Below are 48,309 nucleotides of genomic sequence, written 5' to 3' on the forward strand. Positions count from 1 at the left end.
CGTAATATTTTAGTGGGAATTGACGGGTCAGAACAGGGACAGCAGGCTTTCGAAAAAGCTGTAGAAGTGGCTCGGCGAAATGCGGGGAAAGTCTATGTCGCCAACGTCATTGATCAGCAGATTACAGCTATCATGGGCTACAGTGGACTTAACCAAAATATCATTGATCAAGAAACCGAAAGTGCCAAAAAGTTAATCGAAGAATGTAAAAAATACGGTCGTGACCATGATTTTTCCGATATTGAGGGGGTTATTGCCTATGGTTCAGCCAAAGAAGCAATGGCGCACCAGCTACCGAAGAAGTATGGCATTGATCTAGTCATGGTTGGACAATCAGGCTTGAATGCTGTCGAGCGATTTATGACCGGCAGTGTCGCTAGCTATGTGATTCGACAAGCGCCTTGCGATGTACTAGTAGTGACTTATCAACAAAAATAAGTGTTGGGACAATCGTTAATCCCCATTAGTTCGCAGCCAAAGTGCCCGCAGGATTCTCGCTTTTTAAAGAAATCTTGCGGGTTGTTTTTTTGAGATGAACTTGCCAGCTTTTTCTGATATGATACAAGTTGTGTGATTTTCAATAACATAAGAGGCCAGTGAAAAAGCTGCCTCGTGAAAGAATAATTCAGGAGGGTCATCATCATGATCTATTCATACAATCCCAAACACGTAGGTGATACGCTAATCGTTGTCACTGCTGATGATCAAGGATTGGATCAAACCGTTGAACGTAAATTCAATATCGCAGAAATTAAAAATAGTAAAGGAACAGTTGTGGGATATAATTTCTTTCATCTTTCAGAGTACTTAACGATTACTGATGAGGGACAAATTTATCCAACTCCAGAACAAATTGAAGTTCTTAATCAACAATTGCACTTATCTGGTTTTCACGAAGCTGTGCTACCAACAAATGAATCTTCAAAATTTGTTGTCGGGTATGTGAAAACTTGTGTGGAGCATCCTGACAGTGATCATCTTCATGTGACGGAGACGGAAGTAGATAATGGCGAAGTGCTGCAGATCGTCTGTGGTGCACCGAACATTGCGGCTGGGCAAAAAGTCGTTGTCGCAAAGCCAGGGGCAATGATGCCTGATGGAATGCTGATTTGGCCGGGAGTTTTACGAGGTGTGGAAAGTTATGGCATGATTTGTTCAGCACGCGAGCTGCATTTGCCAAATGCACCTGAGAAAAAAGGAATCTTGGTATTGCCGCAAGAAGCGACAGTAGGGGAAGCTTTTGCGGTAGGAAAATAGAAAATGAGGCTTCTCTGGAATTTAATATATTGATTCTAGAGGAGTTTTTTGTGCAACTGAAGGAGTGACACAGGAGTTAAGACAAAAGCTGGCAGTCAGATCCGTTGAAGATAGTGGAGATATATTGTACCAATGTCAATTCCGTGCAAGATAGCAAAAAGTACCACTCATTGTCAAGATCCAGACAGTGAGCGGTACTTTTTTATAGTTGGAGTAGTATTCAATTACCAAATAAGTTTTAGCTAACGGTTACTATTTGAGTTTTGTTGTTGCAAGACAGTGCTGTCGATTGTCAATTCAACTTTGGCGGTTTCTTCTTTGTCCCCGCGGTAGTAAGTCACAGTGATGCTGTCACCGACATTCTTGGTGTACAAGACAGACTGCAAATCAGTCGTGCTGGTGATTTCTTTGTCGTCGACTTTTGTGATGACATCGTATTGTTTCAAACCAGCTTTTTCAGCAGGTGTTGCAGTTACAACATTAGTAATCACAACGCCGCTCTTAACAGTAGCAGGAACACCCAAAATCTGTTCTTGTTGTTGGGAAGTCACTGAGCTCAAGTCCACCATGTTGATGCCCAATGCCGGACGTGTTACTTTGCCGTCTTTTTCCAGTTGGTTGATGATTTTTACGACATCGTTACTAGGAATCGCAAAACCCATCCCTTCAACCGAGATATTAGAGCTTTCAGTCTGAGTTGTTGCAATCTTGCTGGAGTTGATTCCGACGACTTGACCAGATACGTTTACCAATGGCCCGCCAGAGTTCCCTGGATTGATAGCCGCATCTGTTTGAATGGCGCTGATATTTACGCCGGTGCTGCTATCGGCAATTGGCCGGTTGACTGAGGAAATGATCCCAGAGGTGACGGAGTTTGCATATTGAGAGCCTAAAGGAGAACCAATCGCAATCGCAGGTTCGCCAACTTTCAAGGCATTGGAATCACCAAAAGTTGCCACATCTTTAACATCGTCAGAAGAGATTTTGATAACAGCCAAGTCAGTCACTGAGTCAGTTCCAACCAATTCGCCTTTGACTTTAGTGCCGTCTTTCATGACAACTTCCAAGCCATTGGAGCCTTCAACTACGTGATTGTTAGTGACAACATAGGCATCTTTACCATCTTTTTTGTAGATGACACCAGAGCCTTCACTTGCTTCTACCAAGTCGCTGTCTTCAGAATCACTAGATCCCTGCGTATTTTCATCTTGAGACTGTCCAAACATATCCCCCCAAGGATTGCTGCTGGACTGTTGTTGCCGTTGCAAATTAATAACAGAAACCACCGCTCCTTGAACTTTTTCTACAGCCTTGGTGATATCGGAATCGACGTCGACTTTGACATTTGAAACTTGCGTTGTTTTTGTATCCGATGTGTTGCTGCTAGAATTGGCGTTGTTGCTGGTTGCCGGAGCTAAGCCGGAACCATTGGCCAGATAGAAGCCACCAATTACCAGAAAGCCGCCAACGACCCCACCCAGCAGACCAGTTAAAAACTTTTTAGCGGTCCCGCCGCCGTTATTTTTGTTTCGTTGTTCCATTATGATTTCCTCCTCAGATATTCGCCCTCTTTTATGATCGATAGACCAACAAAAAAGGGGGAACTTCATTATTCTTCAAGACTTTATTCAGGAATGATTGCTATGATATAAGTATAGTCTCAAATCCTGCTTTTAGTCTAACGAGAGACTTTGAAAAAAATATGAACGAACCGTGGCTAAAATCATAGTGAATCGTGAAAAATTGCCCGGCGCTTCCATAAATTTGATAAGAGAATGTCTGTTTTTCTTACTGTAGGAGATTTATCAATCAGAGATTGTTGGTTGCAGCCGCTAATTCGAGAGAATAAGAGCATTGGAAAATAGATTTGCACAGCTCAGCTAATTTAATTCTATTACTTTCTACTACTATAGAAGCTAAATGTTTTCCGCAGCAAAAGATCCGGCAAATTTATTGGAAAACAGCACTTCACGAGCAGGTATTTCTGTGGCAGCCTTCAGAGAAAGACTCGGTCTTGGGGAAAAGTATCCACAAACTTATCCACAGGTTGTGAATAATGTGTACAATTCTGTGGAGAACTATTGTTCGTATAGAAAATAGCGCCAGAAAAACAACTTTTTTCAATAGAACTGTAGTCGAAAAGAAAACTGTGTGGATAATCCTTGTGACAAACTGCAATCCAGTTATTCACAGCTGAGGAAAACTCTTCTGAGGATGCGACGATAGAGTAAAATACGGAGTTTTTGCAGCCAAAAAGCACCCTATTGCACATCTGATTTGTGATGCCTTATAAAGGAGGTGACCACAAATCAGTTAATTTTACCTTTTTCCGAAAAAAGAATAAAATTCCGTTGTAATTTTTATGTTTTTGATAATTGACATAGCTGATATTCTTAATAAACAAGTTGTAATTTTTCCTGGTGTCGGGAAAGTTCCACATTGATTATGGAACCTTATGTAATTGTGAGGGCTTTCATGCCGTGCTACAATTTGTATGTAAAGAAGAACGTTAGCTAACAGAAAGGTGACTACCATGAACGAACGGCAAATCAAACTTGCGCGCTTGCTGATTGAACATGATACATTTTTACCGGCTTCTTTTTACAGTAAACAGTTGTCTGTTTCGACTAAGACGGTGTTTCAAGATCTGGAAATGTTGAATCTGCTTATGAAGCCCTATGATATCTCTATTGAAAGATTACCTTCCGTAGGGATTCGAATTTCTGGAGAACATGAGGCGAAGCTGAATTTCATGATTGAATTGGAAAATGAGTTGTCACAAGACGCTTTTTCTCCAGTCAATCGCCGGATTGAAATCATTAAAAAAGTCTGTTTTGAAGAAGAAGTTCCGACGTTAGATCAACTTTCAGAGCTCTTCTTAGTCAGCAAAACATCACTTTATGGTGATTTGAAGCTTTTAAATCAGATCATCGCTCGAACCAACAGTGAAATTCAGTCAAACAATGACGGCTTAAAAATTTTGGGAAAAGAGTCTGAAATCCAAAATGCCGCCAATCAGTTGGTCAGCTATTTCCTGAATGTTCTGGAAGATCGGTCCTTTCGCAAAAAGATGAGTCATTTCTTTGATGAAGCATTGATTGCTCCGGTCTTTGATTTCTTACTTACAGATTTCAAAGAATTGACCGAGGAAGTTTCAGAGTACTACATCCAATCGCTGATTATGAGCGTGTTGATTCAATGCCGGCGCCTTGAGTTGGCCAAACATTTACCCACTGAAGAAGATTACCTCTTCAGCAGTATCCGGTACATGGAGGCCTATGTGGTGGCCAATGAACTGGCAGAAAAGCTTGGCAAAACACTGGACATCGTTTTTGAAGAAGCAGATAAGGAGTATCTATCGCGGCAATTGTTTGCCCATCGTGTCACTACTGATTTGAAAAGCGGCGATGATTCTTATGCAGAAATTGTTCAACGATTGATTGCTCGCATGAGTGCCATTGAAAAAATTGATCTGACAAGTGATCAGCGGTTGTTTAATTCGCTACTTTACCATATTCCGGCGATGATTCTACGTTTGAAAAAGGGAATAAAGATTGAAAATCCGCTGCTATCCAGTATTCGTGACCAGTATTCTGAATTATTCAGCATCGTCTGGTATGCACTAGTCATTTTGGAACAGGAGTATGATGTAATCTTAAATGACGATGAGATTTCACTAATTCTCATTCATTTTCAGATTGCTTTGGAGCGCCAATCCAAGACGAACAACATCATTATTGTTTGTCAATACGGAATCTCTTCGGCACAATTCATCTACTCAAAGGTTCGTAAATTTATTCCAGCTCATGATAACGTGGAGATTTCCACAATTGACAAGTTCGAAAAAAGCGACAAAGAGAATATCGATTTAATCATCAGCTCCATCGATATTCCCCAATCGAAAATTCCTTTTGTGAAAGTAACACCACTGGTCAACAATCAGGATTACATCAAGCTGATGGAGGCCTATACCAAGTATCTAATCCAAGGGGAGCCCTTTGAAATCAGTCATTCGCTCTCTGAAAAAGTACCTTCTCAGATTTTGGGCAACTATTTGTCAACGGAGCTGATCAGCTTACAAAACCAGTATGATGACAAAGAAAGTTGCTTAGATGCGATAATTGGCGAACTGGAAAGAAGAAAGTTAGTCAATAAGAACTTCCGAAAATCGGTTTTTGACAGAGAGAAGATTGGCAATACAAATTTGGATAGTGGGGTAGCATTGCCCCATGCGGATCCGGCTACAATTATTGTTTCACATATTTATTTTGTGACCTTGGCTAAGCCTGTCAACTGGGGAGATGGCAATGTCAAATTGATCGTGATGGTGAACTTGGGGGAAGCTGATTTACAGAAGATCCGTGAAGTAGTTGAGGAATTATATCAGTTTATTGATGAAAAGAAGAAGGTCGACGCGTTAGTTAAGATAACCGACAAAACGTCACTATTGCAAATCTTTAATAATGGAGGAACATGACATGTTTTTTGATCAAGAGTTAGGGTTGTTTCAGATAAGTCCTGTAAGTCAGACAGAGTTGTTCGAAGAAATGTTTCAAAAATTGTATCAAGCAGGCTGTGTCAAAGAAAGCTATTTGGAAGGAATCACTAGCCGGGAAGCGGAATACCCCACCGGCTTGGAATTCAACGGTGTAGGATTTGCAATCCCCCATACGGATTCAGCTCATGTGAACAAATCCCAAATCTGCTTTGCTTCGTTACAAGAACCAGTGGTCTTTCAAGACATGACGGATAAAAGTCGGGAGATTGAAGTGAAATTGGTCTTCATGTTAGCAATGGCTAGTCCTCATGAACAGGTAGAGACATTACAAAATTTAATGACACTTTTTACAGATGAGGACAAGGTACAACAGTTGCAAAAATTGACGACACAGGCAGAATTGATGACACTTTTGAATGCGTCAGGCGTACAGTAACTACAATCGAGGGGGAAAAAGAAGATGGATATGTTTATGAATGGGATTGAATGGTTTATCGGATTGGGATCAACAGTTTTCTTACCGGTAATCATTTTTGTAATCGGATTGTTCTTTGGCTTGAAGCCTAGTAAAGCGTTCATTTCCGGGATCACCGTCGGAATTGGTAATATCGGGCTTGGCTTGGTATTGGATCTGTTGTCTAGCGGCTTAGGCAGTGCCATTCAACAAATGGGTGAAAAATATGGCACCTCGCTGAATGTGTTGGATATCGGCGTTGGGGTCGGCGGACCGCTGGCTTACTCAACATCTTTGGGAATTTTGATGATTCCTATCTCGCTGATTCTGAATTTCATCCTAGTTATCTTGGGTCTGACAAAGACGCTGAACGTGGATATTTGGAACTTCTGGTTTCCGATCTTCTTGGGGATGTTGGTACAAACAGTTACCGGAAACTTCTGGTTTGGTCTGATTGGTGCTATCGTAGCAGTCATGCTCCAATGGTTTTTGGCAGATGCTGCACAAAAAGAAGTCAGCGAATTTTTCGGCTATCCAGGGATTGCAATCACACACATGATGGCTTTATCAGGGGTCTTGTTCGCCAAACCACTGAACTGGGTCTTTGACCGGATTCCAGGTTTTAACAAAATTGATGCAGATGCGGAAAGCTTGACTAAAAAGTTTGGCGTATTCGGAGATACAGTAGTAATCGGGTTATTGATTGGGATTGTAGTCGGAATTTTGGCAGGGTACGATGCAGCTGGTATCGGTACGTTGGGGATGACGACTGCCGCAGTAATGAAAGTTATGCCAAAAATGGTAGCCATGTTTATGGAAGGTTTGTTGCCTATCGCGGAAGCTGCCAAAGAATTTACCGATAAAAAACTCAATGGTCGTGTCGTAAATATCGGGATGGATGCTGCGTTGACAGTGGGTCATCCGACAGTCATGTCTACATCATTGCTACTAGTACCTATCTCATTATTGTTGGCAGTGATCTTGCCAGGAAATCAAGTCTTGCCTTTCGGGGACTTGGCATTCTTCACCTTTGCAATTTGCTTGATGATCCCATTCTTTAAAGGAAACATCGTTCGCTCGTTGGTAGGTTGTTCCTTGTATCTGGTGATGACTTTCTACATGTCTACTTGGTTGGCACCAATCGTAACCGATGTCTTCAAACTGGCAAACTTTGATGTAGGCACTTCAGGAATGGTAACCATGTTGTTGAGCGGGTTGTGGCCGGCAGGTTTGTTCGTCCTTTTAGCTGAGAAGATTGGTGTGATCGGCATCATCGGCTTTGGCGCTATCGTTTTGGCAGGTATGGTATACAACAATAAGATTAAAAAGAATAAAATCGTAACTACAGAAGCAGCATAATTAAAAGAAAGAGGGAACTACTCATGAAAAAATTATTAGTTATTTGTGGAGCTGGACATGCAACATCAACTATCGCCGTTTCAAAAATCAATAAATGGTTGGCAGAAGAAAATCTGACAGACCAAGTAAAAATCTATCAATCCAAAATTGCAGATGAATTGAATAAAATGGATGACTATGATGCAGTGGTCAGCACGACGATCGTTCCAGACTCCGTCAAAGCCAAAGTAATCAACGGCTTGCCACTTTTGACAGGTGTGGGAGCCGATCAGCTCTTCGGTTCACTAAAAGACAGACTGGAATTGAATTAAATGATTAAACACGATGAACTAAAATTGCAAACCGTCGCGGGGCGAGCTTCTTATCATGATCTGCGGGACAGCTTATTGGCTGTCGCCGCAGAGGCAGGGGTGAAAGACGGTGTGATGGTTCTTACTACGCCTCATACTACCTGCTCGTTTTTCTATGAAGAAACGATGCATGATCGGAATTATTTCGGCGATGATCTACTGCATGTGGATATCAATGAAGCGATGGAAAAAATCGCACCGATGATGACGACTGAAGGACAGTACCACAGTCCTGGTCCAGAGCATATCAAGTTTGGGACCTCCTTAAGTGATCCGAACTATCCTGCTGAAAAATGGGTGATGTTGAACACGGATGCCCATCTAAAAGCTTCAATCTATGGTACGAATTCCCAAACATTGATTCTAAAAAATGGTGAGCTGCAAATCGGCTCATTGGGCCGAGTCTACTTTGTCGACTGGGATCGGTTACGAGAACGAGAACGAACAATTAATATTTTAGTGATGGGGGAATAACTGTTGAAAAATGAATGGATTATCGCGCCGTCACTATTCAGTTCAAAAATCAGCCGCTTGGAAGAAACACTGGCAATCATGAAACAGACCAATCTTCACTGGCTGCACGTTGATGTGATGGATGGTTGTTTTGTTCCGGATTTGGCTTCTGGACCTAGCATCGTCAAAGAATTAAAAGAGGTCTCCGACTGTTTATTGGATGTTCATTTAATGGTTTCTCGACCAGAAAAAGTCGTGGCACGTTTTTTGGAAGTTGGGGCAGACTCCCTTACCTATCACGTAGAGGCTACCGATCAAGGAATGCACATCATTCAACAAGTCAAAGCAGCCGGGAAAAAAGTTGGTGTAGCAATCAATCCGGCTACGCCTGTCTCAGCAATCCAACCAGTCCTTGCCGAAGTTGACCTTGTATTGGTGATGACTATCAATCCGGGCACTCCCGGTAAACAGGATTTTATCGCCAGTACAAAGGAAAAAATCAAGGAACTCCAGCAATTCCGTGAAACGCATAATCATCAATATATTATTGAAGTCGATGGCAAAATTGATGACAAGACAATTGTGGAATGCGCAGAAGTGGGGACGGAAATGTTTGTTTCCGGTGGGTATATCTTTGGCGAATCTGGTAAAGAGGGCGAAAAGATTAAGGCCTTGCAAACTGCTTTGACTAAAGCAAAATAAGGAGCGTTAAGATGGAAAACTATACATTGCAAATATTAGCCGAGCTCAAGGCAAATGGGAGCCGGATTGACGTAGAACAAACGACTGCTCTAGTAGCGGCAATTAAAAAAGCCCGCCACATTTTCTTGGCAGGGGCTGGTCGCTCCGGTATTGCCATTCAGGCGTTTGCCAATCGTCTGATGCACTTGGGTTTTTCCGTCAGTCTGGTGGGAGAAATTTCTTCTCCCCATTCGCAAGCAGGAGATCTGTTAATTATTTGTTCAGGATCAGGAGAAACCGGCAGTTTGGTGAGTTTGGCTGAAAAAGCGGCTAAAAGCGATGTCAAAATCGCATTAATCACTATGAAACCAGAGTCTACCATTGGCCATTTGGCAACGACAACCCTCGTCTTACCTGGGAGTACCAAAGATGAGCAGAGTAACACTGACGCTTTTTCTCAACCGATGGGAACGGCCTTCGAACAACTGGCTTTTTTGACGTTTGATGGCTTGGTTCTTTATTTGATGGATGATTTGGGAGAAACTTCGGAAACGATGTTTGCCCGTCATGCGGACTTTGAATAAGTATGCGGGTAAACGGGTGAGTAATTTGTTGACACCAGCAAGTATTCCCCCTAAGTAAAAACATGTGTTTCGGTTAATAGATAATCGTATCCCGTTGAAGTGGTATGGAGCTGAGTAATCAGTCTTCATACCACTTTTTAGGGATCTCAATTTTTAGAATAAAACTTGGGACATCACTTGAATGCTAGGAGAATATGAAAAATTATTAGTGAAAGTAAAAGAAGACTTCAGCATCCTTTTTAGGAACTGAAGTCTTTTTTAGTCTTTTGCAGGTACTAATAGTGGTTTTGTTTTCTCTCGATGATTAAAATCTGTTTTTTGATTGTTCGAGAAATAAAAATATAAACCAGCTGTGAATGTGCGTTACCTTTCGGAATGGATTGGTTAACGGCACGTTTTCGAGACTTATTTGTATCCTGAAACGATCCAGTTGTTTTTTATTTCACGGACTGATTTGTTCTTTCTTAACATAGAAGCACTTGAGTCTCTTTACGCAACTTTTCAACATCGTTCGGATGGGCTTCTTTATTTGTGATTAAAGCAGTGATATCAGACCAACGACAAATCTGATGCAGGCTTTTGCGGTTGAATTTAGAATGATCCGCAAGAATATAGCGAACTTCGGATTGTTGAAGAATCATCTGGTCGATATAAGCGTCCGAAGAGGAAGGACTAGTAGGGCCAGAAAGATTACTAAAGCCATCCGTTCCCAAAAAACAAAAATTTGCTGAAATTTGCTTAATCTGATTTGCAGTCCAGCCCCCAAAAAGCGATGAACTTTTGGCGCGCAGCTGGCCACCAAAGAGAAATACCTTATTGTCGGAATGCAGCAGAACACTGGCTACGGGTAAAGAATCAGTAAAAATTGTAAAGCCCGCTTGATCAGAAAGCAATTTTGCGAGTTCTAACGTTGAGCTGCCAGTCCCGATGATTAAAGAGCTTTGCTCAGGAATCAGGTCTAACGCAGCCCGGGCAATCTTTCTTTTTGAATCAATATTTTCCTTTTCACGGACTTGAAAGGCATTCTCAATCGTTGCTTGTTTTAAAATGGCGCCACCGTGACTTTTAATGGCGTGTCCTTTCTTTTCTAAATAAGCCAAGTCCTTTCGAATCGTTTCATACGAGACCTCGTATTTTGCGGCTAATTCACTGACATGCACGGTTCCATTAGCAATGAGCTCTTCTATAATCAGCTCTCTGCGTTCTTCCATCAACATTTGATTTCACTCCAGTAAAAACTCTTTTATAGTATAAATAGAATTATACTCGTAAAACCAACTAAAACCAATGTAAAGGCTTCAAAATAAAGGATTAATCATGAATTTTGCACTTTTTATTGGTTTTAATTGGTTAAAAACTAATGAAATACAAAAAAAGCAACTAAAGCCTATTGACACCAATTAAAACCAATAGTATTATAGGGGTGTAAAGAAAACGCATTCAGGTGCAGAGAGGTGGAAAATATGAAACCCAAAACTAAAATCGCAATTGCTTGTGATGACCTTGGCTTTGAAATGAAAGAAGCAATCAAACAGTATTTAATCGAAGAAAAGGATGCAGAAATTGTCTATGATCCAGTGCAAAAACCGGAGGATGGTGTCAATACAGCTGCAGTTCTATCTGATGAAATGGCAATCACAATTCAGAAGGATATCTGCCGTTTAGGAATTTATATCTGTGGAACGGGAATTGGTTTTACTTGTCAAGCCAATAAGCATTGGGGGATTCGTGCAACTGCAGTTACCAATCCGTATTCTGCGAAACGCGCTAGGTTGAGTAATAATGTACAGATTATTGGTTTAGGTTGTCGAGTCAATAGCTTGGAATATGCAAAGATGATTGTTGATGCATGGTATGATGAACCGTTTGATTTTGCAACTGCACGGGAAAACTCGAAGAAGAATTTGCATGAATGTGAGAAAAATGACAACTTGTTATTGAAAAAACCAGATCACGTTGCGTGGAATATGGGGTTTCGACCTGACTGAGAGCTTAAGGAGGAGTAAAAATTATGGAATTCATTACACAATTTATTAACGATTTAGGTAATTTTATTTTTATCCCGGTTATCTTTTTGGTTTTTATGTTGATTTTGGGGCGGCCATTAGCTGAAGCCATTCAATCTGCTATGAAAGTTGGAATTGGTTTTATTGCATTGTCAATGGTCATTGGGTTTATGTTGGAAAAGATGGAACCTGCTATTACCGGATTAGCGAGCAAAACCGGTTCATCCTTAGATGCGATTGATGTTGGCGGTGCTGCCACAGCCGTTATGGGATTCGGTTCTAGTATGGGTGCAATTATTATTCCTTTGTGTGTGGGAATAAATCTATTGCTATTGGTACTGAAAGTCACTGATTGTGTAAATGTAGACGTATTCAATTTACATCAGAACGCCTCAATGGGTGCAATCGTAGCAGTGTACTCAGGCAACTTTCTATATGGTGTTTTGACTGCAGGTCTATTTCATGTTTGGGCATTGATTGCAGCTGATTTAGGAGCTAAGAACAATGAAAAATTCTTCGGCCTGCCTCAAGGTGTTTCGATTTCTCACCCAGTAGCCAATACGTATCTGCTATTTGCCTATCCTTTTAATTGGTTGTTTGACCATATACCAGGTTTGAAGAACTTAAATGTAACTGCAGAAACAATTCAAAAACGATTTGGTGTTCTGGGAGATCCAACAATTGTAGGCTTCTTGTTAGGAACATTGTTAGGATTGACGGGTTATGATTGGGCCAGCCCTTATCGTACAATCATCTCTAGTGTACAATTAGGTATGTACCTTGCGGCTGTAATGCTATTGTTGCCTAAGATGACCTCAATCATGATGGAAGGGTTAGTCCCACTTTCAAATGCAGCACGGAAAAAATTGGTTAAACGCTTTCCAAATCGTGATATCACGGTTGGGATGGATACCGCACTAATCGTTGGGAATCCTTCCGTCATTTCATCCGCACTACTACTGATTCCGGCGATGGTTGTTTTGGCAGTCATTTTACCAGGAAACCGTGTGATGCCACTTGGAGATTTATCACAATTTGTTTTCTTTATTGCATGTATGGTGCCGGTCTTTAAGGGAAATATCATTCGTACTTGGTTATCATCAGTTATCTTGTTTGGTGGAGGTCTCTATATTGCATCATGGATGACTCCCGCGACAAATGAATTGTTCCAAAAATTCGGAGCGGGTGCTCAGGAAAATGTCATGTATTCGTCCCTCAATCCGTCTGCAAATCCATTTACCGGATTGTTTGCAGCTGCCAGTCACGTTGGAATCTTCGGCTATTTGTTAATTGGCGCCCTTTTGATCTCAGTCGGCTATTTGTTGAAAAAGAAAGAACGTACTCAAATCGAAACAGATGCAGTCATCTAATCTAAAGAGAGAAGGAACTGAAAATGGATAAAAAAATCTTAGTAGTATGTGGTAATGGAATTGCGTCATCTTCAATCATGGTTTCAATTTTGCAAGATTTCTTAAAAGAAAACGGGTGGCATGCAGACGTAGACAAAGCTTCTTTAATGGATTGCACGACGGATCGATTTAACAGCTATGACTTGATTGTATCTTCAACCAAGATTGATAATCCAGGGGTTAGCACTCCGGTCATTGTTGGTGCAGGTCTGCTGACGGGCATTGGAGAAGATGAAATCTTAGAGCAAGTAGGGGCTTTGGTAAAGTAAATGGAAGTGAGAACTGTGAATATTAATTTTACTGATGCCGGCGAGGATATCTCCACATACCATGAAGCAATCCGCTTTGCGGGCAATATCTTGATAAAACAAGGGTTGATCGAGCCTCAATACATTGATGCATGCATTGATCGGGAAGTCGATTTTCCTACTGGCTTGCTGTTAGAAGGTGGTCTAGGCGTAGCGATGCCTCATGGAAATTCTAATTTTGTCAATGACGATAGTATCAGTGTTGTACGAACCCTGCGTCCAATTACATTTGGACGTATGGAGGATAAAAGCTTAACAGTTGACTGTCATCTGATTTTTAACTTAGCTCTTGCCTCTGGGGAAAACCATTTAACTATTTTGCGAAAACTAATCCGCTTGTTTCAAGATACTGAATTTATTGAGGCCTGTAGAACATTGCCGGCTGACAAAGCTGCTGACTTGGTCAAGAAAAAGTTGTCTTAGATGAAAACGAGGTATGGTAGTAGTTGAGTCACCATTCTCTAAAGCAAACACTACCAAATGAGAAATCCAAAAGCCGACGATCTTCCATTAATAATCATTGGAAGATCGTCGGCTTTTTATTGCTAAAAATTTCAAAGGCTGGCTTCCCCGGATTTCATCAAGCGAAGTTAACGTTGTGCACTTTTTTCCAGATTCTGAAAACACTAGTACTCTGTTGCAGCGGGAAAAAGAAAAGCAAATAAAGAAGTATTTGACGAAGGTTCACCAATTGATAAGAGCTGGCTGTAGCAAACTCACAGTAAAGGCAAAGGCTGGTGAAAGAGGCTAAGTTTTCATCACAACCAGGAGTCCAGGCGACACAGGATTTGGTAAGAAACTGTGTGGCATCAGCAACTGAAAGCGCTTATTATAAATGCAGGAGGTAAAAGACATGAGCGATCGCAATCAACAAATTCTCCGACAACTTGTCATTCACCAAACGATTTCAGAAGCGGCTTTGATGAAAAAATTCGACATTTCAGCACGGCAGTTGGAATACAGTATCGAAGCAATCAATGACCGTTTATCAGAAAAAAAACTTCCTCCTGTTGAAAAAATGCAGGGACGTTATATTTCCAACCAGGGATTGGCTAGCTACCTTACCCGATATCAGACAATGGAAGACATCTTATTTTCAGTTAATGATCGAATTGATTTGATCATCATTCTAATTTTGACTCGGTCAGAAGAGCTATCCTTGAATCACTTTGTTTTTGATCTAGGCGTCAGCAAAAATACTGCCGTAAGTGACATAAAAAAGGCGAAAGAATTTTTACAGCAAAAGGATATGACGATTTCCTTTTCTCGTAAGGACGGCTATTTCATTGAAGGAAATGAATGGGACAAACGATATATCTTGATGCAAGCAATCATGAGGATCTATCGAAACTACGGGGCCAAAATCGCTGCTGAAGTCATGAGTTCAAGTCAAGAATTTGTTTTGCAAATGACCGAATTTATTCAAAAGGCAGAACACGACTTGCAAATCAAATACAATGATGAAATCTTTCAACCTTTGATTCGTTTTCTTTCGGCAGTATTGTTACGAATTCAGCGTGGACGGAATCTTTCAATTGTGAATTTTTCAAAGCCTACCGACATTGAAAACACGAAAGAATTTTCCTTATTGAATCAATCTGCGCCACTTTTTCCAGTGAAAATCACTCATGCTGAGCTGCTCTACCTCACGTTACAATTATTGAGTGCGAATGGACAAAACAAAAGTGGTATTTCTGAAGTCGATATGCCGTTATTATCTGCTTCACTTTGGGAATTTTTGAATGAATTTGAAAACAAGACTTTCCTGATTATTGCGGATAAAAAAGGCTTGCTGACAAAGCTCTTGAATCATTTTAAGCCGGCATATTATCGAATAAAGTACCACCTGTCGAACGAAAATGTTTTGTATGACCGTATTTTGGATGAATACAAGGTATTGCATGATTTTGTCCGACAATCCATTGGACCTTTGGAAGCATTTTTTGATGAGGCGATTGATGATCAAGAGATTGCTTACATCACACTATTTGTCGGCGGACATTTAATTGCTAACGAACCCACAGATTTCGAAGCAAAAATTGTCAAAGCTGTGATTGTTTGTCCAAACGGCATCTCTATGTCTAAGTTGATTGAGAAGAAACTAAAGGAAACTTTCCCTGAATTTTTCTTCTATCCAACGAGTTCCATCAGAGCTTACAAAAAGTTCATTTTACCCCACGACATCGTATTTTCAACGATACCATTGAATACAGATAAAAAAGTTTATGTGATTGAGGAGATTATCTCTAACTCACAACAGCTGCAGCTAAGAAATCGTGTGATTCGTGATGTTTATCATTTGGATTTCGATCAAATTCGGCTGCCGGATCTTTTGAAAGTGATTCGCCAGCATGCTGAAATCTGTGATGAGAAGCAACTTGAGGAAGACTTGGAAAGCTTACTTTTAAAAGATTTAGCACCTTCTGAGAGTTTTGAGCAGGCGGTGACTTCCAATGAAATCTTACGGGTATTGTCAGAGGATTTCATCACCATCGGTCAACATGAGATGGGCTGGGAAGAGGCCTTTGAAGCTGCTGCTGAGCCGCTCTTGCAAAATGAGCTGATTTCACCAGAGTTTAAGCAGTTGGTTCTTCAGGAGTACAGCGAACAGCCAGGTTACATCTTATTGAAACAGCGTGTATTACTCCCGCATTTGGATCCGACCCGTGCAAAACAAAAGCTGGGAATCAGCCTTTTACTTAATCCATACGGGATACACTACGGGAAAAAGAAAGTGTATCTAATGGCTGTTCTGACTACACCGGATAAGACCAGTCATCTCAATCTGTTATACGGTATCAATCGGGTTGCCAGTAACAGTGAAGCTGTCACTGCTCTTTCCGCGTTGACGGAAAAGCAGGAAATCATCCAATGTTTACAAAAAAGTTTTAGGGGGAACTGAGACATGTTAAAGGAATATATCAAGCCGGAATTGGTTTTCTTGAATCTTGAAGTACAAGATCGGAAAAGTCTCTTTCAAAAGATTGCTGCTGATTTTATGGAAAAAGGAATGGTAAAAGAAGGCTTCTACGATTATCTCATGAATCGCGAGGACAATTTTCCAACAGGATTGGAAATGGATAAGCACAATGTTGCTATTCCACATGGGGATCCAGAATTTATCAATGAGCCATTTATTTCTGTGATTACCTTGAACAAGCCAATCAAAATGGCGAAAATGGATGATCCAGATACTGAAATCGACGTAGACCTCTTCTTTGTCTTAGGGCTGGACGATGGTGGCCAGCATTTGGAAATTCTCCGTAGTCTCATAGGATTATTCCAACAAGAAACATTTATTAACAGAATGATGGCAGCGACTTCAGCTCAAACCGTTTTAGATGAAATTGCAACGGCCAGCAAATAAAAACAGAACGTTCAAGGAGGAAATTACAATGGTAAAAAAATTAAATATCTTAGTAGCATGTGGTAGTGGAGTGGCAACTTCAACTTTAGCAGCAGCAGAGGTCAAATCCGTTTTGGAAGAATATGGATTGACCAGCTATCAAATCAGCAAAGCGAGTATGACAGAATTACCCTCACTAGCTTCAACAGCGGACATCGTGTTGACAACAAATAATTACAAAGGGGATCTCGGGGTTCCCCATATGAGTATTATCGGTTTTGTGACGGGAATCAATGAGGCAAAACTGCGCAAGAACCTTGGGGAAAAGCTGGTTGAGATTGCAAACGCATAAAAGAGGGAAGCAGGCTCTAAACTAAAAATCGATGATGTACAGGATTTTCTGGCAAGCTAGCTGTTCTTTCAATCGTCGTCGAATTTGACGTCTTCACCTGATTCGTCACGAGTCGCTAGATCATCGATTTTTAATCTTATACATTCGATTAGGGGGAGAAACATGGAAACATTGACAAATATCGTACAAACGATTACAGGTATGGGCGCTTCAGCAGTACTACCAATTATCATCACGTTATTGGGGCTATTTTTCCGAATGAAGCTTGGGGAAGCTTTGAAATCGGGGTTAACTGTTGGTGTCGGTTTTATCGGTTTGACCTTGGTTGTAAATTTATTGAACGACTCATTGACGCCTGCAGTTGATTATTATGGCGAAATCGGCTCTGGCTTTACCATTATGGACATTGGTTGGCCGGCTGTCGGAGCAGCATCATGGATGGCACCTTTTGCAGCCTTGGCAATTCCTATTGGTCTATTTTTGAATATCCTTATGGTGCGCTTAAAATGGACCAAAACATTGAATGTTGATATTTGGAATTACATGCATTTCTTAGTCCCGGGGGCGTTGGCTTACTATATCTTTAACAATTTCTTTATCGGACTGGGAGTCACAATTGTTCTTTCTGTTGCAGCACTGATTATCGGGGACAAGATTGCACCAAAATGGCAAGAGTACTACGGATTAGAAGATACAACCTGTACAACAATCATTCACACGGGTTGGACATTGCCGGTAGCAAACCTGCTAAACAAGATTATCGATTTTATTCCTGGTTTAAACAAGCTGGATGTCAGCTTGGAAGGCGTTAACAAACGAATTGGTGTTTTAGGAGAGCCAGTTGTTATTGGCGCAATCGTCGGTTTAATTTTGGGATTGCTGACTAAACAGCCGGTCACAACGGTTGTTCCGATGGCTATGGGCATTGCCGGGGTTATGGTTTTGATGCCTCGCGTAGTAGGGGTATTGATGGATGGTCTATCCCCGATCGGAAAATATGCCAAAGACTACATGACCAAACAAATGGGTGAAGAGTCCGATTTGAATATCGGGATGGATTTGGCATTGGGTTTAGGGGATCCGACTACGATTACAACCACAGTTATTTCAATTCCGTTGATCATGTTGGCAGCATTGGTTCTTCCAGGGATCAAGATGTTTCCAGTTGGGCTTTTGATGTCAGTCACCTATATCTCAGTTATGACGGTGTTATCCAGTAAAGGAAATCTTTTACGCTCCATTATAACCACGGTAATCTTTGGTGTAATTGTCATGTATCTCGGTGGTTATGTGGCACCGGGAGCAACCGAGTTTCTGACTCGGGCCGGTGTGGAGCTAAAAGGGCAGGGAACCGATTTTGTATTAACTGGCCCATGGAGCGTCCTGACTTACTTCATCAGTACGTTGTTCAAATAAACTAGTGGAAAAATGAGGAAGGCAGTGGTCTGCAGCTAGTGTCACAGATTGCTGCAAACTCATACAAATAGAAGAAAAGGGGAAATAGAAAATGGCTGAAATCTTACCTTCAATTTTTGGAGCAGACATCTTGAGTCTGGAGGAAGAAATCAAATTTTTAGAAGATGAAAAGACAAATATCCTGCACGTGGACATGATGGATGGCAATTTTGTATCGAACATTGCCTTCGGACCGAATCAAATTGCAGCGATGAAAAAAGAATCTAAAATGATTTTTGATGTTCATATGATGGTTGCTAATCCTAAAGACCATCTGGATGACGTCATTGCGACAGGTGCTGAGATGATCTCTGTTCATTATGAATCTACACCACACATCCATAATATGATGCAGCGGATCCGTAAAGCTGGTCGCAAAGCCGGTGTCGTGATCAATCCGGCTACGCCAGAATCAGTATTGGAATATTTGCTGGATGATATCGATTATATTCTAGTGATGACTATTAATCCTGGAACTCCAGGTCAAAGCTTCTTGGAAAAAAGCCTAGAAAAAGTAGCAAATGTGAAGAAAATGATTGGCAAGCGAGACATTCAAATTGAAGTCGATGGCGGCGTAAATGATGTAATTGCCGGTCAGGTTGCAAAAGCAGGCGCAGACTTGATTGTTGTTGGTGGTTTTTTATTCAGTAATGATCCAGCCGAGCAGTATGAGAAACTTCGCCAAGCAATTCAGTAAAAATCAATTAATCGTTATAAAGAAAGGATTGAACACAAGATGGGGAATTTTGAGGGGAAAGTCGCACTGGTTACAGGCGGTGCACATGGTATTGGAAAAGGGATTGCTAAACAATTTGCCGATAAAGGGGCACATACGATTATCGTCGATTACAATGAAGAAAACGGTGTGAAGACGGCTGAAGAATTGACTTTTGGCAATGTGAAATCACTATTCGTCAAAACAGATGTTTCTGATCCAAAAGCATTGGAAAATGTGCGAGAAAAGGTATTTGCCGAGTTCGGACGCATTGATATTCTGGTATTGAATGCGGGAGTGGCCTTTGCTAATAAAGTTAACAACATCTCATTTGAAGAATGGAACAAAACGCTGGCTATCAATCTAACCGGGTTATTCAATACCGTCAAAGCGTTTTACGATGACTTTTTGGATAATAAAGGTTCGATCGTCTATATCAGCTCCGGTTCAGCACTGAGTGGTACTGGTGGCGGGGTATCTTATCCAGCTTCTAAAGCGGGCGGAGAAGGCTTGATCCGAGGCTTGGCAAAAGAATTGGGACCTAAAGGCGTGAATGTGAATGCCATTGCCCCCCGCTTGATCGACACTGGGGAAATGATGCGGGTGAACTATCCGACGCAGGCAGATTTGGATGCAGTTTTGGAAAAAATCCCTGTTCGTCGTTTGGGAACAATCGATGATGTAGCCAACTTAGCCGTGTTCTTAGCAGATCCGGACAACTCTTACATTCAAGGGCAAACAATTTTGATGGATGGCGGACGGACCATCGCTTAGATTACAATTCAAAAAGGGAGCATCAAGATGAAAAATTATACGTTAGATATACTAAATGAACTGAGAAGTAACGCCGAAAAAATCGATACGGCAGAGATTAGTGAATTTCTTGAGCAAATTAAACAAGCCAATCACATTTTCTTATCTGGAGCTGGCCGTTCTGGCATAGCTATTCAGGCATTTGCCAATCGCTTGATGCACTTAGGCTTTGATGTCTCTCTAGTTGGAGAAATTAGTTCACCTCATTCTAAAAAAGGAGATTTGCTGATTATTTGTTCTGGATCCGGTGAGACAGGAAGCTTGAAGTCTCTTGCAGAGAAGGCAATTGCAAGTGGTGTAAAAATTGCACTGGTGACGATGAAAAAAGAATCAACTATCGGCAAAGCAGCAAATGCCGTGCTGGTTTTGCCAGGAACGACAAAAGATGAAAATGAACGGGCTGCGGATCAATTTTCACAACCGATGGGCTCTGCATTTGAACAATTGGCGTTTCTAACTTTTGATAGTCTAGTACTGAACTTAATGGATGAAACTGGTGAGACCTCTGAAACGATGTTCACTCGTCACGCGGATTTCGAATAACATGTGTATAGTGTCTCTGATTGGTCAGAGGCACTTTCTCTGGCAATGAATTGTGAAATGAATCACCAAGAGGAAGGTGGAAAAATATGGAAGCAGTAATCTTTGACATGGATGGTGTTTTAATTGATACCGAGCCTGTTTCTAAAGCAGCGTTTAAAGCGGCTTTTGAGAAAAATGGCCTTTTCTTTGATGAGGATATCTATCAAAGTTTGATGGGACGAAGTTTGGCGGACATCATGGAAGATTTCACGGCCAACTGGGATGCAAAAGTCGCAGAAAAGGTTATTGCTGATCGAAACGACTACTTTTTCTCTTACTATGAGAAAAGAGATGTTGATATAAAATGTGGCATCAGACGTTTGTTGCCGTATTTGAAAAATCACGGTTACAAGATTGCAGTAGCAACTTCCAGTACACAAGAAGTAGCAGAGAAGTTCCTGAAACAAGGTGGAATCTATAACTATTTCGATGCCTATGTGTTTGGTTCAGATGTCGTACATTCAAAGCCTAACCCGGAAATCTTTTTGAAAGCTGCCCAAAAATTGGGAGTCAATCCTAGTTTTTCGTATGTTGTCGAAGATGCACAAGCGGGGCTGATTGCAGCTCATGTTGGTGGTTTTCAGCCCATTTTTATTCCTGAATCAGCGTTACGTTCGGAATTGAAGATGCCGTTTGTTTGTCGTCGCTTCCAGAGCGCTTCTGCTTTTCATCTTGCGCTGATTCAGAGCAAATTTGAGGCGTCTCCTCTTTAACAAAAATTTCGTGGTAAATGACTCATGTTAAGTTAAGAAACGTTTACCGGCTGGTCGCTCATGTAAATGTTTCAAGAGGGCTATTCATAAGGCAGCGTGAGAAATGAGAAGCAAGAAGCGAGTTCTTCTTCATGCAGCAATATGAAAGTCGTCTGCTTGACAGGTTGAAGTTATTTATCAAGAGTTCAATCGTTTGTGAACTCTTGACAAGATATCAAGCACCTATTCCCTTGGTATCTTGCATAAAAAAACCAATTTGCCAGATAGTAAAGTCGCAACAAGTTGGTGAGCAACTCAAGCTGAAAATAGTAAAAATTTTTATCAACAGGGTGTCTATTTCCAGTTTGTAAAAAAAGTCTGCAAGATGAGGTGAGAGCATCTTGCAGACTTTTTTGTTTAAAGTTGTTTGAGAAGAAGCAGTCAACTGAATCACTTATTTAGCAGCGGTTTATTTTAAATCTTGTAATCGATGACAAAAAATCGACTATAAGCTTGCTGAAAGATTTTTTACTGCCAAACTTAGCTAAATAATGGCAATGGAATTCAGATAATTCCATTGATAGTACAACAATCTTATTTACAGAGAATGTTTGCAACTATTTGCTTTGGATCAGAGCTAAGCCAGAGACAGCAGATAGATAGCCGATAATTTCGAAAAAATGTTGCTTTTTTTTCGGATGGCAGTATAATTGACGAGTCAATAGTTGATGCATCAATTGTTTAAAGGAGACAGAACATGACGCTAAAAGAAGTTAGCCACATGATGTATTTATTGAAGCTGGGGGATCAAAAAGTCAGCACTGATTTTGAACAAAAAGTAGGCTTCAGTCTGACGCGTTTTGAGATGCTTCAGGTAATCAAAGAACTGCAACCCTGCTTGCAAACACGATTACAAGAAAAGCTTCATATCGACAATGCGGCGGTTACCAGACATTTGAAGATTCTCGAAGACAAAGGCTTCGTGGATCGGCAGCGCAATCCCCAAAATGGTCGAGAAATCTTTGTGACTTTGACAACAGAAGCGCAAGAAAATTTGTCCACCTGCGAAAAGAAACATCCAGATTTGCGGCAAAGCTGTTTTCCATTTTTCTCAGAAGCGGAGTTTGAGCAACTTGCGCAACTGTTGACGAAATTGAACGAACATTTGTAAGAAAGAAGGAACTTGTACATGTCACATGGGTTTAAAAATAATGATTTTGCTGATATTCTCTTCAACCGTCGCTCGATTCGTTCTTATGATCCCACAGTGAAAATTAGTCGCGAGGAGATGCTGCAGATGCTGGCCGAAGCAACAAAAGCCCCATCATCTGTTAACATGCAGCCATGGCGCTTTGTTATCGTCGAAAGTGATGAAGCTAAAAATAAATTGAAACCATTGGTACGTACCAACCAGTTGCAAACCGAAACCTCTTCGGCGATGATCCTGATTTTTGGCGATATGGCTTGTTATGAGTTTGGAGAAACCATCTACGATCAAGCATTGGCTGAGGGAAAAATGCCCCAAGAAGTCCACGACCATCAAGTGGCAACCATCATTCCCTATTATCAAAAGATGAGTTCAGAACAGATGTATACGATTGTTCAACGAGACAGCATGCTGGCAGCAATGCAGCTTTTGCTGGTGGCTCGAGGGCATGGCTATGATACCAATGTCATCGGTGGATTTGAAAACGACCAATTGGCAGCCGCATTTGATCTGGATCCAACCCGTTATGTCCCAGCGACCATCGTTTCTATCGGCAAAGCTGCCGAAGCTGGCTACGACTCTGTCCGCTTAGATCCTGAACAGGTGACTTGGTTTAAATAAAACAAGAAACGGGTATCTGAAGCAGCTCACTGCCAGTGCAAAATTATTTTTGCTAATTGACGGTATCGACGAGTTGCTGAAGTAAAAAACAAAAAGACCGATCATTTCAGAGGATGGCCATGCGCACCAAATCTGAAATGATCGGTTTTTTTGTCGAGTACTAAAAAGCGGCAGAGAAATTGTGGTAAACTCAAGACGACATGTCAATAAGCTAGAAATTAAGTAGCTAACGAGTAACCGTCTTGGGAGGAAATAAGTGTGCATATCAAGATTATTTCAGTGGGAAAGCTGAAGGAAAAATATCTCGTACAGGGAATCAATGAGTACGTGAAGCGACTAGGCGCCTATGCCAAAGTCCAGTTGGTGGAAGTTCCCGATGAAAAAGCACCAGAAAACTTAAGCGAGGCCCAAATGCAGCAAGTAAAGGAAAAAGAAGGCGAACGAATCCTCGCCAAAATCAAAGACGGCGAATATGTGTACGCACTGGCAATCGAAGGCAAAAACCCTTCAAGCGAAGCATTTGCCCACCAAATCGACCAACTCGGTATTCAAGGTAAAAGCCAGCTAACCTTTGTAATCGGCGGCTCGCTGGGCTTAAGTCCAGCGGTGATCCAGCGTAGCAATACCCAAATCAGCTTCGGAAAAATGACCTATCCCCACCAACTAATGCGTTTGATTTTGGTAGAACAAATCTATCGCGCCTTCCGGATTAATACTGGAGGACCGTATCATAAATGATGATATTTTTAAGTTGACCTACACAAACAGCAAAAGACTAAAAGAATATACTGAGTTTAAAACTAAAGACTTGTAAGAAAGAAATACGTTTAAAAAAATCCTATTATAAGTGATAGCAATGGCTTATAATAGGATTTTTTATAGCACTTCGGTCAGGTAGTGTATATCATATTTCCTACCAATCGGAAATACCTGTAATCGTAGCAGCACAACAACTAAAAGTTCGGAGGAACAAATGAACAACAACGACAGATTATTGCGGTTGCGTTATGCAATCGACTTGAAGGATAACGATTTGATTAAAGCTTTTGAGCTAGGGGGTGTCACGCTGACTAAAGATGAGGCGCGGGCAGTACTGACAAAAGTTCAAGACAAGCATGAGGACAATGCAGAAAATAATGTGTACGAAAAAGCTATCAACAATCAAGTTTTTGATGCCTTCCTAAATGGTCTGATTCTCTTAGCTCGGGGGCCGCAAAAAGATAAGCCGTCAGCAGCCGATACGCCACCAAAAAGTAAGGAAATTAAGCATATTAACAATGTATTACTGAAAAAACTGAAGATTGCTTTGTCCATGACCACAGATGATATTTTGGATGTTTTTGCTGAGGCAGAGATTTACCCATCGAAAGGGGAGATTGGCGCGTTTTTAAGAAAAGAAGGGCAGCGAAATTTTAAGCCTTGTGGAGACAAATATATGCGTAATTTTCTTAAAGGGTTGGGAATTTATAATCGAAAATGACGGCCGCTAAATAGACAAGGGCTGTTAGAATTTAGTAGCTGAGGCCTGCTGCTAACTTTTGTCTGCCACGAAAAAATAGAGGTCATCAGTGAAGACAGAAAATGATTTCAATCTTAGGGTTAGCAGCTGCCGTGTTTTTTTGACGGCAGTTTTTCTTTGTTTTGGATCTATTTACGAAGGGCTTCTTGACTGGCTGCCAGCATGAGGGGCTTTTTTGCGTAAATCAAGTTGGATAAGAAAAAATAGCTGACATTCAGTAACAGAAGTTCAAATTACCGTTGTTTAAAAGAAGGCAGGAGTGATAGAATAAGTGGTAAAGGTAGCTGCAAAGGCAGCAAGACGCGTATTTGCTCTGGAATCAGCTGATGGTAGAACAATTTGTTTAGCTTTAAATGAAAACGCTTTATTTAAAAGTAGACAGCTGACTGGCAGCTTATGCATACACTTAAATGAGGTTTTACGAATGCGTTTATATAGACTATTGAAACGGAGATGACCAGCATGATCGACAACATCAGTTTTAGTACCACAGGGGAGGGTACATTTACACGACAACATACAGGAATTCATAAGCTTTGGCCTTATGACCTATTGGTGGAGGTTTCAGCGGTTTCAGTCAATCCGGTGGATCTGAAATTGGCGGCTAAAAATGCAAATGGCAAGCGTATCTTAGGCTACGATGCAGTGGGGACAGTAGTTGACATGGGCAGTTCGGTACGGGGGGTTGAAAAAGGAGACCGGGTCTTTTATGCAGGGACGACAGTGAGAGAAGGTGCCCATCAGAAATTGCAGTTAGTGGATCACCGCATTACAGCCCACGCTCCAACAAAGTTGACAGATGGGCAAGCTGCAGCGATGCCGTTGACTGCATTGACAGCATGGGAGCTGCTTTTTGAGCGAATGGGATTTGTTCCAAAAGAAGGGGCGAATAAAGGGCAGCTATTGATGATTAATGGTGCTGGCGGCGTGGGCTCGATTGCCTCACAAATTGCCAAGTGGGCAGGCTTTAAGGTAACTGCCACCAGTAGTCCTAAAAATTTTGAGTGGTTGCAGAAAAATGGTGTCAAAGAATGCGTCGATTATCATCAGGATTTGATTGTGGAAGCAGGGGCAAGAAAATTTGATGCTGTTGTCAGTTTCCATGATATTTCCGATTATTTTCCGGCTGTTGCAAAGGTGGTCAAGCCTTTTGGCAAGGTGGGGACAATCGTGGAAACGAAAAAAGACCTGCCAATGAATTTGCTGAAAAATACCAATGTTGATTTCTATTGGGAGTATATGTTTGCTAAAACCGAACAGCAGATGAAAATCGAGAGTCAAGGAGCAATCTTGACGAGAATCGCTGAAATGCTGGATGCGGGGATTTTGCACACCACATTGACCAAAGAATTTACTGGCGGAATTTCCTGTGACACATTAGAAGCAGCCTTTGCACGAGTCGCCAAAGGAGCAATCGGCAAAACTGTTGTTTCCGGCGGAGTGAAGGAATGAAATCCTCAAAGCATAAGAAGTATATCCCAGATGGATAGTTTTTAGGTTAGACTGGAAAAATTGATAAACATGAGGACTTTTGACCCTGTATTCAGGTGAAGAGGTCCTTTTTCGCTGAAGTCTTTGAGAGATAATGGGACGTTCTCCTGGCGACTTTTTAGATGAAAAAATTTCATGGCAATCATTGGTTGTGTAGCTGACTGCTGCCAATTTCGTGGGGAGGAGAGTTTTTTGTGAAGTGGGTCTGATTTCGGGTGCAATTTCCCCTGACAAAGGTATAATGGAGAAAGCATTTGGAAATGAGGCGGTAGGTCCGCCGGTAAGGGAGCGACACATGATGAGAAATATCAAATTGACGATTGAATATGACGGTCGTCGTTACTTGGGATGGCAGCGTTTAGGAGACTCGGAAAAGACGATTCAGGGCAAGCTTGAGACTGCATTGAAACAGCTCACGGGAGAAGAGATTGAAATCATCGGTTCTGGACGAACAGATGCAGGGACGCATGCCCGCGGTCAGGTGGCTAATTTTAAAACGGAAAATCAAATGGCGGTGGGTGATTTGGTGGCTTTTTTGAATCGTGCATTGCCTGGTGATATCGTAGTGAAACAAGCCGAAGAGATGCCGGAGCGGTTTCACGCGCGCTACAATGCTGTGGCCAAACGTTACAGCTACCAAGTCTGGAACAATCCGATTCCGACTGCGTTTGAGCGTCATCGTAGCTTCCATGTTCCTCAGCAGCTGGATCTGGCTAAGATGCAAACGGCTTGTGAAAAGCTGGTAGGAGAACATGACTTTTTAGGCTTTTCCGCATTGAAAAAGAGCAAAAAATCGACGGTTCGGCGAATTGATGAAATTACGATTGAAGGACAGCCGGGAGAGGGAATGCTGGTATTCACTTTTGTCGGTGACGGCTTTCTTCACAAAATGGTGCGGATTTTGACAGGTACGCTGGTTGAAATTGGCGCCGGACGATTAGAAATGTCGGCAATTGATGATGTCTTTGCCAGTAAGGTTCGGATGAATGCCGGTGAAACGGCACCAGCCCAAGGGTTATTTTTAGAGAAAGTCTTTTATAAATAAAGATACGGGCTGTGACATCAGTCATTTCAAAATGATAAATAGCGAAGGCTGCATCTAAGTAAGAAAAGTGATGCTAGTAAATCGTTAGGATAATCATTGTGCCAGAATCCGTAGAAAGAACATGACCATACGTATAAAAAGCGGTAAATGACACAGACTTCCCTTGATGAAATCAGGACAAGTCTATGTTTGAAGTTTTTAACAATGAAAAGCCAAGTTCCTGCCACTGTTTTTTAATGGAAGGAACTTGGCTTTTGTGGACTCACGTTGGCAGGGTCCGCTTTGGAGGACTCTGACAGAAACAGGATCACAGCTCTAAATTTTTTTTAGATTGTGAGAAGCAGGCTCTGGGGATGACTTAATTAGTTCTGACAATCAGTTGTCGTCAGTGGTCTCAGCAGCTAAAATCAATAGGCTGCGGCCCGAGATGGTAATTTTATTGCCGGCAAGTGTTCCCAGCGGTGTTGTGCCGGCCTGCTTGTTATCAGCGACTATCGACCAAGTTTCAGGCAGCGTAGCGATACTACGAAGTTTCACCTTTTGGGGCTCTTTTGTTCTGTTGACAATCACTGCCAGTTGTTGCCAATCGCCATTTGTGGCAGCTGCGTTAAAAATCGTATAGGCAATCAGGTTTTCTGTTTTGTCTTTGGCAAAGCGATAACTGCTGACAGCGGTGGTATCGGTGGCGCGCAGAGGGGCAAATTTTTGCCGAATCTGCCACATTCCTTGATAAAAATCAACCAGATCAGCGAATTCTGTGAGGCGCGTCCAATCCAGCTGGTTGATAGCAAGTGGCGATACAAAGGAATTTTCATCTCCGAATTTAGTACGGGCAAATTCTTCTCCAGCTTGCAGGAACATGCCGCCGAGACTGGTAAATTGAAGGGCAGCTGCAGCTTTATTCATCAGCACCAACTTTTCTTTACGATCAAAGGTTGTTTTTTTCTTTTTACTGGTGGAGATGCACAGTTTGTCCCAAAGTGTCAGGTTGTCGTGTGCAGCAATGTAGGTGATAACTTGTGAAGGATTCGTTGCCCAGGGAACTGGTTGCAGTGGGCTTTTGCTGCTGATTTTCAAATCACAGTTGGCCAAGATTGCTGCTTGCAGGTCACGATTGTGATAGGTGCGCTCTGTCTGTTTTTTTCCATTTTGCCCTTGCAGAAAAGCGCCATCTTTTTCTTCAAAAACGAAACCTTTCATGCTATCACGAAAATCATCGTTAAAAACGGCGATTCCCGGTGCCAGTTGACCAACATGGGCTTTGTTGGCAGGCTGCTCTGGGGGCTTGATTTCATTGCTGCCGGCATCCCAAGGCTCACCGTACATTAGGACGTTTTCTAAACCGTTTTTATCCAGGGTTTGTCGAATCGAATTCATCGTTTTGCTATCTAACAAGCCCATCAAGTCAAAGCGAAAGCCGTCTAAGTGATATTCTTGCGCCCAATACAAAACAGAGTCCAGGATATATTTGCGCACCATTGGACGTTCGCTGGCGACTTCATTGCCGCAAGCAGAACCGTCTGCAAAATTACCATCAGCATCTTGTCGATAGAAATAATCGGGTTCTGTGAGGTTGAACCAGGAATCTACCGTGCGCGAGGTGTGGTTATACACTACGTCTAAAATCACGCCAATTCCTGCTTGGTGAAGTGCCTGCACCAGCTGTTTAAATTCTTTGATACGGCAGGCGGGATCAGCTGGATTGGTGGCATAGCGGCCTTCTGGAACATTGTAGTTTTTAGGATCGTAGCCCCAATTGTAAGCAGTGCCGCTCTCGTCATTGTCAAAATCAAAAGCCGGCAGCAGATGAACGTGGGTGATTCCGATTTTTTTCAAATGGGCGACACCGGTAGCAATCTCCGGCTGTTGAGGTAGATGAGTATTTGTCTGGGTAAAGGCGAGGTATTTGCCGCGATACTCGGGAACAACCCCGCTGTCTGGCTGACTGCTGAAGTCAGCGATATGAGTTTCCCAAATCAGCGCGTCTGTAATCCTTCCAGAAAAGGGTGGACGTTTATCTGCTTGCCAATCAGTCGGATCTGTGTCAGCTGGCAGATCAAGAATGGCTCCGCGGTCACCGTTTAGACCGACCGCTTTGGCGTATAAATCGACGGTTTCTACCAGTTTTTCCCCACGAGTGATGCCATAAGTGTAGTAGCGACCTTTGAGATCTTCATTAATGCTGAGAGTCCAGAGATTACCAACAAGGCGCATGGGTATTGTTTCCAGTAGTGTCTCTTCATTTTTGTCACCGGTTTTGTACAAACGGAGGTCTACTTTTTCAGCAGTAGGTGCCCAGAGTTTGAAGACTGATTGTTTTTTTGTATAGGTCACCCCCAAGTGTTTGGAAGTGGTCACTGGGTAATGAGTCATCTGTTTCCCTCCTTTTTGATTGTTCCATCAGAAGCTGGTCATCTCTTCAAAACAAGCCCGTATGACTCGTTCCACAGCCTCTTCGTCCATTGGAACATAGATCTGCTGCATATTGTTGTGAGCCAAGACTTGACGGCTCATTTCAGGCACCAGCTCATCTGTTTTGATACCGACTTGCGGTAGGGTCATAGGAATCTCCATTTGTGTTTTGAAGAAGTTGTAGGTCAGCTCGACGCCTTTTCTAGCTTGGGTTTCAATGTCTAATAGCGGATCGACTTTCCAGACATTCCGGGCATACGTCGCAAATTTTTCGTGACTGGTAGGGTCAAAATCAAGACAGAACTTCATCCAGCGGGGAGTCAAGATTGCCAAACCAATTCCATGAGTGATGTCATAATAAGCGGACAATTCATGCTCGATGGGGTGACAAGTCCAACCGCCGGAGCGCCCTTTACTTACTAAGCCATTTAAAGCCAATGTTGAAGTCCACAATAGATTGGCCCGGGCATCATAGTTTTCGGGTGTTTTCAAGGCGACGGGACCGTTTTTGATTACTACTCGCAGCAAACCTTCAGCAATTTCATCTTGAACGTCTGTCCCAGCAGTTCGACTGAAGTACTGCTCAAAGAGATGGCTCATAATATCAGCAGAGCCGGCAGCAGTTTGCCATTTTGAAACGGTAAATGTATTTTCAGGATTCAAGAACGAAACTTTCGGAATCAGTTCCCAACCGCTAGTTCCAAGTTTTTCATTAGTATCAGGGTTTGAGATAACTGCGTTGCGATTCATTTCAGTCCCCGTCGCAGCAAGTGTCAAAATATCAACGATGGGTACGGCTTGTCCCATTTTGGAATTATCCACTACTAGATCCCAAGCATCTCCGTCGTAATAAACACCGCCAGCGATGACTTTGGCTGCATCAATCACTGAACCGCCGCCGACTGCCAAAATCACGTCTAACTGGTTTTCCCGAATCAGTTGGATACCTTCACGGACGCTGTCGATGCGGGGGTTGGGGGCGATCCCGGACAACTCTGTGATTTGAAAATCATGCTGGTCCAAAAGCTCAAGAATTTTGTCATAGAGGCCGTTTTTCTTGATGGAGCCACCACCATATGCCAATAAAACCTTTTTACCATAGGGAGCCAATGCTTCCGGTAAAGCTGCCAATTGATTAGTGCCAAAGCGGATATCTGTCGGGACATAAAATCTGAAGTTTTCCATTATCTGTCACTCGCTTTCTTAGTTTATGCCGTTTTACCAGCGGTTGAATCACAAGGATTCTCCAACTATCAGTATACCGTGATACCAGTTTTGGAGAAAGCGATTGCCACCTGAGCTATCAGTTGCGGTCTTGAATTTGCAAAGTCAGCTTTTGCGTGGGAGGGATGGTTGCGAAAGGGCGTGGAATAGTTGCATTTTAGAAGAATTTGGCGGAAAGTGAACATGACAACTTAAAAAGGAGTAGCAGAGATGGAACTGACAACCACAGATTTTAAGCTTTTTCAGCGTAGCAACTATACTTTTAAAGGATTGAAAGAAGTTTTGACTACTGAAGAAATCGACGACATAAAAGCCGATTATAAAACTCACTGGGAAAAGTGGAGAGCCATTCAGCTGGCAACTGCTGCGCTGTTGCCGCCGCAAATGGATCAGGGACGACCCAAAATTGAGAGCTGGACCAATGGTTGGAATTTGCGGAGCCATTTTTGGGCGGCGTATCGTAGTTCCTCACGGCAGCAGGAAAATGCTTGCCTGGCAGTGTTGTTGAATAAAAAGCAGTATCAGATTTATCTGATGTTCCAGCACTATCGCAGTGAAGAGCGCACCGGCAGCATCGACGATTACAATCGCCTATTGGAATTGCTGCCCCAATGGAGCCGGGAAATTGATCTGGCGGATTACTATATTTGGCCACAGACCGAAGACGAATTGACGGATCATTTGCCGCTGAAAACATACTTGGAGGACGAAGAACAGCGAAGAATCTTACAGCAAAGAATTGGCGAAAAAACCTTTCAAGTGGGTAAGCTATTTTTTGCTGAGAGAAGTTTGTCGGATATTGAAGGGGTGACTGCTGCAGCTTTGCAGGAGTTGGCACCTCTTTATCAAGCGCTTATGAAATCGCAGAAATCTGATCAGTAAGGGAGTTCCCCATACTTTTGTTAGAAAACATTTCCAAAAGAACAGATGTTTCCCTTTTTCTGTTACTGGTGTTATGGTCAACTTGAAAAAACAAATGCAAAGGAAGTCCTGAAGATGTTGAATGAAAAATTTTTAGAGGTAATGTCTCACGAAGGTGTCGTAACGATTATCACTAGTAGTAAAGAAGCTCCCGGATTTCATGCAGTGAATACGTGGAACAGCTATGTGCACATTCAAGGGGACACGCTGTATATCCCAGCGGCTGGGATGCATTCCATTCAAGAAGACATGGCGGAAAACGATGAGCTGCTGTTGACAATGGGCTCCAAAGAAGTGATTGGCACTGTCGGACCAGGAGCTGGTTTTCATCTTCGGGGCAAGGGCTATTTCATCGAATCTGGCGAGATTTATGACAAGATGCATGAAGAAATGCCTTTTTTGACTCGTGTCCTGGCAGTTAAAGTAAGCGATTTGCAACAAAAAATCTGATTCTGGCAATGAGTATGAATCTGGATTGATCTTCTAAAATGATTGTTTAGATTAACGTTTAACAGTTTGGCCTGGTCGTGGAAGACATGGCGGTAATATTTTAAAAGAGTGCGCGCCTGAATTATTTTGTTGGTGCAACGGGCTTTCGGCAATATTGTCGGAAGCCTTTTTTCATTTGCGATTAGTTGATGAGGAAAAGAGCTTTTCGAGAAAGAGGACACCATACAAAAATAGCAGATTATTTGGCGATAATTCAGAATTTTTCCACTTTAACAAACAGAATAGAGTATAATTTCAGTAAGAGTTTTGTATCAAAAATCAGCTTTTAGGCAAAAAAGGAGCGAGAAAAGATGATAAATGTTGCAATCGTTGGTTACGGAAATCTAGGACGCGGAGTGGAGCAGGCATTGAGCTTGAATCCTGACATGGCATTGGTGGGGGTCTTTACTCGCCGCGATCCAAAAACAGTGACGACAGCCGGAGCACAGGCTTACCACCTGGATCAGCTGGTCGAGCAAAAGGAAACCATTGATGTGTGTATTCTTTGCGGGGGTTCCGCCACTGATCTGCCAGTCCAGACGCCGGCACTGACAAAAGATTTCAATACGGTAGATAGTTTTGATACCCATGCAAAAATTCCTGAGCATTTCGCCAAAGTTGCACAGGTGGCCAAAGAAAATAACACTGTCGCCGTGATTTCCACCGGTTGGGATCCCGGATTGTTCAGTTTGAATCGGCTGTATGCTCAAAGTATTCTGCCAACAGGAGCCACCAATACTTTTTGGGGCAAAGGTGTCAGTCAAGGACATTCCGATGCGCTGCGGCGGATTAACGGAGTGGCAGATGCGACGCAGTATACGATTCCCAATGAGGCAGTAATTCAGCAGTTGCGGGCAGGGAAAAAACCAAAATTAACGACAAGAGACAAACACTTTCGGGAATGTTTCGTCGTTTTAGAAGCAGGCGCTGATGAAAAAAAAGTGAGACAAACGATTGTGACGATGCCTGACTACTTTGTGGATTACGATACAGAAGTTCACTTTATTTCTCAAGAAGAACTGAATCAAAACCACAAAGCCATGCCTCACGGCGGAACAGTCCTTCACACGGGGGAAACTTCTACTGGTGTCCAGCAGGTGATTGAATACAATTTGCATCTGGACAGCAATCCGGAATTTACCGCCAGTGTACTGGTGGCTTACGCCCGGGCTTGTGTTCGACTGGCAGCAGAAAAGCAGTATGGTGCTTACACGGTCTTGGATATTGCCCCAAAATACCTGTCACCGAAAAGTGATGAGGAGCTGCGGGAAACTTTGCTTTGACGAAAATAAAAAGAAGCATCGGTTAACGATGCTTCTTTTTTGTTGGAAAAAAGGCGAGGACCTGATTGAGTGTGATAGTGAAGATTTAGTGCGTTAATCTGAAGGGTTTATTTTAGTCTCTCGAGAAAAACTACGATACAATAATGTTATGAAAACGTTCTTTTGTAACTATAAATAACAAATTGGAGGAAGATAAGGATGAACAAAGCTTTTCCGGATAACTTTTTATGGGGCGGCGCAACTGCAGCCAATCAATTGGAAGGCGCGTACCTGACGGATGGCAAAGGATTATCGGTAGCTGATGCGATGCCAGGTGGTAAAGAGCGCTTCAAGATCATCGGATCAAAAGAATTCGTCTGGCAAATTGATGAAGCAAAGTACCGTTATCCCAATCATAAAGGAATCGATCATTATCAGAGGTTTAAAGAAGATATAGCCCTGTTTGCTAAAATGGGTTTCAAATGCTATCGTTTTTCAATTGCTTGGAGTCGTATCTTCCCGCAAGGAGACGAACAGACTCCTAATGAAAAAGGATTGGCATTTTACGATCAGCTCATCGATGAATGTCTGAAGTATGGAATTGAACCGGTTGTTACGATTTCCCATTATGAAATGCCGCTGAATTTAGCCAAAGCTTACGGCGGTTGGAAAAATCGCCAGTTGATTGATTTTTACGAACGCTTCGCAGCGGTGGTATTGAATCGTTATTATAAAAAGGTTCGTTATTGGATGACCTTTAATGAAATCAATTCGGCTTTTCATTTTCCAGCTTTGAGTCAAGGAATGGTGCCGTCAAATGGTGGGGATGATTACCAAAATATCTTCCAGGCTTGGCATCATCAGTTTGTAGCCAGTGCGAAAGCTGTAAAGATTGCTCACGAGTTGGATCCGGCGGTACAAGTAGGTTGTATGCTGATCTACGCAACAACTTACAGCTATGATGCCAATCCAATCAATCAGGTGGCGACTTTGATTGCGAATCAGGAGTTTAATTATTTCTGCGGCGATGTTCAAATCCGGGGGCAATACCCTGCCTTTACACAACGAATCTTTGAAAAATATGGTGTGACAGAGTTGGACATTGTGGATGGCGATCTGTCTCTTTTGGCAGATTATCCGGTGGACTATGTAGGGTTTAGTTATTATATGTCTATGGCAGTCAATGAAACGGATCCAGATCCGGAAACTTCTGCCGGCAATCTGCTTGGTGGTGTCAGCAATCCATTCTTAAAAGCTAGCGAGTGGGGCTGGCAGATTGATCCTGCAGGTCTGCGGATTGCCTTAAACGAATTATATGACCGCTACCAAAAGCCGGTCTTTATCGTTGAAAACGGTTTGGGTGCACTAGATCAGCCGGATGAAAACCACTATGTTGCAGATGATTATCGAATTGATTACTTGCGAGCTCACATTGAAGCGATGGCAGAGGCTTTACAGGACGGTGTTGATTTGATGGGCTATACCCCGTGGGGCTGTATCGATTTAGTCAGTGCTTCTACCGGTGAAATGAGTAAGCGTTATGGCTTTATCTATGTCGACTTAGACGATGAGGGCAATGGCACTTGTGACCGCTTTGAAAAGAAATCTTTTGACTGGTATAAAAAAGTTATTGCTTCAAAGGGGCAAGATTTAAGCTAAATAACAAGTAGGTTTTGTTATTATTCAAAAAAGCAGGTGATGAAATGCCGCAGCAACAAAGCCCGGCAATCTTGATTGCAATGGACTCGTTTAAAGGAAGTGCCACTAGCCTTGAAGCTGGTACGTGGACAGCCCAGGGAATTCGACAGATTGTGCCGCAAGCAACAATCACTGTTCTTCCGGTTGCAGATGGCGGCGAAGGTACGGTAGCGGCATTAGTTTCAGCTTTTTCAGGGGAAATCCAGCAGGTGCAAGTCACTGGGCCCGCTGGAAAGCCTGTAGTAGCGGCGTATGGTTGGCTGGACGCTGAGACGGCAGTGATTGAAACTGCCGCCGCTGCCGGACTCAATCTGACGGCGGGGACCCGCGAAGACGCTGTGACAGCCAGTACACGTGGCGTAGGGGAATTGATCAAGCACGTACTAAATCAAGGAGCAAAGCAGATTTATTTTGGCTTAGGCGGCAGTGGGACCTCAGACGGCGGCGCTGGAATGGCTCAAGTACTTGGCGCCCGTCTGTTGACCGCTGATGGTGATGAAATAGCACCGGGAATCGCTGGTCTGGTTGAGCTGGCAAGCATCGATACGACAGCTCTCGATGCTCGCCTACAACAGACACGACTGGTGATCTTAGCTGATGTGCGCAACCCGTTAGTTGGTGAGCAGGGCGCTATCGCCGTGTATGGGCCACAAAAAGGAATCCCTGAAAATGAGATTGAAATGTGGGATCCTGTGATGGCGCGCTATGGTAACCTTTTGCAAACCACTTTCCAACGAGAAATTGCCGCCCTTCCCGGGGCAGGCGCGGCTGGTGGTTTAGCCGCTGGATTAGCGGCTTTTTGTGGCGCAACAATCGAGCCGGGAATCGATACAATCTTGAAACTGATTGATTTTGACGAAAAAGTTCGAAGCGCGGATTTGGTAATTACCGGTGAAGGGCGAATGGACAGTCAATCGGCGAATGGCAAAGCACCCACAGGAATTGCTCAAGCTGCTAAAAAATACAAGAAGCCGGTCATTGCTCTAGTAGGCAGCCGTGAAGGAGACCTTACGCCAGTTTACCAAGAAGGAATTCGACTGGTTCTGCCTATTGTTCCAGGACCGGTGGATTTGGCAACAGCACTTCAACAGACCCGGCAAAATCTTCTGGAGGCAGGAAAAAATGTTGCACGAATCTGGCAACTACGGGAAAGATAGCGAGGCGGGGCTGTGTGCAGATGCTTTTTTAAAGCCGAATACCATTCGGTTCTTTAAAAAGGCCGGCTCATAAGCCCCTCCCGATTTTTTTAGTGATACACGATTCCAACAGTGAAGGCTTTTTGCTTGAAGAAATCTCTCAACAGCGGTATGATGTCAACGTTGGATTTTTGGGATATGGCCAAACTGGTAAGGCGCCTGACTCTGAATCAGGTAAGTGCAGGTTCGAGCCCTGCTATCCCAATCAAAAAGACCGCAGAGCATATGGTTCTGCGGTCTTTTTCGTTAACGGGGAGGAAAAACTATGACGAAATTAAACGAGGAATTTGCCTTTTTGGTACTTGCAATCGTTGCCGAAATTCCTCGAGGCAAAGTTGCGACATATGGACAAATTGCCGAGTTAGCAGGGTATCCCCGCAATTCTCGATTAGTGGGAAAAGTCTTGAGCCATGGGGAATACTATGGCCGCTATCCTTGCCAACGTGTAGTGAACGCGCAAGGTAGTTGTGCGAAAAACTGGCCGCAACAGCCTGCACTGTTGCAAGCAGAAGGGGTCGTTTTTAGAGAAAATGGCAGTGTAGATCTGCGACAGTGCCGCTGGAACGGCGATCGATAGCAAAACAAACCTGGTGAGTATCAAAATAGTCTACGGTTTCTTGTAAATGGACCTACAATAACTGTCTGGCTGTTGCTGTAAAAAAGGAGCGGAAATTCGCAGAAGGTCGTGACTTGTGCTAAAATGCAGTTAAATATGAATGAGTATTCATTTGACGGTACCTCTTTTGCGCCCGCCTTCTTCAACGCGGGTAAAGAAGGTAGACGCCGCGGGAATACTTAAAAATTGAATTTGCTGCAATTGAAAAGAGGTAATTGTATTATGCATGAACATCATCATGAACATTCTGGTGCTTCTAAGGGAATGGATCGTGCCTTTAAAATCGGAATTGTTATCAATCTGCTCTTTGTAGTCATTGAGGCCGGCTTTGGTTTTTCTGCGAATGCTTTGTCACTGGTGGCAGATGCCGGTCATAATCTCAGCGATGTTTTGGGACTGGCGGTCTCTTGGATTGCGCTGCTTTTGAGCCGCCGTCCTCGGACAGTGAAACGGACTTACGGGTATAAGCGCAGCTCGATTTTGGCGGCTTTGTTCAACGGGGTATTTTTACTGGTTGCTGTCGGGGGTATTCTATTAGAAGCTGTGCAGCGCTTGTGGGCTCCGCAGGCAGTCGCTGAAAATCAGGTAATCGTTGTAGCGACAATTGGCATCTTGATTAACGGCTTTACCGCATGGTTGTTTATGAAAAATCAAAAGCGTGACCTCAATATCAAAGGGGCATTTTTACACATGGCTGCCGATACGCTGGTTTCAGTGGGGGTTGTGTTAGCAGCTTTGGTAATCAAGGTAACGGATTGGTTCTGGTTGGATCCAGTCATCAGTATACTCATCGCAGTGGTGATTTTTATTGGCAGCTGGCAGCTTTTGCGAGACGCGTTGGCTTTGTCTGTAGACGGTGTTCCTCCTTCTGTAGACTATCAAGAGGTAGCTGCATTCCTGCTGTCCCAGCCAACGGTGATTGGGCAGCATGACCTGCATATCTGGGCGCTGAGCACGACAGAAAATGCGATGACTGTCCATCTTTGCCGAGAAACCTTAGCGGACAATAACCAGTTTTTGGAACAGCTGGACCATGAGTTGACTAGTCGGTTTGATTTGGCGCATATTACCATCCAAGTGGAGCTGGGAGAAATTAAAGACGAATCTGTAAAGCACAGTATTTGATTAGCTGAAGAGCTTTTGCAGCTGAACACAAGGTACTGGGATTATCTATAAGAGCTTGTTGCTATTTAAAGGATTAAAGGTATTTCTCAATTGAAAACAAAACACCGCAAACAGTAGGCAAAATTAGCTGCCGGCTGTTTGCGGTGTTTTTTATGTGTCATCAAACGTGGGCGTGGATAACCGGTGCTTTTTCCAAATCCAATACGCCTCGTTCAAGTAGCTCATTTACGATCCAAACGGAAACTTCTCCGGTAATGCCGATACAATGCTGTTTGCGGCCTTCTGACATAAAGTCATCCCCTGCCCATTGTCGCGTGATGACGCGGCAACAACAGGAACGGTATTTTTCTTTGATAAAGTCGTGGAGTCCTTTAGAGATTTCAAACATTTCGGGATTCATTGGTTCCCCCCGTTTGCGGCCGTAGACCATACCCAAAGAGATTTGTCCGCCAGAAACGGCCCCACACAGACATTGTGCTTTTCCCATACCGATGGGAAATCCCGAGGCTAGCCGCACGACATCTTCGTCATAAGGCTGACCCAAGACATCATTTAATGTCTCGACTACCGCTTCGGAACAATAATAGGTTCCGGTACTGAAATAAGTTTCAGCGACTTCTCTTACCATATCCAGATATTCTTGCTTTTCCATTGTTCAACTCTCCTTAACTAGTGTGATCTTCATCCATTAAATCGTTAGCCATTGCCGATTTTTCCTGCCAGGCTGATTTTAGAGGTAAGATTAGGCCGGTTACCAGATAACCCAAGAAGACATAAGTGATAAACAGGCCGGCTAAAATCATCTCAAAACGAAGCAGGACAGAAAAAAACGGGATTGAAACATTCTGAGCTGCCAGGTATTTTCCCGCTGCCTTTAATGAAAGAGCAGTGATCACTGTTGGAAAGGTGAAGGCAGAAAAACTGGGCAAAAAGGCTTTGGTGAAAAAACTCGGAACTTGTATCAAAATAAAGAAATAGAGCAATTGCGAGATTAGTAGTAATCCGAAAAATACCCCTTTGTGAGGTGTTGCAAAACTGTTCAAATAACCTGCCAGCAATAGGGAAACTGGTGCACAGATGATGGTGATATTGGCTCGTAGCACGGAGGGAATCTTTTTTACTTTGTAAACTCTATACAAAACCAGTGGCAATACAGCAACAATCAAGCCAGCCCCCAGTAAAAAGAAGAGCTGCCCCACCAAAAACTGTTGGTGAATTGGAGCCGTGACGCTGGCAGTGACAATGCCGATATAGACAATCAGCCAGCTGGGATAGACGTTTTCAATGTGAAAATCAAAGACCCAGCGTTTGGTAAAAAGTAACAGCAAGAACAGATGCAACAGGATTCCGAAAATCCAAACCAGCAATGCAATTTGGGAATGAAAGTCAGCAATATAAGTGGAGAAGACCATCAGACTCATGCTATAGGTAGGAAAAACAGAAGCGGGTACTGGCTGCTGCAGCTCACTTTTAAACTGTTGGCGATCAGCGAAAATCCGTAGGGTAATTACTCCTAATAACAGTGTTGCCAAAATTCCTAAGCCGTCATGGGCGAGTTGCGAATCACTTTGCAGCAGATTGCCCAAGACAAACATCGCTAAAATCAAGCCGGTGATGGGCAATGGTATTTTTTTTATCAGTGTCATCTTTTTTCCTCTTTTCTTTGATTGTTAAAAGAAGAGCTAGACTTGTGGAGATGGCGCAAAGCGAGGGTGCCCCGCTGATTTTTTGATCCCGATTTGGGCGGCACCAATTGCACCTGCATACTGTGACAGAGGATCGGTTATTACCGGGGCGCCAATCGTATCTGCCAGGACTGTGGTGAAGGCTTTGCTGGCGGACAGCCCACCAGTAAAGAAGACCGCAGCACCTTTTGGCGGCCGGAGTTTACTGTATTGACCGTTAATCCGTTTAGCGATTGCATAAAGGACGCCTAGTGCGATATCTTCACGTTTTTCACCTTTTGCAATCAAGCTGACGACTTCTGACTCGGCAAAAACAGTGCACATGCTGTTGATAGTGACCGGTACAGCCCCGGCAACAAAGGAATCCAGCACCTCGATTTCTTCCCCTAAGGTTCGCATCATCACTTCCACAAAGCGGCCGGTACCCGCAGCGCAGCGGTCATTCATGCTGAATTCAGCAACACCGCCTTGTCCATTCAGTAAAATTGTTTTGCAGTCTTGTCCGCCGATATCAATAACTTGTTGGGTACCCGTCCGCAGATATTCGGCTCCTTTACCATGACAAGTAATCTCGGTGACAACTAGATCGGCCGGCAGTAATTTGCGACCATAGCCGGTAGTTACTAAAAAGGTGTCTGCTGGCGAGTCTTCATTGTGAGCAGTATCACTTACTTCTGCAAGCTCTGGGAGACTAGGGTCTAATTGCGCTAGCACGGCTAGCATAGCTTTTTTTGGATCGCCGGCTGTGGGAAGCAGGCTCTTTTTGGTCAAACGTCCGGCTTCAAAGAGGACACCTTTAGTGGTAGTGGAGCCGGAGTCTAGGCCGATGACCCGCATCACACGCGCACCTCCAGCATTTCCACAAAGGCTGCAACCCGGGTATTGATCTGCTCGATATCAGCAGTCGAGTAGTCGGTTTCCAGATACATATAAGGCGTTTGTTTTTCTTCTTGCAAGAAACGTTTAATCTGCAAAGATTCCACCGAAAATGGAATACAGTTTTGTAAAACCATATCGATAACGCCGTCGACTTGATAGTCATCAACCATTTGGCTGAGAAGCTCTTTTCGAGGCTGGTTGTTAGACATGCAGGCACAACCAATCTGCAAGTATTTATCAGTCAAAGCTTGATAGACGTCTTCTTGGGTTTCATCGACTAACTTTTCAACCGCTTTGGCTACTGTACAATTTTCAAAAGCTACTACGATGCCGCCATTTTCTTCGATGGCGCGGATGACTTTTTCTGTCACGCCACCAATGGGAGAACCTGTCACCAGAATTCTCGGCTTATCATCAAGGCGGTGTCCCGCTTCATACTGGGCTTTGACTTTGGCGGTGGTTTCTTCTAACGTTTGGATGATTTCTTCTTTATCAAATTTGTATTGGGCACCGTACATCACTCGAAAAATTTCACCACCAGAAATGGCCGGTGGATTCAGTTGTCCAAGACGATAGAAATTTTGTTTAGCGATTCGTTCCCGATTCTTCAATTGAATTGCAGCTTGAATTTGACGATCAGTGATGGTCACGCCAAAATAGTCTTCCAGCTTTTCTTTAAAGGCGACCAGTTCACTGTACCAAAGGCGGCGACTGGTTTCGCTGTCCCGGTTGTGAGGCAGCTGCATCAAGTAAAGGTCTTTGAAACCGGCCATGTATTCGTACATTTTTTTCTTGCCGTCACAGGTGGTTTCCCCTACCACCAAGTCGGAAAAATAAAAATAGGGACATTTGTCGGTTTTACCAAAGCCGTAACTGGATTTGATCAAGGGGCAGAGGTTTCGAGGCAGATCCTCTTCGGCTTCCGGTATCGTTTCGTCAGAAGTGGAGCAGAGACTGATCTGGATTGCTCCAGCAGCTAATACCAGTTCTTCTGGCATAAACGTACAGTAGACACCGACGACCGGCTGACCACTTTCTTTCATTTTTTTGACGGTCAGAAATCCTTGCTGGCGAGCCTCCCCAAACTCGTCAAAAATTTCTGGTAAGGTAGTTTTGACTTCCATGTGATTGATACTCCTTTTATGTTCTATTTTGAAAAGATAGCGTCGGGTTTCGACGTTATGTAAACGTTGTCAAAAGGAGTATAGTAGTTTTGTACTAGTCTGGCAAGAGCTGATGAGAGTCGGGTGAAAGAAGGAATAAAAAATATTAATCTATAATAAAAAATATTTTGTTTGTTTTTTGAATGACATTTAAAAGCGGAGTGCGGGGCATTTTAAAAAGCAAATGGTAAAATGGAGAAAAGCTGAAAGGTGGCGTTTTTGTGACCGAACCACGAATTTATAACATGCATTTTGCCGCGGTTTATCCTCTCTACGTGGCAAAAGCAGAGAAAAAGGGCCGTAAAAAAGAGGAAGTCGATGAGATAATAACTTGGTTGACAGGTTATTCAAATGAAGCATTGGCGAAGCAGATTGCTGCCACAGTTGATTTTCGGCAGTTTTTTGAAGAAGCCCCCCGATTAAATCCCCAGCGATCGCTGATTAAGGGCGTTGTCTGTGGCGTTCGCGTGGAGGAGATAAAGGAACCTTTAATGCAGGAAATCCGCTATTTGGACAAATTGGTGGATGAGTTGGCCAAAGGAAAAGCGCTGGAGAAAATCTTGCGCAGCTGACAAGTTTTGTGAAGGGGGACTACAAGGGGTGGCGGCTTTGTTTTGGTTGCTTTTAGGGAAACTAGAGGGTAACCAGAAAACAGCTGGAACCATGATTAGAGCCGAATGGTTAGAAATAAGTGAGTATCGCTGACTATCAAGGGAGAAAAAAACTTGATAGGACAGGGGTACTTTTTTTGGAATTCTTTAACTAAAAAATATTTATTAGAATAAAAAATATTTTATCGGTTGCGCTATCTTTTTGCAGGATATCGTGCTAGACTTTTGAGTGTTAAAAGAAAGCGCTTGATTTTAGAGAAATTGAATTGATGGAGGGTAAAAAATGAAGAAGTTTTGGACAGCTGTAATGGCGGTAAGCTTGGCAGCATTATTAGGTGGTTGTGGTGGAAATAGTGGAAATGCAAATGCAAGTGATAGTACGGGAGAAAGTAGGACTGCCGCCAGTACGACAGCTTCGACAGAGAAAGCGGAACCCGTGAAGCTGCACTTGGCAGCCGCAGCCAGCTTGGAATATGCCTTTCAGGAAAAATTAATTCCGCTGTATCAAAAAGAACATCCAGAAGTGACTATTGAAGGGACTTACGACAGCTCAGGGAAACTGCAGACACAGATTGAATCAGGAATGGAAGCCGATCTTTTCTTCTCAGCAGCGACTAAACAAATGGCTGCACTGGTGACTGAAGACTTGATTGACAAAGATACAGTGACAGATTTGTTGGAAAACAAGGTGGTTTTGATTACACCTACCAATGATCCAGAAGGTCTAAAGGCATTCACAGACATCGAAAAAGCCAAAACGATTGCAATTGGTGATCCGGAAAGTGTTCCTGCAGGGCAATATGCAAAAGAAGTTCTCACCAAGTTGTCGCTATGGGACAAGTTGGAAAGCCGCTTTAGTTTGGGAACCAATGTGACGGAAGTCTTGAACTGGGTGGCAGAAGGGAGTGCCGATGCCGGGATCGTCTATGAAACAGATGCCAAAACGACGGATAAAGTTAAAATTATTGCTGAAGCACCGGCAGACAGCCTGGAAAAACCAATCATTTATCCAGCCGGAATCGTCAAAGCAAGTAAAAATGCCGAAGCAACAAAAGCATTTTTGGCCTTCTTACAGACGGCAGAAGCCGCTGACATCTTTAAAGAATATGGCTTTACACCGATTGCTAACTAAGCTGTCCACAAAAACACGGGTTAGCAAAAAGTGTTGGGGTGCTGACAATTTGGAGGCTGTGACACTCGTTTAGTCACTACCTTTGAAGCGAACACTACCAAACGTGAGTCACAAACAAGAGACGGCGACCTTCCATGAATAATCGGAAGGTCGCCGTCTTTTCATGATGAAAAATTTCAAATGCTGACAAGCCTTGCTTTCATCAAAGGAGATCAGTGTTGTGTACTTTTTTATACATGAGGCAGAGCTCCTTTTTCGTTGGAGAATTATCGATACCCCAGCATTAATTCTTTTGCAGGCAATCGCCGGTAGACCTAAGAACAGCTTTAGCGGACGATCATTACTGAGATGGGGGCATTTTTTGCGATATAGGCTGCGTGAGAACCGAAATAGCCAATCAGCCCTTTTTTGTCATTGGAACCCACCACTAAGAGATCAGCGGTGACATTGGGCAAAATGGTCTTGACGATGACTTCCGCGACATCCCCTTCGCCAGTATAGGTTTCTACTTCTTTGACACCGTGAGCTAACGCATATTGCTGATAGGTCAGCAGCCGTGCCATTAGTTTCTCCCGCTCGCTTTTAATATAATTATTGTCCATTGCTTGATAGACATTCATGTTATCGGTCTCCAAAATCGAGACAATTAATAGCTTGGCAGCATCGATATGCGCCCGTTCAACAGCGTAATGAAATGCTTTTTGCGCATCTTCGGAAATGTCGACTCCCACCATGATGTTTTTGAACTTAAAGACTTCACTCATCTTTTTCACCAGCTTTCAGGCTTTCTTCATAGCGTTTATTGCTCTTATAAAGATCGGTGATAGTCCATGCCAACAATGCCAAGACTCCAGCAATCAGAAAATAAGCAATGCCATTGGCTAACTGAATTTCGCCGGAAGTAGGGGAATCCCCGAAAAATCCTTGAATTGCACTGGGCAGTCCCCTTAAGTTCAGATAAGTCAGGGAAACAACCGAAAACCAACCGAGAATTTGGACGATCAGGCGATTTTTAAAACGGTGGCCCATTTCGTTTTCGCTATTGGTCATAATCAATAACGGCAACATGGAGAATGGTAGCGCAAAGGCCAGAAAGACTTGGGAATTGTTCATCAGATTGTTCAAAGCGGTGTGTTCTACCACGGGATTATCACTGCGGGTGAACAACACACAGATCATTACCGGCACCACAGAAATCAAACGCGTTACCAAGCGACGCAGCCAGATAGGAATCCGCAGATGGATGAAGCCTTCCATAATTACTTGGCCGGTCAAAGTCCCGGTAATGGTAGAATTTTGACCAGAAGCAAGCAATGCGACAGCAAACAGCGTCGATAAGAGGCCGGTCTTTGCGACATTCATCAACACGCCATTACTCATAGTTTCTGGATCTGACAGTGCATGGAAAAGTCCGAAGAAAGAAGGATCTTGAACAGTCCCAGATTTGAAAACCGCCACCCCCATGATTAACAAGAGTGCGTTTACGACAAATGCCAGTGAGAGTTGGATATTGGAATCCCAAGTAGTGAAACGGACAGCTTGTGCCACATCTTCTTCGTCGTTGTGGTCAATTTCACGAGTTTGAGAAACTGCTGAATGCAGATACAAATTGTGAGGCATGACCGTAGCTCCAATGATCCCCAATGCGCCAGTTAAGGGTGTTTGACCATTGACTACGGTATCTTCTGAAAAGGTCTTGGCAGTTGGGATGAAGCCCTTTAAGACGGCGCTCCAATCAGGATGAGACAGAGCAACTTGATAGACGAATACAAATAAGATCACGAAAATCAGACAGACTACAATACCCTCGATCTTTCGAAAGCCGATCTTAGTCAGAAGCAGCAATAATAAGACGTCAAAGACTGTGATGAAGACGGCAATCACCAGGGGAATATCAAACAATAAATAGAGTGCAATCGCAGCCCCGATAACTTCGGCGATATCTGTCGCCATGATCGCCAGCTCAGTGATGATCCAAAGAACAATCCCCAATTGCTTACTCGTACGTGCGCGAATTGCTTGTGCCAAGTCCATTTGGGTAACAATCCCCAGCTTGGCAGCCATATATTGCAAGAGCATAGCAATCAAACTGGAGATCAAGATGACCGACATCAGTAAGTATTGGAAATTTTGCCCGCCGGTAATGGAAGTGGACCAGTTCCCCGGGTCCATATACCCAACGGCTACCAGTGCCCCCGGACCGGAGTAGGCTAAAAGTGTGGGCCAAAAGCCTTTTCCTTTGGGGACTTTGACGGTCCCATTGATTTCCTGCAATGAGAGACCATTGGTGTGTGCCAGCAGTTTATGTGATTGCGGTTCTTTTGGAGAGTGTTGCATGCAGATCCCTTCTTTCTCTTCTTCGGTGTTATTGTACTCCTGCTTTTAGCAAAACAAAAGTAAAAAGTTAGGTTAGCCGAATTTTATGTGAAAGTTGCATCGTTTATTCTGAAAGGATAAAAATTTTGCTGACAAGTGATGAAACGCTTTCTCCTCATGATAGCATAGAGAGGAAATTTTCTGGAAACGATAGCGATTCTAAAAAGGACACTTGAAAACAGGGGGATAACTGCTTTCAAGTGTCTTTTGCAAGAAGGATTAATCATTGTCTACGATGGTTTGGATATGGTCAGCTAAAAAGCGGACGAAATTTGGTGTGTTTTGCTTGAAGTCGTCAATAAAGGAGCCAGAAGGACTAGAAATGGCACCGACTTCTTTGTTCATGATGTCGAATACGGCTAACTTGCTGTCGCCGTCTTGCCAAGCTAATTTCCAGTAGGGGCCCTCCAAAGCGCCGTCCAGCATCTGTTGGCCGTTGTCTAAAACAGCTTGACGGATGACTTCTTCTTCAGAGACTTCCTTTCCTTTTTCTTCCAGGTAAGCGATTTTTTCGGCTATTTCGGTCATATTGGCTGGTACGATGGGATACATAGGATCATTCCTCTCACTTATTGTGGCTGGTTGAGGGCCACTGGCTACTTCAGTTATACGCAAATACCAAGAAATCTGCAACGAACAACACCTGCTAAGACTTTTTCCTAAGACTTTTTGCCGTCGCAAGCACCTTGAGGTATCATGGAGACGGAAACCTTCCTAGCCATTTTTACAGATGAAAGCGGAAGGAGACAACTTGTTAAAAAGAAGGTACTTGTGATGAAAATTGTCAAAATCAACTATGGTAGTTCCGCATATCAGGAGACGCTGGCATTACGAAATCGGATCATGCGTAAACCCCTGGGACTGGATATCTTTCAAGAAGATTTCTCTCAAGAAGCAAAGGCGCTAATTTTGGGAGCATATAATGAGGTGGGAAGCAGCCTTTTGGGGGTCGCAGTAATGTCACACCAGCCAGAGGGATGGCAAGCTGTTGACTATCTGTGTGTGGACACCCAACTGCAAAGTAAAGGGGTGGGACGTAAGCTTTTGGCAGAATTAGAAGCAACAGCCCGTAAGCAAGGTGCTCAAGGCATTTGGTTAGAAGCTCGTGTTTCAGCCAAAGGATTTTATGAAAAACTGGGTTACCGCAGTTTTGGTGAAGTCTATGAAATGCCCCACGCGCCGGTGCCCCATATTAAAATGGACAAAATCTTTCCCCTGTCGTAAAACTGACAGTCTGTGCTTGTCGGCACAGTGGAAAACGGTTACTATAAAAGGCAAAAATGGAATAATCAAGTCTTCAGTCAAATCCAGTCAGCAGCTTTACGTGTGCTACTGGGCCCCATTTGACAGCTGGCAAACAACAGCAGGACTGTTGCACTTATCCCACAGGAGGAGAACCCATATGACCCCAGAGTATTATCAACTCAATACCGAAAATCAAACCAAATTGGAATTGGCTGTCTTTGATCATCCGGCACCAAAAGGAATCTTGCAGATTGTTCATGGTGCTTTGGAGTACAAAGAACGCTATTTTGATTTTGCCAACTATATGAATAATGCCGGTTATGTCATTATTTTGTCGGATAATCGGGGACACGGCGGCTCAGTATCTGAAAAAGATCCCCACGGTGTCATGCATGATTTTGACCTGTTGGTTGCGGATCAAGCAGCAATCACGGCCTTTATCAAAAGCAAATATCCTACGTTACCCTTGAGTATGTATGGCCATTCTTTTGGCTCGATTTTGGCGCGTAATTATTTACAACAACACGACAACCAGCTGCACAAATTGGTGCTTACCGGAACCGCCAATTATGTTCCTATCGTTCCACTGGCGATCAAATTGGGACGAGCCTTTACAAAGCGACGGGGCAATATGGAAACCAATCAGTTTTTGAACTATCTTTCCGGAAACTTAGGTGTGGAACAAGATTGGTTATCCAACAATCCAGAGAGCAATGAGCGAGCTAAAAATGACCCTAACATGGTGAAGCTTTATCCGGTGCGTAGTTTACTGACTATCTGGGAAGGGGATCATCAGTTGAAAGCCTATGACAAGTATCAGTGTCAAAACCCGGATTTACCGATTCTAAACCTAGTGGGGGCTGAAGATACCAAAATCACGGGAGGGAAAAAAGGACTTGCCGATACGTTGGCGACTTTGCAAAAAATTGGCTACCACAACATTCAAAGTGAAGAGCTGCCGGGGATGAAGCACGAAGTCTTAAATGAGATTGATTATCTGCAAGTCTATGAAAAGATTCGTACCTTCCTGGATTGAGGGAGAGTATACAAAAAAAGAGGGTTCTACAATATTTAGTGT

Annotated in this window: 49 protein-coding genes and 1 tRNA gene (1 of these 50 cut by a window edge); 39 read left to right on the forward strand and 11 right to left on the reverse strand. The window is 43.1% G+C overall.

Translation table 11 applies throughout. The annotated features are described in order from the left end of the window. Positions 1 to 438 carry the 3' portion of a universal stress protein gene (locus BAU14_RS00250; protein WP_161898086.1) on the forward strand. Its footprint begins 18 nt before the window's first position, so the window shows 438 of its 456 coding nt (coding positions 19-456); the start codon falls outside the window, past its left edge; it ends in the stop codon at positions 436 to 438. Positions 439 to 642: 204 nt separating this feature from the next. After that, on the forward strand, positions 643 to 1,257 hold the full coding sequence (gene ytpR / locus BAU14_RS00255) for a YtpR family tRNA-binding protein (protein ID WP_161898087.1): 615 nt from the start codon (positions 643 to 645) through the stop codon (positions 1,255 to 1,257). Between the two features lie 242 nt (positions 1,258 to 1,499). Here the strand turns inward: ytpR and BAU14_RS00260 are convergent, their stop codons facing one another. Next, positions 1,500 to 2,798 (reverse strand): S1C family serine protease, encoded by a 1,299-nt coding sequence (locus BAU14_RS00260; protein WP_161898088.1) that lies wholly within the window; start codon positions 2,796 to 2,798, stop codon positions 1,500 to 1,502. A 992-nt stretch (positions 2,799 to 3,790) separates the two neighbouring features. On the opposite strand from BAU14_RS00260, the gene BAU14_RS00265 reads away from it, so the two are divergent. The 7 genes from BAU14_RS00265 to hxlB (BAU14_RS00295) are packed head-to-tail and all read left to right on the forward strand — an operon-like array spanning position 3,791 to position 9,636. After that, on the forward strand, positions 3,791 to 5,734 hold the full coding sequence (locus BAU14_RS00265) for a BglG family transcription antiterminator (RefSeq protein WP_161898089.1): 1,944 nt from the start codon (positions 3,791 to 3,793) through the stop codon (positions 5,732 to 5,734). Between the two features lies 1 nt (position 5,735). Further along, positions 5,736 to 6,191 (forward strand): PTS sugar transporter subunit IIA, encoded by a 456-nt coding sequence (locus BAU14_RS00270; RefSeq protein ID WP_161898090.1) that lies wholly within the window; start codon positions 5,736 to 5,738, stop codon positions 6,189 to 6,191. A 24-nt stretch (positions 6,192 to 6,215) separates the two neighbouring features. Continuing rightward, a complete protein-coding gene (locus BAU14_RS00275; protein ID WP_161898091.1) occupies positions 6,216 to 7,568 on the forward strand; it encodes a PTS galactitol transporter subunit IIC in 1,353 nt (450 codons plus the stop codon). Positions 7,569 to 7,591: 23 nt separating this feature from the next. Then, positions 7,592 to 7,879 carry a PTS sugar transporter subunit IIB gene (locus tag BAU14_RS00280; RefSeq protein WP_161898092.1) on the forward strand — a complete coding sequence of 96 codons (288 nt, stop codon included), beginning with the start codon at positions 7,592 to 7,594 and terminating at the stop codon, positions 7,877 to 7,879. Continuing rightward, positions 7,880 to 8,392: a YjbQ family protein gene (locus BAU14_RS00285; protein ID WP_161898093.1), complete on the forward strand. Its 513-nt coding sequence runs from the start codon at positions 7,880 to 7,882 to the stop codon at positions 8,390 to 8,392. Between the two features lie 3 nt (positions 8,393 to 8,395). After that, positions 8,396 to 9,073, forward strand: coding sequence for a ribulose-phosphate 3-epimerase (rpe, locus tag BAU14_RS00290; RefSeq protein ID WP_161898094.1), 678 nt, complete (start codon positions 8,396 to 8,398; stop codon positions 9,071 to 9,073). An 11-nt stretch (positions 9,074 to 9,084) separates the two neighbouring features. Then, positions 9,085 to 9,636 carry a 6-phospho-3-hexuloisomerase gene (hxlB, locus tag BAU14_RS00295; protein WP_161898095.1) on the forward strand — a complete coding sequence of 184 codons (552 nt, stop codon included), beginning with the start codon at positions 9,085 to 9,087 and terminating at the stop codon, positions 9,634 to 9,636. 464 nt (positions 9,637 to 10,100) lie between these two features. On the opposite strand, the gene BAU14_RS00300 is transcribed toward hxlB (BAU14_RS00295), so the two are convergent. Continuing rightward, a complete protein-coding gene (locus BAU14_RS00300) occupies positions 10,101 to 10,853 on the reverse strand; it encodes a DeoR/GlpR family DNA-binding transcription regulator (protein WP_161898096.1) in 753 nt (250 codons plus the stop codon). A gap of 246 nt (positions 10,854 to 11,099) precedes the next feature. Between BAU14_RS00300 and BAU14_RS00305 the strand changes: the two genes are divergently transcribed. The 18 genes from BAU14_RS00305 (at position 11,100) to truA (ending at position 27,197) form a co-directional block, all read left to right on the forward strand. Then, positions 11,100 to 11,624 (forward strand): RpiB/LacA/LacB family sugar-phosphate isomerase, encoded by a 525-nt coding sequence (locus tag BAU14_RS00305; RefSeq protein WP_161898097.1) that lies wholly within the window; start codon positions 11,100 to 11,102, stop codon positions 11,622 to 11,624. 23 nt (positions 11,625 to 11,647) lie between these two features. Continuing rightward, positions 11,648 to 13,012, forward strand: a complete 1,365-nt coding sequence (locus tag BAU14_RS00310; RefSeq protein WP_161898098.1) for a PTS galactitol transporter subunit IIC — start codon at positions 11,648 to 11,650, stop codon at positions 13,010 to 13,012. 23 nt (positions 13,013 to 13,035) lie between these two features. Further along, positions 13,036 to 13,320 carry a PTS sugar transporter subunit IIB gene (locus tag BAU14_RS00315; protein ID WP_161898099.1) on the forward strand — a complete coding sequence of 95 codons (285 nt, stop codon included), beginning with the start codon at positions 13,036 to 13,038 and terminating at the stop codon, positions 13,318 to 13,320. 15 nt (positions 13,321 to 13,335) lie between these two features. Next, a complete protein-coding gene (locus BAU14_RS00320; RefSeq protein ID WP_161898100.1) occupies positions 13,336 to 13,782 on the forward strand; it encodes a PTS sugar transporter subunit IIA in 447 nt (148 codons plus the stop codon). 430 nt (positions 13,783 to 14,212) lie between these two features. After that, entirely contained in the window at positions 14,213 to 16,261 is a 2,049-nt protein-coding gene (locus BAU14_RS00325; protein ID WP_161898101.1) for a BglG family transcription antiterminator, read from the forward strand. 3 nt (positions 16,262 to 16,264) lie between these two features. After that, positions 16,265 to 16,726 carry a PTS sugar transporter subunit IIA gene (locus tag BAU14_RS00330; RefSeq protein WP_161898102.1) on the forward strand — a complete coding sequence of 154 codons (462 nt, stop codon included), beginning with the start codon at positions 16,265 to 16,267 and terminating at the stop codon, positions 16,724 to 16,726. 28 nt (positions 16,727 to 16,754) lie between these two features. Then, positions 16,755 to 17,057, forward strand: a complete 303-nt coding sequence (locus BAU14_RS00335) for a PTS sugar transporter subunit IIB (RefSeq protein ID WP_161898103.1) — start codon at positions 16,755 to 16,757, stop codon at positions 17,055 to 17,057. Between the two features lie 162 nt (positions 17,058 to 17,219). Beyond that, positions 17,220 to 18,473 (forward strand): PTS transporter subunit IIC, encoded by a 1,254-nt coding sequence (locus tag BAU14_RS00340; protein WP_161898104.1) that lies wholly within the window; start codon positions 17,220 to 17,222, stop codon positions 18,471 to 18,473. A gap of 91 nt (positions 18,474 to 18,564) precedes the next feature. Continuing rightward, positions 18,565 to 19,209: a ribulose-phosphate 3-epimerase gene (rpe, locus tag BAU14_RS00345; protein WP_161898105.1), complete on the forward strand. Its 645-nt coding sequence runs from the start codon at positions 18,565 to 18,567 to the stop codon at positions 19,207 to 19,209. Positions 19,210 to 19,248: 39 nt separating this feature from the next. Beyond that, entirely contained in the window at positions 19,249 to 20,001 is a 753-nt protein-coding gene (locus BAU14_RS00350; protein ID WP_161898106.1) for an SDR family NAD(P)-dependent oxidoreductase, read from the forward strand. 27 nt (positions 20,002 to 20,028) lie between these two features. Then, the gene (gene hxlB / locus BAU14_RS00355; protein ID WP_161898107.1) at positions 20,029 to 20,583 is read left to right on the forward strand and encodes a 6-phospho-3-hexuloisomerase; all 555 of its coding nucleotides are present in this window, start codon (positions 20,029 to 20,031) and stop codon (positions 20,581 to 20,583) included. An 86-nt stretch (positions 20,584 to 20,669) separates the two neighbouring features. Then, a complete protein-coding gene (locus BAU14_RS00360) occupies positions 20,670 to 21,335 on the forward strand; it encodes an HAD family hydrolase (protein ID WP_161898108.1) in 666 nt (221 codons plus the stop codon). A gap of 736 nt (positions 21,336 to 22,071) precedes the next feature. Next, the gene (locus BAU14_RS00365) at positions 22,072 to 22,485 is read left to right on the forward strand and encodes a MarR family winged helix-turn-helix transcriptional regulator (RefSeq protein ID WP_161898109.1); all 414 of its coding nucleotides are present in this window, start codon (positions 22,072 to 22,074) and stop codon (positions 22,483 to 22,485) included. Positions 22,486 to 22,503: 18 nt separating this feature from the next. Further along, entirely contained in the window at positions 22,504 to 23,142 is a 639-nt protein-coding gene (locus BAU14_RS00370; protein ID WP_161898110.1) for a nitroreductase family protein, read from the forward strand. A gap of 258 nt (positions 23,143 to 23,400) precedes the next feature. Then, positions 23,401 to 23,880: a 23S rRNA (pseudouridine(1915)-N(3))-methyltransferase RlmH gene (gene rlmH, locus BAU14_RS00375; protein WP_161898111.1), complete on the forward strand. Its 480-nt coding sequence runs from the start codon at positions 23,401 to 23,403 to the stop codon at positions 23,878 to 23,880. Between the two features lie 235 nt (positions 23,881 to 24,115). Beyond that, a complete protein-coding gene (locus tag BAU14_RS00380; RefSeq protein ID WP_161898112.1) occupies positions 24,116 to 24,622 on the forward strand; it encodes a DUF1456 family protein in 507 nt (168 codons plus the stop codon). 501 nt (positions 24,623 to 25,123) lie between these two features. Next, positions 25,124 to 26,113 (forward strand): alcohol dehydrogenase catalytic domain-containing protein, encoded by a 990-nt coding sequence (locus BAU14_RS00385; protein WP_161898113.1) that lies wholly within the window; start codon positions 25,124 to 25,126, stop codon positions 26,111 to 26,113. A gap of 337 nt (positions 26,114 to 26,450) precedes the next feature. Continuing rightward, a complete protein-coding gene (truA, locus tag BAU14_RS00390) occupies positions 26,451 to 27,197 on the forward strand; it encodes a tRNA pseudouridine(38-40) synthase TruA (protein WP_161898114.1) in 747 nt (248 codons plus the stop codon). Positions 27,198 to 27,572: 375 nt separating this feature from the next. Here the strand turns inward: truA and pulA are convergent, their stop codons facing one another. Beyond that, positions 27,573 to 29,570, reverse strand: coding sequence for a type I pullulanase (gene pulA / locus BAU14_RS00395; protein ID WP_161898115.1), 1,998 nt, complete (start codon positions 29,568 to 29,570; stop codon positions 27,573 to 27,575). 27 nt (positions 29,571 to 29,597) lie between these two features. Beyond that, entirely contained in the window at positions 29,598 to 30,794 is a 1,197-nt protein-coding gene (locus tag BAU14_RS00400; protein ID WP_161898116.1) for an iron-containing alcohol dehydrogenase, read from the reverse strand. Between the two features lie 249 nt (positions 30,795 to 31,043). Here BAU14_RS00400 and BAU14_RS00405 point away from each other — a divergent pair, with 249 nt between their 5' ends. From BAU14_RS00405 to BAU14_RS00440, 8 genes are all read left to right on the forward strand, one after another. Then, the gene (locus tag BAU14_RS00405) at positions 31,044 to 31,715 is read left to right on the forward strand and encodes an HI_0552 family protein (protein WP_161898117.1); all 672 of its coding nucleotides are present in this window, start codon (positions 31,044 to 31,046) and stop codon (positions 31,713 to 31,715) included. Positions 31,716 to 31,832: 117 nt separating this feature from the next. Next, on the forward strand, positions 31,833 to 32,204 hold the full coding sequence (locus BAU14_RS00410; protein WP_161898136.1) for a pyridoxamine 5'-phosphate oxidase family protein: 372 nt from the start codon (positions 31,833 to 31,835) through the stop codon (positions 32,202 to 32,204). Between the two features lie 350 nt (positions 32,205 to 32,554). Next, a complete protein-coding gene (locus BAU14_RS00415) occupies positions 32,555 to 33,526 on the forward strand; it encodes a diaminopimelate dehydrogenase (protein ID WP_161898118.1) in 972 nt (323 codons plus the stop codon). A gap of 198 nt (positions 33,527 to 33,724) precedes the next feature. After that, on the forward strand, positions 33,725 to 35,164 hold the full coding sequence (locus BAU14_RS00420; protein ID WP_161898119.1) for a glycoside hydrolase family 1 protein: 1,440 nt from the start codon (positions 33,725 to 33,727) through the stop codon (positions 35,162 to 35,164). Positions 35,165 to 35,208: 44 nt separating this feature from the next. After that, the gene (locus BAU14_RS00425) at positions 35,209 to 36,360 is read left to right on the forward strand and encodes a glycerate kinase (protein WP_161898120.1); all 1,152 of its coding nucleotides are present in this window, start codon (positions 35,209 to 35,211) and stop codon (positions 36,358 to 36,360) included. A 171-nt stretch (positions 36,361 to 36,531) separates the two neighbouring features. Beyond that, positions 36,532 to 36,604: transfer RNA gene (locus BAU14_RS00430), tRNA-Gln, on the forward strand. Positions 36,605 to 36,664: 60 nt separating this feature from the next. After that, on the forward strand, positions 36,665 to 36,976 hold the full coding sequence (locus tag BAU14_RS00435) for an MGMT family protein (RefSeq protein ID WP_161898121.1): 312 nt from the start codon (positions 36,665 to 36,667) through the stop codon (positions 36,974 to 36,976). A gap of 261 nt (positions 36,977 to 37,237) precedes the next feature. Beyond that, complete coding sequence (locus BAU14_RS00440; RefSeq protein WP_161898122.1) at positions 37,238 to 38,140, forward strand: cation diffusion facilitator family transporter; 903 nt, start codon at positions 37,238 to 37,240, stop codon at positions 38,138 to 38,140. A gap of 160 nt (positions 38,141 to 38,300) precedes the next feature. On the opposite strand, the gene BAU14_RS00445 is transcribed toward BAU14_RS00440, so the two are convergent. From BAU14_RS00445 to BAU14_RS00460, 4 genes are read right to left on the reverse strand one after another with little or no spacing between them, the layout of a single operon-like run. Further along, positions 38,301 to 38,792 carry a C-GCAxxG-C-C family protein gene (locus BAU14_RS00445; protein WP_161898123.1) on the reverse strand — a complete coding sequence of 164 codons (492 nt, stop codon included), beginning with the start codon at positions 38,790 to 38,792 and terminating at the stop codon, positions 38,301 to 38,303. A 13-nt stretch (positions 38,793 to 38,805) separates the two neighbouring features. Next, positions 38,806 to 39,786: a TDT family transporter gene (locus BAU14_RS00450; RefSeq protein WP_161898124.1), complete on the reverse strand. Its 981-nt coding sequence runs from the start codon at positions 39,784 to 39,786 to the stop codon at positions 38,806 to 38,808. 36 nt (positions 39,787 to 39,822) lie between these two features. Next, positions 39,823 to 40,662 (reverse strand): acyl-CoA dehydratase activase, encoded by an 840-nt coding sequence (locus BAU14_RS00455; protein ID WP_161898125.1) that lies wholly within the window; start codon positions 40,660 to 40,662, stop codon positions 39,823 to 39,825. After that, the gene (locus BAU14_RS00460) at positions 40,662 to 41,828 is read right to left on the reverse strand and encodes a double-cubane-cluster-containing anaerobic reductase (RefSeq protein WP_161898126.1); all 1,167 of its coding nucleotides are present in this window, start codon (positions 41,826 to 41,828) and stop codon (positions 40,662 to 40,664) included. The genes BAU14_RS00455 and BAU14_RS00460 overlap by 1 nt, the downstream gene beginning before the upstream one ends. A gap of 260 nt (positions 41,829 to 42,088) precedes the next feature. On the opposite strand from BAU14_RS00460, the gene BAU14_RS00465 reads away from it, so the two are divergent. Beyond that, a complete protein-coding gene (locus BAU14_RS00465; protein WP_161898127.1) occupies positions 42,089 to 42,439 on the forward strand; it encodes a DUF2200 domain-containing protein in 351 nt (116 codons plus the stop codon). A gap of 322 nt (positions 42,440 to 42,761) precedes the next feature. Continuing rightward, positions 42,762 to 43,610 carry a molybdate ABC transporter substrate-binding protein gene (gene modA, locus BAU14_RS00470; RefSeq protein WP_161898128.1) on the forward strand — a complete coding sequence of 283 codons (849 nt, stop codon included), beginning with the start codon at positions 42,762 to 42,764 and terminating at the stop codon, positions 43,608 to 43,610. A 326-nt stretch (positions 43,611 to 43,936) separates the two neighbouring features. On the opposite strand, the gene BAU14_RS00475 is transcribed toward modA, so the two are convergent. From BAU14_RS00475 to BAU14_RS00485, 3 genes are all read right to left on the reverse strand, one after another. After that, complete coding sequence (locus BAU14_RS00475) at positions 43,937 to 44,374, reverse strand: universal stress protein (RefSeq protein WP_161898129.1); 438 nt, start codon at positions 44,372 to 44,374, stop codon at positions 43,937 to 43,939. Next, entirely contained in the window at positions 44,367 to 45,947 is a 1,581-nt protein-coding gene (locus tag BAU14_RS00480; RefSeq protein WP_161898130.1) for an Nramp family divalent metal transporter, read from the reverse strand. The genes BAU14_RS00475 and BAU14_RS00480 overlap by 8 nt, the downstream gene beginning before the upstream one ends. 258 nt (positions 45,948 to 46,205) lie before the next feature. Then, positions 46,206 to 46,538: a hypothetical protein gene (locus BAU14_RS00485; RefSeq protein ID WP_161898131.1), complete on the reverse strand. Its 333-nt coding sequence runs from the start codon at positions 46,536 to 46,538 to the stop codon at positions 46,206 to 46,208. Positions 46,539 to 46,760: 222 nt separating this feature from the next. Here BAU14_RS00485 and BAU14_RS00490 point away from each other — a divergent pair, with 222 nt between their 5' ends. Continuing rightward, positions 46,761 to 47,210, forward strand: coding sequence for a GNAT family N-acetyltransferase (locus BAU14_RS00490; RefSeq protein ID WP_161898132.1), 450 nt, complete (start codon positions 46,761 to 46,763; stop codon positions 47,208 to 47,210). Positions 47,211 to 47,388: 178 nt separating this feature from the next. Continuing rightward, positions 47,389 to 48,267: an alpha/beta fold hydrolase gene (locus BAU14_RS00495; RefSeq protein ID WP_161898133.1), complete on the forward strand. Its 879-nt coding sequence runs from the start codon at positions 47,389 to 47,391 to the stop codon at positions 48,265 to 48,267. The last annotated feature ends 42 nt before the right edge of the window (positions 48,268 to 48,309 follow it).

The sequence above is a fragment of the Candidatus Enterococcus leclercqii genome (assembly GCF_009933135.1).
Classification (GTDB): Bacteria; Bacillota; Bacilli; order Lactobacillales; family Enterococcaceae; genus Enterococcus_C; species Enterococcus_C leclercqii.

Bases quoted from the DNA above. Each gene is read 5' to 3' on its own strand.
- truA (WP_161898114.1), top strand. From the start codon at position 26,451: ATGAGAAATATCAAATTGACGATTGAATATGACGGTCGTCGTTACTTG.
- BAU14_RS00325 (WP_161898101.1), top strand. From the start codon at position 14,213: ATGAGCGATCGCAATCAACAAATTCTCCGACAACTTGTCATTCACCAA.
- BAU14_RS00495 (WP_161898133.1), top strand. From the start codon at position 47,389: ATGACCCCAGAGTATTATCAACTCAATACCGAAAATCAAACCAAATTG.
- BAU14_RS00475 (WP_161898129.1), bottom strand. From the start codon at position 44,374: ATGAGTGAAGTCTTTAAGTTCAAAAACATCATGGTGGGAGTCGACATT.
- BAU14_RS00350 (WP_161898106.1), top strand. From the start codon at position 19,249: ATGGGGAATTTTGAGGGGAAAGTCGCACTGGTTACAGGCGGTGCACAT.
- pulA (WP_161898115.1), bottom strand. From the start codon at position 29,570: ATGACTCATTACCCAGTGACCACTTCCAAACACTTGGGGGTGACCTAT.
- BAU14_RS00305 (WP_161898097.1), top strand. From the start codon at position 11,100: ATGAAACCCAAAACTAAAATCGCAATTGCTTGTGATGACCTTGGCTTT.
- BAU14_RS00265 (WP_161898089.1), top strand. From the start codon at position 3,791: ATGAACGAACGGCAAATCAAACTTGCGCGCTTGCTGATTGAACATGAT.
- hxlB (WP_161898095.1), top strand. From the start codon at position 9,085: ATGGAAAACTATACATTGCAAATATTAGCCGAGCTCAAGGCAAATGGG.
- BAU14_RS00450 (WP_161898124.1), bottom strand. From the start codon at position 39,786: ATGACACTGATAAAAAAAATACCATTGCCCATCACCGGCTTGATTTTA.
- BAU14_RS00370 (WP_161898110.1), top strand. From the start codon at position 22,504: ATGTCACATGGGTTTAAAAATAATGATTTTGCTGATATTCTCTTCAAC.
- BAU14_RS00315 (WP_161898099.1), top strand. From the start codon at position 13,036: ATGGATAAAAAAATCTTAGTAGTATGTGGTAATGGAATTGCGTCATCT.
- BAU14_RS00285 (WP_161898093.1), top strand. From the start codon at position 7,880: ATGATTAAACACGATGAACTAAAATTGCAAACCGTCGCGGGGCGAGCT.
- BAU14_RS00420 (WP_161898119.1), top strand. From the start codon at position 33,725: ATGAACAAAGCTTTTCCGGATAACTTTTTATGGGGCGGCGCAACTGCA.
- BAU14_RS00275 (WP_161898091.1), top strand. From the start codon at position 6,216: ATGGATATGTTTATGAATGGGATTGAATGGTTTATCGGATTGGGATCA.
- BAU14_RS00425 (WP_161898120.1), top strand. From the start codon at position 35,209: ATGCCGCAGCAACAAAGCCCGGCAATCTTGATTGCAATGGACTCGTTT.
- BAU14_RS00310 (WP_161898098.1), top strand. From the start codon at position 11,648: ATGGAATTCATTACACAATTTATTAACGATTTAGGTAATTTTATTTTT.
- rpe (WP_161898105.1), top strand. From the start codon at position 18,565: ATGGCTGAAATCTTACCTTCAATTTTTGGAGCAGACATCTTGAGTCTG.
- BAU14_RS00300 (WP_161898096.1), bottom strand. From the start codon at position 10,853: ATGTTGATGGAAGAACGCAGAGAGCTGATTATAGAAGAGCTCATTGCT.
- BAU14_RS00485 (WP_161898131.1), bottom strand. From the start codon at position 46,538: ATGTATCCCATCGTACCAGCCAATATGACCGAAATAGCCGAAAAAATC.
- hxlB (WP_161898107.1), top strand. From the start codon at position 20,029: ATGAAAAATTATACGTTAGATATACTAAATGAACTGAGAAGTAACGCC.
- BAU14_RS00490 (WP_161898132.1), top strand. From the start codon at position 46,761: ATGAAAATTGTCAAAATCAACTATGGTAGTTCCGCATATCAGGAGACG.
- BAU14_RS00385 (WP_161898113.1), top strand. From the start codon at position 25,124: ATGATCGACAACATCAGTTTTAGTACCACAGGGGAGGGTACATTTACA.
- BAU14_RS00260 (WP_161898088.1), bottom strand. From the start codon at position 2,798: ATGGAACAACGAAACAAAAATAACGGCGGCGGGACCGCTAAAAAGTTT.
- BAU14_RS00360 (WP_161898108.1), top strand. From the start codon at position 20,670: ATGGAAGCAGTAATCTTTGACATGGATGGTGTTTTAATTGATACCGAG.
- BAU14_RS00440 (WP_161898122.1), top strand. From the start codon at position 37,238: ATGCATGAACATCATCATGAACATTCTGGTGCTTCTAAGGGAATGGAT.
- BAU14_RS00455 (WP_161898125.1), bottom strand. From the start codon at position 40,662: ATGCGGGTCATCGGCCTAGACTCCGGCTCCACTACCACTAAAGGTGTC.
- BAU14_RS00415 (WP_161898118.1), top strand. From the start codon at position 32,555: ATGATAAATGTTGCAATCGTTGGTTACGGAAATCTAGGACGCGGAGTG.
- BAU14_RS00280 (WP_161898092.1), top strand. From the start codon at position 7,592: ATGAAAAAATTATTAGTTATTTGTGGAGCTGGACATGCAACATCAACT.
- modA (WP_161898128.1), top strand. From the start codon at position 42,762: ATGAAGAAGTTTTGGACAGCTGTAATGGCGGTAAGCTTGGCAGCATTA.
- BAU14_RS00380 (WP_161898112.1), top strand. From the start codon at position 24,116: ATGAACAACAACGACAGATTATTGCGGTTGCGTTATGCAATCGACTTG.
- BAU14_RS00435 (WP_161898121.1), top strand. From the start codon at position 36,665: ATGACGAAATTAAACGAGGAATTTGCCTTTTTGGTACTTGCAATCGTT.
- BAU14_RS00460 (WP_161898126.1), bottom strand. From the start codon at position 41,828: ATGGAAGTCAAAACTACCTTACCAGAAATTTTTGACGAGTTTGGGGAG.
- BAU14_RS00400 (WP_161898116.1), bottom strand. From the start codon at position 30,794: ATGGAAAACTTCAGATTTTATGTCCCGACAGATATCCGCTTTGGCACT.
- BAU14_RS00270 (WP_161898090.1), top strand. From the start codon at position 5,736: ATGTTTTTTGATCAAGAGTTAGGGTTGTTTCAGATAAGTCCTGTAAGT.
- BAU14_RS00405 (WP_161898117.1), top strand. From the start codon at position 31,044: ATGGAACTGACAACCACAGATTTTAAGCTTTTTCAGCGTAGCAACTAT.
- ytpR (WP_161898087.1), top strand. From the start codon at position 643: ATGATCTATTCATACAATCCCAAACACGTAGGTGATACGCTAATCGTT.
- BAU14_RS00480 (WP_161898130.1), bottom strand. From the start codon at position 45,947: ATGCAACACTCTCCAAAAGAACCGCAATCACATAAACTGCTGGCACAC.
- BAU14_RS00445 (WP_161898123.1), bottom strand. From the start codon at position 38,792: ATGGAAAAGCAAGAATATCTGGATATGGTAAGAGAAGTCGCTGAAACT.
- BAU14_RS00365 (WP_161898109.1), top strand. From the start codon at position 22,072: ATGACGCTAAAAGAAGTTAGCCACATGATGTATTTATTGAAGCTGGGG.
- BAU14_RS00340 (WP_161898104.1), top strand. From the start codon at position 17,220: ATGGAAACATTGACAAATATCGTACAAACGATTACAGGTATGGGCGCT.
- BAU14_RS00335 (WP_161898103.1), top strand. From the start codon at position 16,755: ATGGTAAAAAAATTAAATATCTTAGTAGCATGTGGTAGTGGAGTGGCA.
- BAU14_RS00330 (WP_161898102.1), top strand. From the start codon at position 16,265: ATGTTAAAGGAATATATCAAGCCGGAATTGGTTTTCTTGAATCTTGAA.